The organism is Streptomyces sp. NPDC031340, assembly GCF_055569945.1.
Window position 1 is genome coordinate 143,066 of record NZ_JBVIIE010000013.1, and the last position, 51,965, is coordinate 195,030.

At 71.4% G+C, this 51,965-nt stretch carries 43 protein-coding genes and 1 pseudogene; 13 read left to right on the forward strand and 31 right to left on the reverse strand.

All coding sequences use genetic code 11. The features are described 5' to 3' along the window. Positions 1-152: 152 nt before the first annotated feature. From ACZ5GT_RS12705 to ACZ5GT_RS12760, 12 genes are all read right to left on the reverse strand, one after another. A complete protein-coding gene (locus ACZ5GT_RS12705) occupies positions 153-3,008 on the reverse strand; it encodes a DEAD/DEAH box helicase (protein WP_469020182.1) in 2,856 nt (951 codons plus the stop codon). Positions 3,009-3,048: 40 nt separating this feature from the next. Next, positions 3,049-3,939 carry a diacylglycerol kinase gene (locus tag ACZ5GT_RS12710; protein ID WP_469020188.1) on the reverse strand — a complete coding sequence of 297 codons (891 nt, stop codon included), beginning with the start codon at positions 3,937-3,939 and terminating at the stop codon, positions 3,049-3,051. A gap of 30 nt (positions 3,940-3,969) precedes the next feature. After that, positions 3,970-4,920, reverse strand: a complete 951-nt coding sequence (tatC, locus tag ACZ5GT_RS12715; protein WP_469020192.1) for a twin-arginine translocase subunit TatC — start codon at positions 4,918-4,920, stop codon at positions 3,970-3,972. Positions 4,921-4,970: 50 nt separating this feature from the next. Further along, positions 4,971-5,258: a Sec-independent protein translocase subunit TatA gene (tatA, locus tag ACZ5GT_RS12720; protein WP_469020195.1), complete on the reverse strand. Its 288-nt coding sequence runs from the start codon at positions 5,256-5,258 to the stop codon at positions 4,971-4,973. A gap of 262 nt (positions 5,259-5,520) precedes the next feature. Then, positions 5,521-5,715 (reverse strand): hypothetical protein, encoded by a 195-nt coding sequence (locus ACZ5GT_RS12725; protein ID WP_469020198.1) that lies wholly within the window; start codon positions 5,713-5,715, stop codon positions 5,521-5,523. Between the two features lie 27 nt (positions 5,716-5,742). Then, positions 5,743-6,036, reverse strand: a complete 294-nt coding sequence (locus tag ACZ5GT_RS12730) for a hypothetical protein (protein WP_469020200.1) — start codon at positions 6,034-6,036, stop codon at positions 5,743-5,745. Next, positions 6,033-7,124 (reverse strand): helix-turn-helix transcriptional regulator, encoded by a 1,092-nt coding sequence (locus ACZ5GT_RS12735; RefSeq protein WP_469020203.1) that lies wholly within the window; start codon positions 7,122-7,124, stop codon positions 6,033-6,035. Before ACZ5GT_RS12735 ends, ACZ5GT_RS12730 begins: the two co-directional genes overlap by 4 nt. A gap of 19 nt (positions 7,125-7,143) precedes the next feature. Then, positions 7,144-8,097, reverse strand: coding sequence for a helix-turn-helix transcriptional regulator (locus ACZ5GT_RS12740; RefSeq protein ID WP_469020205.1), 954 nt, complete (start codon positions 8,095-8,097; stop codon positions 7,144-7,146). Between the two features lie 130 nt (positions 8,098-8,227). Further along, positions 8,228-8,599, reverse strand: coding sequence for an FKBP-type peptidyl-prolyl cis-trans isomerase (locus ACZ5GT_RS12745; protein ID WP_469020208.1), 372 nt, complete (start codon positions 8,597-8,599; stop codon positions 8,228-8,230). Between the two features lie 59 nt (positions 8,600-8,658). After that, the gene (locus ACZ5GT_RS12750; protein WP_469020211.1) at positions 8,659-9,663 is read right to left on the reverse strand and encodes an FKBP-type peptidyl-prolyl cis-trans isomerase; all 1,005 of its coding nucleotides are present in this window, start codon (positions 9,661-9,663) and stop codon (positions 8,659-8,661) included. Positions 9,664-9,789: 126 nt separating this feature from the next. Further along, the gene (pafA, locus tag ACZ5GT_RS12755; protein WP_469020214.1) at positions 9,790-11,151 is read right to left on the reverse strand and encodes a Pup--protein ligase; all 1,362 of its coding nucleotides are present in this window, start codon (positions 11,149-11,151) and stop codon (positions 9,790-9,792) included. A gap of 9 nt (positions 11,152-11,160) precedes the next feature. Continuing rightward, the gene (locus tag ACZ5GT_RS12760) at positions 11,161-12,420 is read right to left on the reverse strand and encodes an MFS transporter (protein WP_469020217.1); all 1,260 of its coding nucleotides are present in this window, start codon (positions 12,418-12,420) and stop codon (positions 11,161-11,163) included. Between the two features lie 161 nt (positions 12,421-12,581). Between ACZ5GT_RS12760 and ACZ5GT_RS12765 the strand changes: the two genes are divergently transcribed. Further along, positions 12,582-13,640 (forward strand): LacI family DNA-binding transcriptional regulator, encoded by a 1,059-nt coding sequence (locus ACZ5GT_RS12765; RefSeq protein ID WP_469020220.1) that lies wholly within the window; start codon positions 12,582-12,584, stop codon positions 13,638-13,640. Positions 13,641-13,700: 60 nt separating this feature from the next. Here the strand turns inward: ACZ5GT_RS12765 and prcA are convergent, their stop codons facing one another. From prcA to arc, 6 genes are all read right to left on the reverse strand, one after another. Further along, entirely contained in the window at positions 13,701-14,471 is a 771-nt protein-coding gene (prcA, locus tag ACZ5GT_RS12770; protein WP_469020222.1) for a proteasome subunit alpha, read from the reverse strand. A gap of 62 nt (positions 14,472-14,533) precedes the next feature. Continuing rightward, positions 14,534-15,379 carry a proteasome subunit beta gene (prcB, locus tag ACZ5GT_RS12775; RefSeq protein WP_398270582.1) on the reverse strand — a complete coding sequence of 282 codons (846 nt, stop codon included), beginning with the start codon at positions 15,377-15,379 and terminating at the stop codon, positions 14,534-14,536. Then, positions 15,331-15,957: an endonuclease VII domain-containing protein gene (locus ACZ5GT_RS12780; RefSeq protein WP_469020226.1), complete on the reverse strand. Its 627-nt coding sequence runs from the start codon at positions 15,955-15,957 to the stop codon at positions 15,331-15,333. Before ACZ5GT_RS12780 ends, prcB begins: the two co-directional genes overlap by 49 nt. 27 nt (positions 15,958-15,984) lie before the next feature. Then, a complete protein-coding gene (locus tag ACZ5GT_RS12785; protein ID WP_121888496.1) occupies positions 15,985-16,203 on the reverse strand; it encodes a ubiquitin-like protein Pup in 219 nt (72 codons plus the stop codon). A 164-nt stretch (positions 16,204-16,367) separates the two neighbouring features. Beyond that, the gene (gene dop, locus ACZ5GT_RS12790) at positions 16,368-17,879 is read right to left on the reverse strand and encodes a depupylase/deamidase Dop (RefSeq protein WP_469020228.1); all 1,512 of its coding nucleotides are present in this window, start codon (positions 17,877-17,879) and stop codon (positions 16,368-16,370) included. A 241-nt stretch (positions 17,880-18,120) separates the two neighbouring features. Next, positions 18,121-19,887 carry a proteasome ATPase gene (gene arc, locus ACZ5GT_RS12795; RefSeq protein WP_469020231.1) on the reverse strand — a complete coding sequence of 589 codons (1,767 nt, stop codon included), beginning with the start codon at positions 19,885-19,887 and terminating at the stop codon, positions 18,121-18,123. Positions 19,888-20,130: 243 nt separating this feature from the next. Here arc and ACZ5GT_RS12800 point away from each other — a divergent pair, with 243 nt between their 5' ends. Further along, positions 20,131-20,451 carry a ferredoxin gene (locus ACZ5GT_RS12800; protein ID WP_469020234.1) on the forward strand — a complete coding sequence of 107 codons (321 nt, stop codon included), beginning with the start codon at positions 20,131-20,133 and terminating at the stop codon, positions 20,449-20,451. 58 nt (positions 20,452-20,509) lie between these two features. Here the strand turns inward: ACZ5GT_RS12800 and ACZ5GT_RS12805 are convergent, their stop codons facing one another. The 3 genes from ACZ5GT_RS12805 to ACZ5GT_RS12815 form a co-directional block, all read right to left on the reverse strand. After that, positions 20,510-21,085, reverse strand: coding sequence for a hypothetical protein (locus ACZ5GT_RS12805; protein ID WP_469020239.1), 576 nt, complete (start codon positions 21,083-21,085; stop codon positions 20,510-20,512). A 227-nt stretch (positions 21,086-21,312) separates the two neighbouring features. Beyond that, positions 21,313-22,215 carry a tRNA (adenine-N1)-methyltransferase gene (locus ACZ5GT_RS12810; RefSeq protein ID WP_061921269.1) on the reverse strand — a complete coding sequence of 301 codons (903 nt, stop codon included), beginning with the start codon at positions 22,213-22,215 and terminating at the stop codon, positions 21,313-21,315. Between the two features lie 51 nt (positions 22,216-22,266). Beyond that, positions 22,267-24,033 carry a site-2 protease family protein gene (locus ACZ5GT_RS12815; protein ID WP_469020244.1) on the reverse strand — a complete coding sequence of 589 codons (1,767 nt, stop codon included), beginning with the start codon at positions 24,031-24,033 and terminating at the stop codon, positions 22,267-22,269. A 175-nt stretch (positions 24,034-24,208) separates the two neighbouring features. Here ACZ5GT_RS12815 and ACZ5GT_RS12820 point away from each other — a divergent pair. Continuing rightward, a pseudogene (locus ACZ5GT_RS12820) lies at positions 24,209-25,235 on the forward strand (RecB family exonuclease). 14 nt (positions 25,236-25,249) lie between these two features. Further along, positions 25,250-25,921 (forward strand): response regulator, encoded by a 672-nt coding sequence (locus ACZ5GT_RS12825; RefSeq protein WP_030606450.1) that lies wholly within the window; start codon positions 25,250-25,252, stop codon positions 25,919-25,921. A 90-nt stretch (positions 25,922-26,011) separates the two neighbouring features. Here ACZ5GT_RS12825 and ACZ5GT_RS12830 read toward each other — a convergent pair whose 3' ends face one another. The 3 genes from ACZ5GT_RS12830 to metH all read right to left on the reverse strand — a co-directional run bounded on the left by ACZ5GT_RS12830 (position 26,012) and on the right by metH (position 32,448). Further along, positions 26,012-27,616 (reverse strand): ABC transporter substrate-binding protein, encoded by a 1,605-nt coding sequence (locus ACZ5GT_RS12830; RefSeq protein WP_469020248.1) that lies wholly within the window; start codon positions 27,614-27,616, stop codon positions 26,012-26,014. Positions 27,617-28,038: 422 nt separating this feature from the next. Next, positions 28,039-28,743: an HAD family hydrolase gene (locus ACZ5GT_RS12835; RefSeq protein ID WP_469020251.1), complete on the reverse strand. Its 705-nt coding sequence runs from the start codon at positions 28,741-28,743 to the stop codon at positions 28,039-28,041. Between the two features lie 195 nt (positions 28,744-28,938). Beyond that, positions 28,939-32,448, reverse strand: a complete 3,510-nt coding sequence (gene metH, locus ACZ5GT_RS12840) for a methionine synthase (protein ID WP_469020253.1) — start codon at positions 32,446-32,448, stop codon at positions 28,939-28,941. A gap of 460 nt (positions 32,449-32,908) precedes the next feature. Between metH and ACZ5GT_RS12845 the strand changes: the two genes are divergently transcribed. From ACZ5GT_RS12845 to ACZ5GT_RS12870, 6 genes are all read left to right on the forward strand, one after another. Further along, the gene (locus tag ACZ5GT_RS12845) at positions 32,909-33,673 is read left to right on the forward strand and encodes an IclR family transcriptional regulator (protein WP_469020256.1); all 765 of its coding nucleotides are present in this window, start codon (positions 32,909-32,911) and stop codon (positions 33,671-33,673) included. A gap of 367 nt (positions 33,674-34,040) precedes the next feature. Then, positions 34,041-34,835, forward strand: a complete 795-nt coding sequence (locus ACZ5GT_RS12850) for an MIP/aquaporin family protein (RefSeq protein ID WP_469020258.1) — start codon at positions 34,041-34,043, stop codon at positions 34,833-34,835. 67 nt (positions 34,836-34,902) lie between these two features. Then, positions 34,903-36,462 carry a glycerol kinase GlpK gene (glpK, locus tag ACZ5GT_RS12855; protein ID WP_469020260.1) on the forward strand — a complete coding sequence of 520 codons (1,560 nt, stop codon included), beginning with the start codon at positions 34,903-34,905 and terminating at the stop codon, positions 36,460-36,462. Positions 36,463-36,471: 9 nt separating this feature from the next. Continuing rightward, the gene (locus tag ACZ5GT_RS12860) at positions 36,472-38,088 is read left to right on the forward strand and encodes a glycerol-3-phosphate dehydrogenase/oxidase (protein WP_469020263.1); all 1,617 of its coding nucleotides are present in this window, start codon (positions 36,472-36,474) and stop codon (positions 38,086-38,088) included. Positions 38,089-38,333: 245 nt separating this feature from the next. Further along, entirely contained in the window at positions 38,334-39,005 is a 672-nt protein-coding gene (locus ACZ5GT_RS12865) for a FadR/GntR family transcriptional regulator (RefSeq protein WP_469020265.1), read from the forward strand. 142 nt (positions 39,006-39,147) lie between these two features. Then, on the forward strand, positions 39,148-40,185 hold the full coding sequence (locus tag ACZ5GT_RS12870; protein WP_469020269.1) for a PAC2 family protein: 1,038 nt from the start codon (positions 39,148-39,150) through the stop codon (positions 40,183-40,185). Between the two features lie 115 nt (positions 40,186-40,300). Here the strand turns inward: ACZ5GT_RS12870 and ACZ5GT_RS12875 are convergent, their stop codons facing one another. From ACZ5GT_RS12875 to ACZ5GT_RS12895, 5 genes are all read right to left on the reverse strand, one after another. Further along, the gene (locus ACZ5GT_RS12875) at positions 40,301-41,254 is read right to left on the reverse strand and encodes an SMP-30/gluconolactonase/LRE family protein (RefSeq protein ID WP_469020271.1); all 954 of its coding nucleotides are present in this window, start codon (positions 41,252-41,254) and stop codon (positions 40,301-40,303) included. Between the two features lie 207 nt (positions 41,255-41,461). Further along, entirely contained in the window at positions 41,462-42,691 is a 1,230-nt protein-coding gene (gene mshC / locus ACZ5GT_RS12880; protein WP_469020274.1) for a cysteine--1-D-myo-inosityl 2-amino-2-deoxy-alpha-D-glucopyranoside ligase, read from the reverse strand. Positions 42,692-42,785: 94 nt separating this feature from the next. After that, positions 42,786-43,604: an SCO1664 family protein gene (locus ACZ5GT_RS12885; RefSeq protein WP_469020276.1), complete on the reverse strand. Its 819-nt coding sequence runs from the start codon at positions 43,602-43,604 to the stop codon at positions 42,786-42,788. Further along, positions 43,568-44,158: a DUF3090 domain-containing protein gene (locus ACZ5GT_RS12890; protein ID WP_469020278.1), complete on the reverse strand. Its 591-nt coding sequence runs from the start codon at positions 44,156-44,158 to the stop codon at positions 43,568-43,570. Before ACZ5GT_RS12890 ends, ACZ5GT_RS12885 begins: the two co-directional genes overlap by 37 nt. 110 nt (positions 44,159-44,268) lie before the next feature. After that, positions 44,269-44,955, reverse strand: a complete 687-nt coding sequence (locus tag ACZ5GT_RS12895) for a histidine phosphatase family protein (RefSeq protein ID WP_469020281.1) — start codon at positions 44,953-44,955, stop codon at positions 44,269-44,271. 62 nt (positions 44,956-45,017) lie between these two features. On the opposite strand from ACZ5GT_RS12895, the gene corA reads away from it, so the two are divergent. After that, a complete protein-coding gene (corA, locus tag ACZ5GT_RS12900; protein ID WP_469020284.1) occupies positions 45,018-46,013 on the forward strand; it encodes a magnesium/cobalt transporter CorA in 996 nt (331 codons plus the stop codon). Positions 46,014-46,103: 90 nt separating this feature from the next. Here corA and ACZ5GT_RS12905 read toward each other — a convergent pair whose 3' ends face one another. Together ACZ5GT_RS12905 and ACZ5GT_RS12910 are read right to left on the reverse strand one after the other, a co-directional pair. After that, positions 46,104-46,892 carry a ferritin-like domain-containing protein gene (locus tag ACZ5GT_RS12905; RefSeq protein ID WP_469020288.1) on the reverse strand — a complete coding sequence of 263 codons (789 nt, stop codon included), beginning with the start codon at positions 46,890-46,892 and terminating at the stop codon, positions 46,104-46,106. 305 nt (positions 46,893-47,197) lie between these two features. Continuing rightward, positions 47,198-48,253 (reverse strand): LLM class F420-dependent oxidoreductase, encoded by a 1,056-nt coding sequence (locus tag ACZ5GT_RS12910; RefSeq protein WP_469020290.1) that lies wholly within the window; start codon positions 48,251-48,253, stop codon positions 47,198-47,200. Between the two features lie 196 nt (positions 48,254-48,449). On the opposite strand from ACZ5GT_RS12910, the gene ACZ5GT_RS12915 reads away from it, so the two are divergent. Both ACZ5GT_RS12915 and ACZ5GT_RS12920 read left to right on the forward strand, forming a co-directional pair. Further along, entirely contained in the window at positions 48,450-49,433 is a 984-nt protein-coding gene (locus ACZ5GT_RS12915; protein WP_469020293.1) for an aldo/keto reductase, read from the forward strand. Continuing rightward, complete coding sequence (locus ACZ5GT_RS12920) at positions 49,430-51,838, forward strand: helix-hairpin-helix domain-containing protein (RefSeq protein WP_469020296.1); 2,409 nt, start codon at positions 49,430-49,432, stop codon at positions 51,836-51,838. Before ACZ5GT_RS12915 ends, ACZ5GT_RS12920 begins: the two co-directional genes overlap by 4 nt. Positions 51,839-51,965 lie beyond the last annotated feature (127 nt).

The following is a 51,965-nucleotide window of genomic DNA, read 5'->3' on the forward strand; positions in this document are numbered from 1 at the left end:
GGGGGGGAAGGGAAAGGGAACACGCGATACACGCGCGGGGGGGGGGGGTCGGCGAGCCCCCCCCCCCCCCCCCCCCCCCCCCCCCCCCCTCCCCGACATCCGCCCGGCCGGCTCCCACGGCCGCCCCCGCCCCCGCTCCCGCCCGTCGGCGGCTACCCCACCGACGAGTAAGCCACCACACCCCGCAGCAACTGGTCGACGGCCTTGCGCGCGGCCTTCGCCACGGTCGAGCCCTCCCTCGCGGGCGCCGCCGCGGAGATCTGCCCCAGCACGTCGATGACCTGCTTGCACCACCGCACGAAGTCGCCCGCCGGCATCTCCGCCTCGCGCAGCACCTCGTCCAGGCCCTTGCCGGAGGCCCACGTGTAGGCGGCCCAGGCGAATCCGAGATCCGGCTCACGCTGTCCCACGCCCTCGGTCTGCGTGATCCGGAACTCCTCCTCCAGGGCGTCCAGCCGGCCCCAGATCCGGACCATCTCCCCGAGCGCGGCCTTCGCCTTGCCCGAGGGCATCTTGGGCGCCATGGCGTCGTCGCTGGTCCGGGACTCGTACACCAGCGCCGAGACGCACGCGGCCAGTTCGGCTGGTGCGAGCCCCTCCCAGACGCCCTCGCGCAGGCACTCGCTCGCCAGCAGGTCCAGCTCGCCGTAGAGCCGGGCGAGCCGCTTGCCGTGCTCGGTGACCTCGTCGGCGCGCAGGTAGTCCAGCTCGGTCAGCAGCGCCACGATCCGGTCGAAGGTCCGCGCGATCGTGTTCGTGCGGCCCTGTATGCGGCGTTCCAGCTGCGAGGTGTCCCGCAGCAGCCGGTGGTACCGCTCGGCCCAGCGCGCGTGGTCCTCACGGTCGTTGCAGCCGTGGCAGGGATGCGCCCGGATCGCCGTGCGCAGCCGGGCGATCTCACGGTCGTCGGCGGCCTGGGACCGCTTCTTGCGCGCCCGCTCCGGCGGGATGTGCCCGGCCTTGGTGCGCAGCGCGGAGGCGAGGTCGCGGCGGGACTGCGGCGAACGCGGGTTGAAGGACTTCGGGATGCGCATCCGCTCCAGCGCCTCGACCGGCACCGGGAAGTCGATCGACGCCAGCCGCTTGACCTGCCGTTCGGCGGTCAGCACCAGCGGGCGCGGGCCGTCGTGGTGGTCGAAGCCGCGGTGGCCGTTGGACCGGCCGGCGGGCAGCCCCGGGTCCAGCACCAGCGCGAGCCCCGCGTACTTGCCCGTCGGCACGTGGATGACGTCGCCCGGCTTGAGCTTCTCCAGCGCGACGGCGGCCTCCGCGCGGCGCTCCGCCGCGCCCTGCCGGACGAGTTCGGTCTCGCGGTCCTTCAGCTCGCGCCGCAGCCGCGCGTACTCCTCGAAGTCGCCGAGGTGGCAGGTCATGGAGGCCTTGTAACCTTCCAGGCCCTCCTCGTTGCGCTGCACCTGCCGGGAGATCCCGACGACCGACTTGTCGGCCTGGAACTGCGCGAACGACGTCTCCAGCAGTTCGCGCGAGCGGTGCCGGCCGAACTGCTCGACCAGGTTGACCGCCATGTTGTACGACGGCTTGAAGCTGGAGCGCAGCGGATAGGTGCGCGTGCCGGCGAGCCCGGCGAGGTGCTCCGGGCTCATCCCGCGCTGCCACAGCACCACGGCATGGCCCTCGACGTCGATGCCGCGGCGGCCCGCCCGGCCGGTCAGCTGGGTGTACTCGCCCGGGGTGATGTCCGCGTGCTGCTCGCCGTTCCACTTGACGAGCTTCTCCAGCACCACCGAGCGGGCGGGCATGTTGATGCCGAGCGCCAGGGTCTCCGTCGCGAACACGGCCTTCACCAGCCCGCGGACGAACAGTTCCTCGACGACCTCCTTGAACGTCGGCAGCATGCCCGCGTGGTGGGCCGCGATGCCGCGCTCCAGGCCCTCCAGCCACTCGTAGTAGCCGAGGACGTGCAGGTCCTCCGGCGGGATCGACGCGGTGCGCTCCTCGACCAGGGCGCGGACCTGTTCGCGTGCCTCCTCGTCGTTCAGCCTGAGGCCCGCGTACAGGCACTGCTGCACGGCGGCCTCGCAGGCGGCGCGGCTGAAGATGAAGGTGATCGCGGGCAGCAGGCCCTCGGCGTCGAGCCGCTCGATGACTTCCGGCCGGCCCGGCGTCCACACCCGCGAGCGCTGCCGGCGCTCCCGCTCCCGGTCGGCCTCCCGCATCGCCCGGCCGCGCCGACGGTCCTGGTACGACGGCCGGGTCGCCTCCATGCGGGCCAGCCGGGTCAGGTCGGGGTTGACGGCCTTCTTGTGGCCCTCGCCCTCCTCGAACAGGTCGTACATCCGGCGTCCGGCGAGCACGTGCTGGAACAGCGGCACGGGCCGGTGCTCGGAGACGATCACCTCGGTGTCGCCGCGGACGGTGTCGAGCCAGTCGCCGAACTCCTCGGCGTTCGACACGGTCGCCGACAGCGACACCAGCGTCACCGACTCGGGGAGGTGGATGATCACCTCTTCCCACACCGCGCCGCGGAAGCGGTCGGAGAGGTAGTGCACCTCGTCCATGACCACGTAGCCCAGGCCGAGGAGGGTCTGGGACCCGGCGTACAGCATGTTCCTGAGCACCTCGGTGGTCATCACGACCACCGGGGCGTCGGAGTTGACGCTGTTGTCGCCGGTGAGCAGGCCGACCTTGTCCGCGCCGTAGCGGCGGCACAGGTCGGCGTACTTCTGGTTCGACAGTGCCTTGATGGGTGTCGTGTAGAAGCACTTCTTGCCCTGCCCCAGGGCGAGGTGGACGGCGAACTCGCCCACGATCGTCTTGCCGGAGCCGGTGGGCGCGGCCACCAGCACGCCCTTGCCCGCCTCGAGTGCCTGGCAGGCCTCGATCTGGAAGGGGTCGAGGCCGAAGTCGTACATCTCGCGGAAGGAGGCGAGCGCGGTGGCCTGTTCGGCAGCGCGCCTGCGTGCAGCCGCGTACCGCTCGGCCGGGGAGAGGTCCTCTGTCATCGTGCTTTCGAGCGTACCGGGCCACACTGACAACAGGACGATCATTATCCGGATCGAGGGCCGGCAAACCTGTGATCCGCGCAGCTCACGGCGCTGCGACCCGCACCGCGCCGGGCACGCAGCGGGCGGTCAGCGGCAGCGGTCCGAGGGGTTCCCCGTCCGCGTACCCGGTGATCCCCTCCGCGGCCAGTTCGATCTTCGCCGCGCGGTGCACGGTGACCTTGGGGTGGTCGACGTGGGTGCCCCGGTACACCGTCGGGAACACCTTCAGCAGGGTCGCCCGGCCGCAGTCCCCGACCACGGTGACGTCGAACAGCCCGTCGGTGAGGTCGGCGCCGGGGCAGATCCTCATGCCGCCGCCGTACGACGATCCGTTGCCGACCGCCACCAGCGTCGCCTCGACCTCCCGGACCGCGCCGTCGTCCAGGGTGATCCGGTACCGGAAGGGGCGGAAGGCGGCCAGCTCGGCGAGCATGGCGAGGTCGTACTTGAGGCGGCCGGCCGGCCATCGCATGCGGTTTCCGCGGTCGTTGACGCGGGAGTCGAAGCCGGAGGCGAGGACGGTGCCGAACCAGTGGCCGTCCACCTGCCCGAGGTCGATGTCGCGCAGCCCGGAGCTCTTGAGGGCGTCGGCGACGAGGCGGCCCGCGGCGGCCGGGTCCCGCACCGGCAGGCCGAGGGCGCGGGCCAGGTCGTTGCCGGTGCCGACGGCGACGAGGCCGAGCGGGGTGCGGGTGCCGGCGACGGCCTGGAGGGCCAGGTTCGCCATGCCGTCGCCGCCGACGGCGACGAGCGCGCCGGTGCCGCCGGCGACGGCGGCACGCGCGCGGGTGAGGGCGTCCGCGGCGCTCTCCCCGACGACGGTACGCACCGAGAAGCCGGCCGCCCGCAACGCGGAAGCGGCCGGCTGCGCCGCGCGGGCGCCCCGGCCGCGGCCCGCGGTGGGGTTCACGAAGAGGGTGATCTCGCTGGTCACGGACTGACCCTACGAGGTGCCCGGGGTTCGTCAGGTCACGTCGTCATAACCGTTCACGCGCTCGGTGCTCGCCTGCTCGGGCAGGGTGCGGCCGGCGGAGACGGGCTCGATCTCGCCGATGTCCTCAGGCGTGAGGTCCAGCTCCGACGCCTCGTCGTCGGCGGGGCCCTCGGCCTCGCGCCGGCGCTTGCGTCCGTCGTTCATCAGCGAGAAGACGACCGCGCCGAAGTACAGCACCCAGATCGGCCCGGCCAGGGCCAGCATGGTCAGCGGGTCCGTGCTCGGCGTCGCGATCGCGGCGAACACGGTGATGCCCATGATCATGCCGCGCCACCAGCCGAGCATGCGCTTGCCGGTCAGCGCCCCGGTGAGGTTGAGCATGATCAGCAGCAGCGGCAGCTCGAAGGAGAGGCCGAACACGAGCACCATGCGCGTGACGAGGTCGAGCAGGTCGTCGAGCGGCAGCAGGTTGTTGACGCCGTTGGGCGTGAAGCCGATCAGGACCTTCGCCGTGGTCGGCAGCACCTTGTAGGCGAAGTACGCGCCGCCGAGGAAGAGCGGCACGCCCGTGCCGACGAACGCGTAGGCGTACTTGCGCTCGTGCCGGTGCAGACCGGGGGCGACGAACGCCCACAGCTGGTACAGCCACACCGGGGAGGCCAGCACCACGCCGGCCATCAGGGACACCTTCAGCGCCAGCGTGAACGGCGTCAGCAGACCGTTGATGGTGATCTGCGCGCACTGCTGGGACTTCTCGGAGGAGTTGGCCAGCTGCTCGAAGGTCTTGCCGCAGCCGACCGAGTCCAGCACCGGCTTGGTGATGACGTTGACTATGTCGTTGTAGAAGAAGGCGGCCACGGCGGTGACGACGACGATGGCCAGCATGGCCTTCGCGAGCCGGTTGCGGAGCTCACGCAGGTGATCCGCGAGGGGCATCCGCCCCTCGGGGTCCTTCTCCTTCTTGCGGGCAGACTTGAGCAACCCACGTCCTCATCTCGTGCGGCGGGCCGGGGGTGTCCGGCCCTGCATCATCAGGCCTTGGTGGAGTCCGTCGGCTCGGTGACCGGGCGGGCGCTGGTCACGTCGCCGGGGGCGGCCTGGATGGTGCGCTGCGCGGGGGGCTGCTCACCGGGGTTCGGCGGGCCGGCCGGAGCGGCCGTGCTGTTGCCCTCCTCCTTCATCGCCTTCGCCTCGCTCTTGAGGATGCGGGCGGACTTGCCGAGCGAGCGCGCCATGTCGGGAAGCTTCTTCGCGCCGAACAGCAGGATGATGACGACGAGGATGAGAATGATCTCGGGGGCGCCGAGCCTTCCGAACATAAGTCTTTACCTTCTCACCGAGGCGGCTGGGGGTGGGGTGCTGTCCGACCGGTCGGACACGTGTCCGACCAGCCGTGCTGTCAGCGATCGTAACGCTCGGGGGTGAACGTGAGGCAATGCCCGTGCGTACTCCCGTCCGCGGTCCGGGCCTCGTTCTCCGGGCCGCGATCAGCAGCGTACCCGCCGGGGCCGCCACGACGACAGGCCGAAGTCGCCCAAAACACCTGGATGCGCCGGACTTACGGAGTTCTCACCTCGGAGCTCACAGCGAGTCCACAGCCCGCGCCGCACTCAGCGACGCCCGCTCCAGATCCTCGGCGGCCCGGTTGATGCGGTGTGCGGCGTCCGCCACCTGCCGCCCCAGCCGCTGTGCCTCCACGAACACCCGCACGGCTAGCACACCCAGCACGGCGAGACCCAGGAAACCCACCGCTACCGCGAACATCGGCCAGAACATGACGTCGATCCCCAGCGTCTACAGGGTCTACAGGGCGGAGTGGAGGCGCAGGGTCTTCACGCCGCCGCCGGTCAGCAGCTCGACGATGCGCTCCCCGGCCGGCTTGCGGACCGCGGCGCCGCAGTCCGGGCAGGTGAAGGAGTAGAAGGTGGTGCGGCTGCTGGCGCCGATGGCCAGGCGCAGGGCGGCCGCGGTGAGTTCGAAGCGGCCCCGGCAGTCCGGGCAGCAGGCTCTGAACACCACCGGGGACACGCTGCGCATCCCGGCGAACGCGGACGCCACCGACACGGCGCGCACCTCGGACGTCGTCGTCTCGCTCACAGCCCCTGCTCCTGCCTGTCGTACCGACCGTCGTGAACCACGCGACCCGCCAGGTCCCCGGCGCCGCCCGGCCAGGAAGCCGCCCGGCCGGCCGGAACCCGCTCCTCGGCCCCGTCGTACGCCGCCAGCGCCTCGCGGGCCGCCCGCCGGGCACTGTCGGCGAGGTCGCGGGGCGACACGATCCGGCCGTCCCGCCCGAGCCGCAGCGCCAGACGCCGCAGCGACGCGGGATCAGGGGTCCGCAGGGTGATACGCAGCCCGCCGTCCGGAAGCTCATCCGCGCTGTCGTGCGGGTAGTACTCGGCGACCCACCGGCCGGCCGGACCGACCTCGACGACGACCTCCGGATCCTCGGCGGCCGGCTGCACCAGCCCCTCCGACAGGTCCCGCAGCTCCACCTCCGGCGGCGCGGACGGCTCGTCCAGGATCGTGATCTCGGCGACCCGGTCGAGCCGGAAGGTGCGGCGCGCCTCGGAACGCCGGCACCAGGCCTCCACGTACGTGTGCCCCACGCTGACCAGGCGGATGGGGTCGATCTCGCGCTCGGTGACCTCGTCGCGGGCGGGCGAGTAGTAGCGGATCCACAGGCGGCGGCGCTCCGAGATCGCCCGGTCGACGTCCGCGAAGACGCCGCCCTCCGACTCGAAGGTCACCGACAGCCGGGAGCTGGCGCCGGCCGCCTCACCGGCCGCGGTCTCCACCTTCGCCGTCGCCCGCAGCAGCGCCTGCCGGTCGCTCTCCCGCAGGCCCGGCAGAGTGGCCACGGCCCGCGCGGCCACCAGCAGGGCGGTGGCCTCGTCGGCGGCCAGCCGCAGCGGCTCGGCCGCCTCCGCCGCGAGGGCGGCCGGATTGTGCCACCAGATGCGCTCACCGTCGGTGTCGATGTCGAGCAGATCGCCGCCGCGGAAGCTGGTGCCGCACATGGGCAGCACGTCCAGGTCCGAGACCAGCTCGTCCTCGGTGATCCCGAAGGCGCGCGCGACGTCCTCGATGCGGGCCCCCGGACGCTCCTTGAGATACGTCACCAGGGAGAGCATCCGCCTGGTCTGGTCGATGGCGTTGACGGGCCTGACCGGTTTGCCTGCCACTGTCCTCGTCCGCTCCCCCTCAGCCCTTGGCCACGGCACGCAGCCGGTCCACCACGTCCGCCCGCAGCTCGGCGGGCTCCACAACCACCACGTCCGGACCGAACTCCACCAGCCAGGCATCCAGCCCGTGCCCGTACGGAATCTCCAACTCGTCCCACCCGTCACCGAGTTCCCGCACCGACGTGGCTTTCGCCCGAAGGGGGTACCCCGCGCCCGAGCGCAGCCGGATCAGCGCGCTGCGGTCCGCGGACTCCCCAGCCCAGCTCGCGACGGTCTCCCGGACGGTGACGACATCCGGCACCGGCGCGGTGAACCGGCCGCTGCGGCTGCGCACCTTCCCGGTGATCCGGGACAGCCGGAAGACCCGCTCGGCGCCCCGGTCGCGGTCCCAGCCCGCCAGGTACCAGTGGCCGCGCCAGCACTCCAGCGCCCACGGCTCCACCTGCCGCTGCTCGGGGCGGGCGGCGGTGGCCTTGCGGTAGTCGAAGAGGACCGGGCGACGGTCACGGCAGGCCAGCATCAGCGGCTCGAACGCGGCCTCGTGCACCGGGATGCGCGGCTCCAGGGCACCGTGCGCCTCGTACGGGTCCACCTCCTCGGGCAGTCCCGCCGCGCGCAGCTTCTGCAGCGCGCCGCTGGCCGCGCCGGCGAGCCGGGCCTGCTGCCACACCTTGGCGGCGAGCCCCAGGGCCGCGGCCTCCTCGGCGTCGAGGGTGATGGGGGGCAGACGGTTGCTGTCGCGGCGCGCGAGGTAGCCGGTCTCGCCGTCGAGGTTCTCCACCGTCTCGATGACCAGTCCGAGTTCGCGCAGGTCGTCCTTGTCCCGCTCGAACATCCGGCTGAAGGCGTCGTCCGAACCGGCTTCCAGGTAGGCCTCGATGGACTCACGCAGCTCGCGCTTGCTGAGCGGCCGCCGCGTCCCGAGCAGACACAGCGCCAGGTTCATCAGCCGCTCGGCCTTGGCAATGGCCATCGACGCGCTTCGCCTCCCTATGGTGCTTGACGACGACGACCGTACCGCCCCGAAGTGGCGTGGCAAAAGCCGAGGGTCCCCGCCCGCACGGGCAGGGACCCTCGGCCGGTGGTGTCCGGTCCGGCGCCGGTCAGACGGCGAGCAGGTCCACCACGAAGATCAGCGTCTCACCGGGCTTGATCGCCGGGGTCGGGCTCTGGTTGCCGTAGGCGAGGTGGGCCGGGATGGTCAGCTGGCGGCGGCCGCCGACCTTCATGCCCTGCACGCCCAGGTCCCAGCCCTTGATGACACGGCCGCCACCCAGCGGGAAGCGGAACGGGGCATTACGGTTCCAGCTCGCGTCGAACTCCTCACCGGTGCTGAACGCCACGCCCACGTAGTGGACGGTGACGGTCTGGCCCGCCTGCGCGACCGCGCCGTCGCCCTCCCAGATGTCCTTGATCTCGAGGTCCGCCGGGGGCTCGCCGCCCGGGAAGTCGATCTCGGGCTTCTCGATGCTCACGTCTTAGCTCCTGCTGGTCTGCGGAAAGGCAACACGCACAGTCTTACATCCCCGGAGGGTCACATCTTCGCCAGGATGTCGACGGAGAAGACCAGCGTGGAGCCCTTCTTGATGACTCCGCCGGCCGGCGGCTTGTCCCCGTACCCCAGGGAGGGAGGTACCACCACGAGAACCCGGCTGCCCACCTTCTTGCCCGTCACACCCTGCGCGAGACCCTTGACGACCTGCTGCATCTGCTGGACCGAGAACTGGCTGAGCCGCCCCTGCGTGTACGTCGACTCGAACTCCTTGCCGCTCTCCCAGACCATCCCCCGGAACTGGCACAGGATGGCCTCGCTCTCCTTGACCGCCTCGCCGTCACCCTCCAGGACGTAGGCGGACACCAGCTTCTTCGGCGCCGCGGTCTTGGGAATGTCGATGGCGGGAGCCTTGCCGTCGGTGTTGGTGCCGACCTTCGGCAGAGCCGCGTCGTTCTGCGCGACGGGCTTCCCCTTGGCCGAGCTCTTGGCGTTGAACGTGTTGAGCAGGTCGACGACGAAAACCAGCGTGTCGGTGCCCTTGATGCCCGCCTGCGCGTTGCCCTGCGTGCCGTAGCCCCAGGTCGGAGGCACGGTCATGAGGACCCGGCTGCCCACCTTCCGGCCGGCCAGGCCGTAGCGCCAGCCGTCGATGATGCTGCCCTGGGCCAGCTGCAACAGCAGCGGAGTGCCCCGGTCGTAGGAGTTGTCGAAGACCTTCGCCGTGCTCCAGATCTGACCGAGGTAGTCGGCCTGGATGAAGTCGTTCTCCGCCACCGTCTGGCCGCCGCCGGTGATGACCGTGCGGACCGCCAGGTTCTTCGACGGGTCACCACTGCCCTTGGCCACGGTCGGCTTGGTGCCGAACTTCGTGCCCGCCGTGATCGCCGGCAGCGGCCCCTCGACGATCTTCGGCGGCGGCGCGGCGGAGGTGGCCGAGGCAGAAGGCGAAGCGCTTGCCTTGCTCGAGTCGGACGAGTCGTCGCCGCACCCGGCGAGCGTGACCAGTCCTGCGGGTACGGCGATCAGTAGGGAGCGTCGGCGCACGATGAAGGCCTCGTATCGGTCGATCTTGTTGATGGCGTGCGCGCAACTCTACGGCGTGACAAGGGCGCCGCACGGAAAACGTACGGCGCCCGTGTGGCGTCGCGACCTTCGTCCGCGACGCGCTGCTCACATTCCGGCGATCAGTTTCTCCACCCGGTCGTCCACCGAACGGAACGGGTCCTTGCACAGCACCGTGCGCTGCGCCTGGTCGTTGAGCTTGAGGTGAACCCAGTCGACGGTGAAGTCCCGGCGCTGTTCCTGCGCCCTGCGGATGAAGTCGCCGCGCAACCGGGCCCTGGTGGTCTGCGGCGGAACGGACTTGCCCTCGAAGATCTTCAGGTCATTGCAGATCCGCGCCGCCTGACCCTTCTTCTCCAGCAGGTAGTACAGGCCACGACGGCGGTGGATGTCGTGGTAGGCGAGGTCTATCTGCGCGACCCGCGGATGCGACATGGTCATGTTGTGCTTGGCCCGGTACCGCTCGATGAGCTTGTACTTGATGACCCAGTCGATCTCGGTGCCGATACGGTCCAGGTCCTCCGACTCGATGGCGTCCAGCGTGCGGCCCCACAACTCCAGCACCTGCTCCACGGTGCCGGTACGGATGCCGCGCCGCTCGCAGAAGTCCACGGCCTTCTCGTAGTACTCGCGCTGCACCTCCAGCGCGGACGCCTCACGGCCGCTGGCCAGGCGCACCTTGCGCCGGCCCGTGATGTCATGGCTGACCTCGCGGATCGCCCGGATGGGGTTCTCCAGGGTCAGGTCACGCATCACCGTGCCCGCCTCGATCATGCGCAGCACCAGGTCGGTGGCCCCGACCTTCAGCAGCATGGTCGTCTCGGACATGTTCGAGTCGCCCACGATGACGTGCAGACGGCGGTAGCGCTCGGCGTCCGCGTGCGGCTCGTCCCGCGTGTTGATGATCGGCCTCGAACGCGTCGTGGCCGACGAGACGCCCTCCCAGATGTGCTCCGCCCGCTGGCTCACGCAGTACACCGCACCGCGCGGGGTCTGCAGCACCTTGCCGGCACCGCACAGGAGCTGGCGGGTCACCAGGAACGGAATGAGGATGTCCGCGAGCCGGGAGAACTCCCCGTGCCGGGCGACGAGATAGTTCTCGTGGCAGCCGTAGGAGTTGCCCGCCGAATCGGTGTTGTTCTTGAAGAGGTAGACGTCGCCCGCGATTCCTTCCTCGTGCAGGCGTCGTTCGGCGTCCACCAGGAGTCCCTCGAGAATGCGTTCGCCGGCCTTGTCGTGGGTGACCAGTTCGGTCACGTTGTCACATTCGGGTGTCGCGTATTCCGGATGTGAGCCCACGTCGAGATAAAGGCGGGCGCCGTTTCGCAGAAAGACATTGCTGCTGCGGCCCCATGACACGACACGGCGGAAGAGGTACCGCGCCACCTCGTCAGGCGACAGGCGGCGCTGTCCCCTGAACGTGCACGTGACGCCGTACTCGTTCTCCAGCCCGAAAATGCGGCGGTCCATGACTGAACATTACGCCCGATCCCCTGAGCTGAAACGGGGTTCGACAGCACGGTTTGGATCATTTTCAGCTGAAGCCGCGACAACAGCCCGCCCCACCGGCCCCGTCAGCAGCCGCCTCGTGACCAGCAGAACGAACAGCGACACTCCCCCGGCGGCACCCGGAACGGCGAAACCCCACAGGGCCCCGCCCGCCTCGACGACCGGGCCCGCGACCCCCGTCCCGACCGACGCCCCCACGGTGATCGTCGTCACCAGCCAGGAGAACGCCTCGGTGAGCGTCCCGCCCGGCGCGTGCCGGTCCACCAGAACGAACGCGCAGGCGATCGCGGGCGCCAGGAACACCCCCGCCAGGACGGTGAGCAGCACCATGGCGACCGCGCCCGGCATCAGCATCAACGGCAGATAGCACACCGCCAGCAGAGCCACGATCCCCTGCAGCCGGCGCGCCGGCTCCCCCGTCCACCGCCACGCGCCGTACATCGTGCCGCCCAGCAGCGCGCCGAGCCCCAGGGCCGCCATCAGCCAGCCGTACACCGCGTCACCGCCGTGACCGTCCGCGTACGGCACGCAGGCCACCGTGATGGAGCCCAGCGCGATGCCGACGAACAGGAACGCGCCCAGCAGCGCCAGCAGACCGGGCGAGCGCAGAGCGCCCAGCCAGTGGGCCTCACGCGGCGCCGAACGCCAGGCACGCGACGGCGGCGAACAGGCCACGGACAGGGCACCCAGCACGCCCACCGCGTTCAGCACCAGCAGGGCGGCCCGCTCCGACCACAGCGACACGCACAGGGTCACCAGCAGCGGGCCGACGGTGAACATGACCTCCTGCGCGACGGCGTCCATCGCGTACGCCGTGTGCACCTGCTCCTCACGCCGCAGCACGGACGGCCACAGGGCCCGCAGACCGCCCTCCAGCGGCGGGGTGAACAGACCCGCCGCCGCGACCGCCGCGCAGGCGAACGGCAGCGGGTCGGTGCCGGAGAAGGCGAACGCGGCCATCGCCAGGGCCGACACCACGGCCGCGGGCAACTGGACCCGCGGCTGGCCGTACAGGTCCACCAGCCGGCCCAGCACCGGCTGTCCGACGGCGTTGGCGACCCCGTACACCGCCGCCAGGACGCCCGCCAGGCTGTACGTACCGCCCTCGGCGCGCACGAACAGCACCAGGGCGATCGCGGCGGTCGCGTTGGGCAGTCGGCCCACCAGCGTGCCCGTCAGCAGGCGGGCCGCGTGCTTCGCCCTGAGGATCTCCAGGTATCCCGCGGCCATGCCCAGCCTCCAAGTGTTACGTATAACGTCGAGGCCCATACGTACCATGTCCGCTGTTCACCCGTCCAGACGACGACCACGAGCCGGCCGGCGCGAGCAGGCCGGAACACCCCGGACGGACAACCGGACCAACAACCGGACCAATGAGGAGCGGACCCACGGTGGCACCCAGCAGCACCCGCCCGACCAGCCGTGACGTCGCACAGCGGGCTGGAGTCTCCCAGGCCGCCGTCTCCCTCGTCCTGGGCGACAAATGGCGCGGCCGCGTCTCCGAACCCACCGCCGAGCGGGTACGCCAGGCCGCACGCGACCTCGGCTACCGCCCCAACCTCGCCGCCCGCAACCTGCGCCTCGGCCGCACCCGCACGGTCCTCCTCGTCGTCCCCGTCCTGACCACCGAGTTCTTCGCCGGCGTCTACACCGGCGCCGCCCGCGTCGCCGCCGACCACGGCTTCGGCGTCGTCCTCTACCCCTCCCCCGAAGGCACCGGCCCCGCCCGCCCCACCCCCGGGGGAAAGCCCCCGCGGGCCACCCCCATCCCCGACCCCTTCGCCTCCGCCCAGGCCGCCGTGGACGGCGTCATCGCCTCCTCCATGGCCGCCGACGCCCTCACCGCCATCCGCGGCGACCAACTGCCCCTCGTGATGCTCGACAGCGACCCCGCCGGCAGCCTCGGCGCGGCCACCGTCAACCTCGACATCGCCGACGGCGTACGCCAGGTCGCCGAACACCTCCTCGGCCTCGGCCACCGCCGCTTCCTGCACCTGGCCGCCGACGTACCCTCTTGGACCTTCCAGGTCCGCGCCCGCGAACTCGCCACCCGCGTCGGCGCCGTCCCCGGCACCACCCTGCACACCACCCGCGCGCCGATCTCCATCGACGCCGCCCTGACCGCCACCGCAACCGCCCTCTCCCGGCCCGGCCCCCGCCCCACGGCGATCGTCTGCGACGACGACAAAATGGCGGCCGGCGCCTACAAGGCTCTGCGACGGCTCGGCCTGCGCGTCCCCGACGACGTCTCCGTCACCGGCCTCGACGACCTCGCCCTGGCCACCGCCCTCGACCCCGAACTGACAACCGTCCGCCTGGACGCCGAACTGTTCGGCGAACACGGCATGCGAGCGCTCCTGGCCGTACTGGAGGGCCGCACACCGGAAGCAGGAGACATCCCCGTCCAACTCGTCGTCCGCGGCTCCACGGCACCGCCGAGCGCCTCCTGAACGCCCTGTGCCCCGGCCGCAGAACCGGCCGGGGCACACGAGGAACAGGGCGGGGCGGGCCTACTCCTCCTCGGAACCCTCGACCTCGGAACCCTCCGAGCCCTCCGAGCTCCCCGCCTCGGTGGCCGCGCCGCCGTTCTCCAGCAGCCGGGAGAGCTGACGCCCCACGATGCGCTTGAACTTGCGCGCCTGCGGACGCGTCCGGTCCAGCACCGCGACCTCCAGCCGCTCCGCGGGAATCTCCCGCTGCGTGCCGTTCGTGTCACGGGACAGCGCCTGCACGGCGAGCTTCAGCGCCTCGGCGAGGCTCATGCCGTCCTGGTGCCGCTGGTCGAGGTAACTGCTGATCTGCTCGGCATTGCCACCGACCGCGACCGAACCGTGCTCGTCCACGATCGAACCGTCGTGCGGCAGCCGGTAGATCTGGTCACCGTCCGGCGTCTCGCCGACCTCGGCCACCACCAACTCCACCTCGTACGGCTTCTCGCCCGCCGAGGAGAAGATCGTGCCCAGCGTCTGGGCATAGACGTTGGCGAGACCGCGCGCGGTCACGTCGTCACGGTCGTAGGTGTAACCGCGCAGGTCGGCGTAGCGCACACCACCGATGCGCAGGTTCTCGTACTCGTTGTACTTGCCGGCGGCCGCGAAGCCGATCCGGTCGTAGATCTCGCTGAACTTGTGCAGCGCGCGGGACGGGTTCTCGCCGACGAAGACGATGCCGTCGGCGTACTGCAGCACGACCAGGCTGCGGCCACGGGCGATGCCCTTGCGGGCGTACTCCGCCCGGTCGGCCATCGCCTGCTGGGGTGAGACATAGAACGGCGTCGACACCGGTTATCCGTCCCTTTCTGTCGAAGTCACAGGATCACCTTGATAAGAAGCCCGGCCACCGGCTACAGCAGCGCGGCCCGCGGGCCGTCGGGCTGCTCCAGCCGCCGCTCCAGGATCGAGCGGGCGACGGCGGAGGACTCGTCCTCGGTGAGGCGGCGGAAACCGTCCTCGGTGATCACCATGACGATCGGGTAGATCCGGCGGGCGACATCGGGACCACCGGTCGCCGAGTCGTCGTCAGCCGCGTCGTACAGGGCCTGGACCACCAGCGTGGTGGCCTGCTCCTCGGTCAGGTCCTCGCGGAAGAGCTTCTTCATCGCTCCGCGCGCGAAGATCGAACCGGAACCCGTGGCCGCGTAGCCGTGCTCCTCGGAGCGGCCGCCCGTGACGTCGTAGGAGAAGATGCGGCCCTTCTCCCGGTCCACGTCGTAACCGGCGAAGAGCGGCACCACGGCCAGACCCTGCATCGCCATGCCGAGATTGGAGCGGATCATGGTCGACAGGCGGTTGGCCTTGCCCTCCAGGGAGAGCTGGGCCCCCTCGACCTTCTCGAAGTGCTCCAGCTCCAGCTGGAAAAGCTTCACCATCTCCACGGCCAGACCGGCGGTGCCGGCGATGCCGACCGCCGAGTACTCGTCGGCCGGGAAGACCTTCTCGATGTCGCGCTGGGCGATCACATTGCCCATGGTGGCCCGGCGGTCACCGGCGAGCACCACACCCCCCGGGAAGGTCACGGCCACGATGGTCGTGCCGTGCGGCGCCTCGATCACACCCTGGATCGGCGGCAGCTGCCGCCTGCCGGGCAGCAGCTCCGGCTGGTGCTCGGAGAGGAAGTCCATGAACGACGAGGATCCCGGCGTCAGGAAGGCAGCCGGTAGACGCCCGGTGCCACGAGTGTTGGCTTCCACGCGATTCCTTCCACGTAAGCAGCAGCCCGCCTTATGGCATCGGGCCGATCCTTGAACTGCCCCAGTGCGGCATTGCAGCTGAAGCACAGTACGCCACGGACCCTACCCGTCTCGTGGCAGTGATCCACATGCTCGGGCACAGCCGCCAGACATATACAGCAGACGCCCCCTTGCGAGGCGATCAACTCGTCGCGCTCGGCTTCGGTGATGCCGTACTGACGCTTGAGATGGTCCTGCCGCCCGAGCCGGGACCGGCACGCTTTGCAGCGAGTGGCCAGCCCGTCGGAAGCAGTCGCGTTGCGATGCCATTCGGTGTGAGGCTTGGCCTCACCACACGTCCGGCAGAGCTTGTGCCCGGCCGGGACGTCCACCTTCTCCCGCACGGTCCTGCCCATGGCCTCCCGGCGGCGCCGGTAGTGCGCGGCGCTGTATTCCGCCACGCACTCCCGGCAGTGCACTTGGAGTCCATCCCGCCGATTCCTGTCTCGCGCAAACGCCGCAGGAGGCAGCTCCCGCTCACATTTCCTGCATCGCTTCGCGCTCGGCTCCTCGGTCACCCTCTCCCCCGCCACTTTCATTTCAAAGGAAGGGTGGCCAATTCACCTTCACTCTCCGCCTTTTTGCACGAAGGAACGAACGAAATCCTCGGCGTTCTCTTCGAGCACATCATCGATTTCGTCCAGGACGGAGTCCACGTCGTCGCTCAGTTTCTCGTGGCGCTCCTTGAGGTCGTCCGTCGCCTGCGCGTCCTGCGCCTGCTCCTCGACCTCCTCGGTGGAACGCGTCGCCTTCTGCTGTCCGCCGCCGGTGTCCTTGGTCGCCATAACCCTCACCCCGCTCGGTTCGACGTTCTTGATCAGACCCTACAAGCAGGGTCCGACATCGGCCCCGCAGTTCTCTCAACGTCCGGGGACCACCTTCATGATTCCCTCGCGCCGGGTTTTCCACCCTGCCTCCCTGCCGGGCAGGGCCCGCCCCGGGTACCCGCTCAGCCGCCGGACAGCACCCTGACCAGGTCTTCCGCCGTGCGGCAGCGGTCCAGGAGCGCCTTGACGTGATTTCGCGTTCCGCGAAGCGGTTCGAGGGTTGGGACGCGCTGGAGCGAGTCCCGGCCCGGGAGGTCGAAGATCACCGAGTCCCAGGAGGCCGCCGCGACGTCTTCGGCGTACTGCTCCAGGCAGCGTCCGCGGAAGTAGGCGCGGGTGTCCTCCGGCGGCTTGGTGCGGGCCCTGTCGACCTCGTCCTCGGTCAGGAGGCGCTTCATCCGGCCGCGGGCGGCGAGGCGGTTGTAGAGGCCCTTCTCGGCCCGTACGTCGGCGTACTGGAGGTCGACCAGGTGGAGCCGGGCGGCGTCCCAGTCGAGGTCGTCGCGGCGCCGGTAGCCCTCCATGAGTTCCCGCTTGGCGACCCAGTCCAGTTCGCCGGCGAGGCTCATCGGGTCGTGCTCCAGGCGGTTGAGGGTGTCCTCCCAGCGGGCCAGGACGTCCTTGGTCTGCTCGTCCGCGTCGGCGCCGTAGCGCTCCTCGACGTACTTGCGGGCCAGTTCGTAGTACTCCATCTGCAGCTGGACCGCGGTGAGCGTGCGGCCGCTGCGGAGGGTGACGAGTCGCTTGAGCGTGGGGTCGTGGGAGACCTGGTGGAGGGTGCGGACGGGCTGGTCGACGGCCAGGTCGACGGCGATGAAGCCGTCCTCGATCATGGACAGGACCAGGGCGGTGGTGCCCACTTTGAGGTAGGTCGAGATCTCCGAGAGGTTCGCGTCGCCGATGATGACGTGCAGGCGGCGGTATTTCTCGGCGTCCGCGTGCGGTTCGTCGCGGGTGTTGATGATCGGGCGCTTGAGCGTCGTCTCGAGGCCGACCTCGACCTCGAAGTAGTCGGCGCGCTGGCTGAGCTGGAAGCCGTGCTCGTGTCCGTCCTGGCCGATGCCGACGCGGCCGGCGCCGGTCACCACCTGGCGGGAGACGAAGAACGGGGTGAGGTGGCGCACGATGTCCGAGAAGGCGGTCTCCCGCTTCATCAGGTAGTTCTCGTGCGTGCCGTAGGAGGCGCCCTTGTTGTCGGTGTTGTTCTTGTAGAGGTGGATGGGCTGGGCGCCGGGGAGCTGGGCCGCGCGTTCGGCGGCCTCTGCCATGATCCGTTCGCCGGCCTTGTCCCAGAGGACCGCGTCGCGCGGGTTGGTGACCTCGGGTGCGCTGTATTCGGGGTGTGCGTGGTCGACGTACAGTCGCGCGCCGTTGGTGAGGATCACGTTGGCGAGGCCGATGTCCTCGTCGGTGAGCTGGCTGGCGTCGGCGACCTCGCGGGCGAGGTCGAAGCCTCGCGCGTCCCGCAGCGGATTCTCCTCCTCGAAGTCCCATCGGGCCCGGCGGGCCCGGTGCATCGCCGCCGCGTAGGCGTTGACGATCTGGGACGAGGTGAGCATGGCATTGGCGTTGGGGTGGCCGGGGACGGAGATTCCGTACTCGGTCTCGATGCCCATTACTCGCCGTACGGTCATGCGGCCCTCCTTGCCCGGCGGCGCCCTCGGTCGGGGGCGGCGCTCAGATACCGCTGGCGCTCCGGTGCGTGTGCGGTGCCCGTCCCCGCACTGCGCGACTCGGCGGTACCGGTACCGAAGAGCCTAGAACGGCTTTGCGCTGGTGGGGAGATCATTTGCGTCATTGGCCTTGCTCCGGCGGTGGCCCGGAAAGCGGTCGGCTGCGGGTACCCGCTGAGGGCACCCGCAGCCGCCCTGACTTTTAGAGGTACTGACCGGTATTCGCCACCGTGTCGATGGAGCGTCCGGTGTCCGCGCCCTGCTTTCCGGTGATGAGAGTGCGGATGTAGACGATCCGTTCGCCCTTCTTGCCGGAGATGCGGGCCCAGTCGTCCGGGTTGGTGGTGTTGGGCAGGTCCTCGTTCTCCTTGAACTCGTCCACGCATGCCTGGAGGAGGTGGGAGACCCTGAGGCCCTTCTGGTTGTGGTCGAGGAAGTCCTTGATCGCCATTTTCTTGGCGCGGCCGACGATGTTCTCGATCATGGCGCCGGAGTTGAAGTCCTTGAAGTAGAGGACTTCCTTGTCGCCGTTGGCGTAGGTGACTTCCAGGAAGCGGTTCTCCTCGGACTCGGCATACATGTGTTCGACGGCGGTCTGGATCATGCTCTCGACCGTGGCCGCCTTGTCGCTGCCGTGTTCGCCGAGGTCGTCCGCGTGGAGCGGAAGGCGCTCGGTGAGGTACTTCCCGAAGATGTCCTTCGCCGCCTCGGCGTCCGGACGCTCGATCTTGATCTTCACGTCGAGCCGGCCGGGGCGCAGGATGGCCGGGTCGATCATGTCCTCGCGGTTGGAGGCGCCGATGACGACCACGTTCTGCAGGCCCTCGACGCCGTCGATCTCGGCGAGCAGCTGCGGGACGATGGTGTTCTCGACGTCCGAGCTGACGCCGGAGCCGCGGGTGCGGAAGAGGGATTCCATCTCGTCGAAGAAGACGATGACGGGGGTGCCCTCGCTGGCCTTCTCCCTCGCACGCTGGAAGACGAGGCGGATCTGCCGCTCGGTCTCGCCGACGTACTTGTTCAGCAGCTCGGGGCCCTTGATGTTGAGGAAGAAGCTCTTGCCGGCGGCCTGGCCGGTGACCTCGGCGACCTTCTTGGCCAGCGAGTTGGCGACGGCCTTGGCGATGAGCGTCTTGCCGCATCCGGGGGGCCCGTACAGCAGGACGCCCTTGGGCGGCCGCAGTTCGTGCTCCTTGAACAGGTCGGGGTAGAGGTACGGGAGCTCGACCGCGTCGCGGATGGCCTCGATCTGGTTGCCCAGGCCGCCGATCTGCTCGTAGCCGATGTCGGGGACTTCCTCGAGGACGAGTTCTTCTACCTCGCTCTTGGGGACGACCTCGTAGACGTATCCGGAACGGGGTTCGAGCAGCAGGGCGTCGCCGGCGCGGATGGTGACGTCGAGCAGCGGCTCGGCGAGCCGTACCACCCGTTCCTCGTCGGTGTGCCCGAGCACCAGGGCGCGCTCGCCGTCCTCGAGGATCTCCTTGAGGGTGACGATGTCGCCGACGCGCTCGAACTCCATGGCGTCGACCACGTTGAGCGCTTCGTTGAGCATCACTTCCTGGCCGCGCCGGAGCTCGTCGAGCTCGACGCCGGGGCTGACGTTCACCCGGAGCTTGCGGCCGCCGGTGAAGATGTCGGCGGTGCCGTCCTCGTTGGCCTGCAGGAAGACACCGAAGCCGGCCGGTGGCTGCGCGAGCCGGTCGACTTCTTCCTTGAGGGCCACGATCTGGTCGCGGGCCTCACGGAGTGTGTTGGCGAGCCGCTCGTTCTGCGCGGACACGCCGGCCAGGTTGGTCTGCAGCTCGACGATCCGCTCTTCGAGAATCCTCGTGTGTCGCGGAGAGTCGGCGAGCTTGCGTCGCAGGACGGCGATCTCCTGCTCAAGGTAGGCAATCTGCCCGTCGGGGTCCTCGGACCCTCGTCCCGGGCGGATGCCGCGGTTCATGTCGTCGTCGTGGGCTGCCACGGTCCTCACCTCCTCCAAGGGGAGCTGGACGCTTCCAGACCCTACCTGGGTGGGTGTCGATTGAAACCCCTAGATCACAAAGACGGTCGGGGTGTGTCCGATCTTCACCCTTGCGCTCTCCCTCACGCCAGGGGAATACCCACCGAACATGATTGGAAAGCGGGCGAAGGTAGGGTCGAAGTGTTCAACACCCTTCAGAGCTGGCCTGATTCCCGTCGGCTCGTCAGCTAAACGGCAGGAGACATGAGCGTGCAGCAGGAGGCCGTGCAGCAGGTGGCCGGTGCCGACGGTGCGGCGCTGGAGGTCTGGATCGACCAGGACCTGTGTACCGGTGACGGCATCTGTGCCCAGTACGCGCCGGAGGTGTTCGAGCTGGACATCGACGGTCTGGCCTACGTCAAGGGCGGCGACGACGAGCTGCTTCAGGACAAGGGGGCCACGACCCTGGTACCCCTGCCGCTCCTGGCGGACGTGGTGGACTCCGCGAAGGAGTGTCCGGGCGAGTGCATCCATGTACGGCGCGTTTTGGACAAGGTGGAGGTGTACGGGCCGGACGCCGAGTGAGGAAGGGGTCACCTGCTGTGACGGTTGTCTGATTTCTCACAGGCGCCGGTGGCGCAGGTCACACGCTCCGGGTGCCGGCGGGTGCCGAGCGCACGAAGGCGCCGTCCTGCCAGGCCCACTGCGCCTTGTCGGTCTTGTCGGGGCAGCAGCGGGGCACGTCGTCGGACGAGTAGCCGAGGAGCGTGGCCATGACGGCCCCGTCGCGCACGGCGAGGTCGCCGACGGTGTCGCCGTCCTTGGGGTCGACGAGGGTGGCGACCACGCGCGCCTTGTCGCTGTGGGCGGCGCGGGTGAGGACGTACACGCCGTCGGGCGGTGTGCCCATGGGGGCGTCGCAGTGCACCACGGCCACGGTCTCCGGCCTGCCGTCGCCGTCGAGGTCCCCGGAGGCCTTCTTCTGCACCACGGCCTTCACCGGGCCGCAGGTGATCGGGAAGTCGACGCCGGTGGTGCCGGGCGGGGTGGCCGCGTGGACGGCCCTGGTGTCGTGGCCGGCCGGCTGGGCCGCCGTCGCCGAACCGGGCTGCAGGAGCGAGGACACGGCCATCACACCGGCCACGGCTGTGGCGGTGGCGAGCCAGTGGATCGGCCGGGTTTGGGTGTGGGCCAGTTCCGGAACGGCGGGGTGCTGCACTAGGAGTGTCTCCTGTGAGGGCTGTGCCGGTGGGGGGGGGTGGCCTGCATCGTGCCACACGTCACAGTGTGGAGGAACGGCGGGGGGGCACTGCCGGGACGGTTCCCGCCCGGGTTCGTTCGCTTTGTGCTGTTCTGTCAACACGTGAGCGCCGCCGCTGAGTTCCGGGAGGATGCCCGGGAACTGCGCGGCGGCGCTCGTACGTTGAGGGTGACGGCCGGGTGGCCTCAGCGACCGGTGCCTCCGTCGGCGTTGGGGCCGGCGTAGTCCTCGCCGTAGGCGCCCTTGGCGGGGCGGCGGCGGCGCATGGGCGGCTCGACGCCGTCGGCGAGGCGGCGGGCGGTGAGGAGGAAGCCGGTGTGGCCGATCATCCGGTGGTCGGGGCGGACGGCCAGGCCCTCGATGTGCCAGTTGCGGATCATCGTCTCCCAGGCGGTCGGCTCGTTGAAGCAGCCGATCTCGCGGATGGACTCGACGGTCCGGGCGAGCTGGGTGGTGGTCGCGACGTAGCAGCACAGGATGCCGCCGGGCACGAGCGCCTTGGAGACGGCCTCCAGGCATTCCCAGGGGGCGAGCATGTCGAGGATGACGCGGTCGACGTCGGTGTCGCTCAGGTTGTCCTGGAGGTCACCGACCGTGAGCTGCCAGGCGGGGTGCGGGCCGCCGAAGTAGCGTTCCACGTTCTGCCGGGCGATGTCCGCGAAGTCCTCGCGGCGCTCGTAGCTGTGCAGCATGCCCTGGTCGCCGATGGCGCGCAGCAGGAAGCTGCTGAGCGAGCCGGAGCCGACGCCGGCCTCGACCACCCGCGCGCCGGGGAAGATGTCGGCGAAGGCGAGGATCTGCCCCGCGTCCTTCGGGTAGACGACGGCTGCCCCTCGGGGCATGGACAGGACGTAGTCGGGGAGCAGGGGGCGCAGCGCGAGGTAGGCGACGTTCCCGGTGGTGCGGACAACGCTGCCCTCGGGAGCGCCGATCAGTTCGTCGTGCGGGAAGGAACCCTTGTGGGTGTGGAAGTTCTTCCCGGCCTCGAGCGTGAACGTGTAGTGGCGGCCCTTGGGGTCGGTCAGCTGAACCTGGTCCCCGACCTTGAAGGGCCCGCGCCTGCGGGCGGCACCGGTCGGTTCGGACATGTGAACAGCCTACCGGCCTTTGCGCGCCCCGCCGACCACGGCCGGGAGCGGCTACGAGGGCCTGGCCATGGCCTTGACGAAGGCGCGTTCCACGTCGGCGGCGGACAGGACGCCGTAGATCTCGCCGGTCTCCTCCACCACCAGGTACTCGGTGGCCGGGGCGGCGCGCAGGGCGTCCAGGAGGTCTTCTCCGGCAAGTTCGGCGGAGACGCGCATGCCGTCGGTCAGCTCCTGGGCGAGGCCGCTGACGGCGACCCAGGGGCGGCGGTGTTCCGGTACGCCGACGATGGCGGCCTCGCGGACGAGGGAGAGGGGGGTGCCGTCGGGGTCGACGACGACCAGGGCGCGGGCGCCGGCGGCGTTGGCGCGGCGCAGGGCCTCGGACAGGGGGGTGTCGGTCTCGACGGGGACCGCGCGCCGGGTGAGGTTGCGGGCGCGCAGTTCCGGCAGGTGCTCGCGCAGTCGGGCCATCCGCAGGCTGTTGCCGGCGCCGGTCCAGATGATCGCGGCGAGGATGGCGGCGAGCAGGGCGTCGGTGACGGTGTCCATGCCGACGCTGTCCTCGGCGTTGCTGCCGAGGGCTCCGGACTGGGTGAGCAGCGGGAGGCCGATCAGGACGGAGACGGCGAGGGCGCGGCCGACCCAGGCCGCGGCGACGGTGCCGCTCATGGGTCTGCCGGTGATCTTCCAGACGACGGCGCGGAGCATGCGGCCGCCGTCGAGGGGGAGGCCGGGCAGGAGGTTGAAGACGGCCACGATCAGGTTGGAGATCATCAGGCCGGCGAGCAGGACGCCGGGGACGGTGCCGGGCTCGACGGGCTGCATGGCCAGGTAGAAGACGCCGGCCAGGACGAGGGAGAGCAGCGGGCCGACGAAGGCGAGCACGAACTCCCGTCCGGGGGTCTCGGCCTCCTTCTCGATCTCGGAGACGCCGCCGAAGAACTGGAGCTGGATGCGGCGGACCGGCAGTTTGAAGCGCAGTGCGGCGACCGTGTGGGCCAGTTCGTGGACCAGGACGGAGGCGTAGAAGGCGACCGCGAAGAAGAGGGAGACCAGGTAGCGGGCGGCGCCGAGTTCGGGCAGCACGCGTTCGAGCTGTCCGCCGAACACCCAGGTGATCAGGGCGGCGACGAGGAACCAGCTGGGCGCGACGTAGACCGGTACGCCGAAGGGGCGTCCCATCAGCAGCCCGCCCCGCGGCTCGGGGCGCTGCGGCGGCGGATTCTTGGCTCCTCCACCCGGGGAGTGCGCCGGCGTGCGGTTCCCGGACCTGGTGGGGTGGGGGGCGGCCGGGTGATCGGCGGCGGCCGGGTGGTCGGCGGGGGCCGGGTGGTCGCCTTGGGCCGGGTGGTCGGGGGTGGGCGGGGTGTCCGGCCGGTGTGCGGAGGGGCGGTCCTGCGCGGGGGCGTCCTCGGCCGGGGCGTCCTCGGCGGGGGCGTCCTCGGCGGGGGCGTCCTCGGCGGGGGCCGGGCGGTGGTCGGCCGGGGACGCCGGGTGGGCGGGCGTGCCGGTGGAGGGGGCGGGTCCGTCGGTGCCGGGGTCCGGCTCCGAGGTGTCGGCCGGCCGGGGCGGGGATGCCGGCTCCCCGTCCTCGGTCTGCGCGGTGACACCGTTGCCGTCGGACGGCGGCGCCGCTTCCGCGGGTTCGCCGGACGGCGTCGGGGTGGGGGCGGGGGCGGGGCGCGTGCCCGGCGTCCGGGTGTCGTCGGCCGCCGTGGTGCCGCCCTCGGTGTCGGCCGGGGTCGCGGTTCCCGCGAGGTGGTCGGCCGACTCGTCGGTGCCGGTGCGCGGCTGCCCGCTCCCGCCGCTCTCGTCCACGGTGTCCCCTCGTTCGAAGCGTCTTCCGCGCCTGCCGGGCGGAAGGGTCTCGGGTCGATGGTATGCGGCCGTCGCGGTGCGTTCCGCCCCGGCACCCCCTGTGTTCCACCCTCCGTCACACCTGTCACGGCCGCAGGTGGGTCACTGTCAGTGGCGGGCCGTAAGGTCTGGGGGCATGGAGACGAGCACGGAGGACGCGGCGCAGGCCCAGGGTGACGGCGCCGCACCAGCCGGGGCGCCGGTTCCGGCGGAGCCGGCGGCGGTGGTGACGGCCGAAGCGGTGGCCGCGGCCGGAGCGGTGGACGGGGTGGGCGTGGTCGACGCGGTGGGCGCGCGGGCGCCGGCGGCCGGCGCGCCCACCGGCCTGTCCCCGTCCCGTGCCGGCGACTTCATGCAGTGCCCTCTGCTGTACCGGTTCCGGGTCATCGACCGGCTGCCCGAGAAGCCGAGCGAGGCGGCCACCAGGGGGACCCTGGTGCACGCGGTCCTGGAGCGCCTCTTCGACGCGCCGGCCGCCGAGCGGACCGCGCCGCGCGCCAAGTCCCTCGTCCCCGGCCAGTGGGACCGGCTGCGGGAGTCCCGGCCGGAGGTCGCGGAGCTGTTCCGGGACGATGCCGACGGCGAGCGGCTCGCCCGGTGGCTGGCGGAGGCCGAGCAGCTCGTGGAGCGCTGGTTCACGTTGGAGGACCCGACCCGGCTGGAGCCCGCCGAGCGTGAGCTGTTCGTCGAGGCGGAGCTGGCCTCCGGGCTGAGGCTGCGCGGGATCATCGACCGGGTGGACGTGGCGGCGACGGGCGAGGTGCGGATCGTCGACTACAAGACGGGCAAGGCTCCCCGGCCCGAGTACGCGGAGAGCGCTCTGTTCCAGATGAAGTTCTACGCCCTGGTGGTGTGGCGGCTGAAGAAGGTGGTCCCGCGCCGGCTCCAGCTGGTGTACCTGGGCAGTGGGGACGTGCTGACGTACGACCCGGTCCTCGCCGACCTGGAGCGTGTGGAGCGCAAGCTGCTGGCGCTGTGGGAGGCGATCCGGCTGGCGACGGAGACGGGCGACTGGCGGCCGCGGCCGACGAAGCTCTGCGGCTGGTGCGACCACCGGGCGCACTGCCCGGAGTTCGGCGGCACTCCCCCGCCGTATCCGCTGCCGGTGCGGGTGACCGGGTCCGGTCGCTGAGCGGGCGCAGGGCAGAATGGGGCCGGACTAGCGAAGGAGACTTACGTGGCCATCCGCGTCCTATTGGTCGACGACCAGCCGCTGCTGCGTACCGGGTTCCGGATGATCCTGGAGGCCGAGCAGGACCTCGCGGTCGTCGGCGAGGCCGGAGACGGCCTGCAGGCCCTCGACCAGGTACGGGCGCTGCAGCCCGACGTGGTCCTGATGGACATCCGTATGCCGCGTATGGACGGCGTGGAGGCGACCCGGCAGATCACCGGGCCGGGGCGGGACGGCCCGGCGAAGGTGCTGGTGCTGACGACCTTCGATCTGGACGAGTACGTGGTGGAGGCGTTGCGGGCGGGCGCCAGCGGGTTCCTGCTGAAGGACGCGCCGGCCAATGAGCTGGTGCAGGCGATCCGGGTGGTGGCGGCGGGTGAGGCGATGCTCGCGCCGAGCATCACGCGGCGGCTGCTCGACAAGTACGCCACGCATCTGCCCTCCGGCGACGAGCCGGTGCCGGACACGCTGCACACGCTCACCGACCGTGAGGTGGAGGTGCTGAAGCTGGTGGCCCGTGGTCTGTCCAACGCGGAGATCGCCGCGGACCTGTTCGTCAGCGAGACGACGGTCAAGACGCACGTCGGCCATGTGCTGACCAAGCTGGGGCTGCGGGACCGGGTGCAGGCCGCGGTGTACGCGTACGAGAGCGGGCTGGTGCGGCCCGGCGCGCAGTAGGCCCGGCCCGGCTGACGAGAACACCGAGGGCGCTCCTTCCATGGAAGGGGCGCCCTCGGTGTTCTCGCCGTCGGCCGTTCGGGGTGGGTGTCAGCCGCCCACGCCGCGGCCGAGCTCCCACAGCTGGAGGGTGGAGGAGGAGTTGAGCGCGTACGCGGTGCCGGTGACCTTGTCGCCGGAGGCGACGTACTGCTTGCCCTGCCACAGCGGCAGCAGCGGGACGTCCTCGGCGATGGCGTCCTGGATCTCGGTGAGGCTGGTGGCCGCTCCGACCCGGTCCGCCTCGCGGCGGGACTCCGGGATCAGGCTGTTGATGACGGTGCTGTTGCGGTACGGCGACTTGAGGAAGTTGTCCTTGTCGAGGAAGGGCGCGAGGTAGTTGTCGGCGTCCGGGAAGTCCGGGAACCAGCCCATGCCGAAGACGTCGTACTCGCCCTTGCGTTCGGCCGGGACGAAGGACTCCCAGGGGGTGCCCTTGATGGTGACGTCGAACAGCCCGCTGTCGTTGAGCTGCTGCCGCAGGACCTCGAACTCCTTCTTGGTGGCGGAGCCGTAGTGGTCGGTCGTGTAATGCAGGGTCAGCTTGACCGGGGTGGTGATGCCGGCTGCGGTCAGCCGGGCCTTGGCCTTGGTGACGCTCGGGTCCCCGTACTTGTTGAAGAACGAGTTGGAGTGGCCGGTGATGCTCGCCGGGACCATCGAGTAGAGCGGCTCGGCCTGGGTGCCGTAGACCTTGGAGACGAGCTCGCCGCGGTTGATGAGCTGGGCGATCGCCTGGCGGACGGCCTTGGACTTCACCGTCGGGGCGCTGGTGTTGAAGGCGAGGTAGCGGATCTCCAGGCCGGCCATCTCGACCAGGTCGACGTTGCTGCCGGACTTGCTGGACAGCGCCTGGATCTGCTCCGGCGACATGGTGCGGGTCATGACGTCGATGTCACCCTTGTCCAGGGCGTCGCCCATCTTCGCGGCGTCCGCGAAGGAGACCATGTCGACCTTGGAGTTGTTGACCTTCAGGACGCCCTTGTAGTTGGGGTTCTTGCTGAAGGTGGCCTTGACGATCTCGTCGTTCTTGACCTCGGCGTGCAGGGTGTAGGGGCCGGAGCCGTCCACGTCGAAGCCGTCGCGCAGCTTGTCCTTCTGGTAGTCGTCGGGGTTGACGATGCCCGCGACCGGAGTCGACAGCTTGAAGGGGAAGGTGGCATCGGCGGTCTTGAGGTGGAAGATGACCTCGTTGTCACCCTGCGTCTCGACGGTGTCGATGGTGGACAGCAGGGCGAAGACGCCGGAGTCGGCCTTGATGGCGCGGGCGCGGTCGATGGAGTACTTCACGTCGGCCGCGGTGATCTTGTCGCCGTTGGAGAACTTCAGGCCGTCGCGCAGCTTGCAGGCGTAGCGCTCGTTGCCCGAGTCGGTGAAGGAGCAACTCTGGGCGGCCTCGGGCACCGGGTCGCCCTCGCCCTTCGGCTGGATCATCAGGGTCTGCACGGTCTGGCGCAGGATGTTCCAGGTGCCGACGTCGTAGGCGTACGCGGGGTCGAGCGGCGCCGGGGCGTCCTTGGTGGCGGTGAACCGGTCCGTGGTGCCGACGACGATCGCATCCCCGCCGTCGCTACCGCCGTCGGACCCGCCACAGGCGGCGAGAACCGGGGCGAGCAGGCCGACCACGGCCGGCAGCACCAAAGTCTTGCGGTTCATGCTCGAGTTTCTCCAGAGCTGTGAGGACCGTGCATCCGGCGTGCAGGGGTGTCGACGCGGATTCACGGGGGTAGGGATCGATGTTCTCGCGACGAGATTAATGCGCGCCCGCACGGGGGTTGGCGGTCGCCGGAGGCGATCCGCCATCACGCAGCGAATCCGGGCGTGGACACACCGAAAACCCGACAGTGGAAGGATTCGTGCAGCGTTCCACCAATCGGGACACAAGGGCACGCCGGACACCCCCGAATGGGGGTGAACAGCACACCCCGGCCGCCCTGTCGACCGCCTGGGGAGTGGGGAACGTCACATGGTCAAACATTGTACGAGGGAGCGGAATTCGGTCATCCGCCGGTCTCTCCGAATTCCGGCCGGAAACCGTGTGTCCCGGCGCTCAGGGTGAACGCTTTCCCGCGGCCGCGTCAGCCGGTGGTCATCAGGCCGCGCAGGAAGGTCAGGTCGACCGCTTCCAGGGAGGGGACGACGGTGCGCCGCTCGGCGGGCGCGATGGGTGCGACCGACGGCACGGCCACCACGTGGCAGCCCGCGGCCTCGGCGGCGGCGACACCGGTCGCGGTGTCCTCCACGACCGCGCATCTGGTCGGGTCGACGCCGAGTCCGGCTGCCGCGACCAGGTACGGGTCGGGGTGGGGCTTGGTGCGCCGTACCTCGTCGCCGGCGACGGACAGCCCGAAGTGGTGGGATCCGAGCGAGTCGAGCACGCGGTCGATGATGCGGCGGTGGGAGGCGGAGACCAGGGCGGTGGGGACTTGGTACTCGGAGAGTTCGGCGAGCAGCCGGGCGGCGCCCGGCATCAGCGGCAGGGCGTCCGCGATGCGCTCCTCGAACCCCTGGTTGAGCAGGACGGTGAGTTCGGCGAGGTCGATGCCGGCGCCGGTGGCTTCGATGAGGAAGCCGGCGCTGCGGGTCATGGGGCCGCCGACGACGACGTGCCGCCAGGAGTCGTCCAGGGCGTGGCCGAGGCGGGCGAAGACCTCCACCTCGACGTCCCACCAGAACCCTTCGGTGTCCACCAGGGTTCCGTCCATGTCCAGGAGCACGGCCTGAAGGGCTGAGCCCGAGCCTTGGGCCGTACCGGTTCCGAGCGCGGGGACCGTACTGGTCATCCGGGCGCACCTCCTTGAGGGACGATCAGGCCGGCTGCCCCTTTTTCGCAAAGGTGAGCAACCGGCCTGCGGTGGACCGACCAGTGTACGACTGTCGGGGGCGAAGCGCCTCGTTTGAACCCGGTGTGCCGGGGGACACCGGCAGTACGGCCGGGGGTGTCCCCGGCGTGCGCCGGTGCGGCCCGGGCGGGGCCGTCAGCGGGCGTTGAAGTACTTCGCCTCCGGGTGGTGGATCACGATCGCGTCCGTGGACTGCTCGGGGTGCAGCTGGAACTCCTCGGACAGGTGGACGCCGATGCGCTCCGGCTGGAGCAGGTCGGCGATCTTGGCGCGGTCCTCCAGGTTCGGGCAGGCGCCGTAGCCGAGGGAGAAGCGGGCGCCCCGGTACTTGAGGGCGAACATGTCCTCGATGTCGCTCGGGTCCTCGCCCGCGAAGCCGAGTTCGCCGCGGACGCGGGCGTGCCAGTACTCGGCGAGCGCCTCGGCCAACTGCACGGACAGACCGTGCAGTTCGAGGTAGTCGCGGTAGGCGTTGGCCTCGAACATGCGGGCCGTCTCCGCGCCGATGCGGGAGCCGACGGTGACGACCTGGAAGCCGACGACGTCCGTCTCGCCCGACTCCTCCGGGCGGAAGAAGTCGGCCAGGCACAGCCGGCGGCCGCGGCGCTGGCGGGGGAAGGTGAAGCGGGTGCGCTCGTTGCCCTGTTCGTCCAGGACGATGAGGTCGTCGTCCTTGGAGACGCAGGGGAAGTAGCCGTACACGACGGCCGCCTCCAGCAGGTTCTCCGTCTGGAGCCGGTCCAGCAGGCCGCGCAGCCGCGGACGGCCCTCGGTCTCCACGAGTTCGTCGTACGTCGGTCCCTCGCCGGAGCGGGCCTGCTTCAGGCCCCACTGGCCCTTGAACAGCGCGCCCTCGTCCAGCCAGCTCGCGTACTCCTTGAGCTGGATGCCCTTGATGACGCGGGTGCCCCAGAAGGGCGGGGTGGGGACGGGGTTGTCGGTGGCGACGTCGGAGCGGACGTGGCCCTCCTCCGGCCGCTCCTCCACCTCGACGGTGGCAGCGCGTACCCGGCGCTGCTTCAGCTCGGGCAGTTTCACGCCGGGTACGCCCCGCTTGACGCCGATGAGGGCGTCCATCAGGCGCAGTCCCTCGAACGCGTCGCGGGCGTAGCGGACTTCGCCCTCGTACAGCTCGTGCAGGTCCTGCTCGACGTATGCCCGGGTGAGGGCGGCGCCGCCGAGGATGACCGGGTAAGCGGCGGCCAGGCCGCGCTGGTTGAGCTCCTCCAGGTTCTCCTTCATGATCACGGTGGATTTGACCAGGAGCCCGGACATGCCGATGACGTCGGCCCGGTGCTCCTCGGCCGCTTCCAGGATCGCGGAGACCGGCTGCTTGATGCCGAGGTTGACGACGTTGTAGCCGTTGTTGGACAGGATGATGTCGACCAGGTTCTTGCCGATGTCGTGCACGTCGCCGCGTACGGTGGCCAGCACGATGGTGCCCTTGCCGGCCTCGTCGGTCTTCTCCATGTGCGGTTCGAGGTGGGCGACGGCCGCCTTCATGACCTCGGCGGACTGCAGGACGAACGGCAGCTGCATCTGGCCGGAGCCGAACAGCTCGCCGACGGTCTTCATGCCGTCCAGCAGCGTCTCGTTGACGATGTCCAGGGCGGGCCGGTCCTGGAGCGCGGCGTCGAGGTCGGCTTCCAGGCCGTTGCGCTCGCCGTCGATGATGCGGCGCTTGAGGCGCTCCTCCAGCGGCAGCGCGGCGAGTTCCTCGGCCTTTCCGGCCTTCAGGGACTTGGCGGTGGCTCCCTCGAACAGGGCCATCAGCTTCTGCAGCGGGTCGTAGCCCTCGGCGCGGCGGTCGTGGATGAGGTCGAGGGCGGTGGTGACCTCCTCCTCGCTGAAGCGGGCGATCGGCAGGATCTTGGAGGCGTGCACGATCGCCGAGTCCAGGCCGGCCTTGACGCACTCGTCCAGGAAGACGGAGTTGAGCAGGATGCGGGCGGCCGGGTTGAGGCCGAAGGAGATGTTGGACAGGCCGAGGGTGGTCTGCACGTCCGGGTGGCGGCGCTTGAGTTCGCGGATCGCCTCGATGGTGGCGATGCCGTCCTTGCGGGACTCCTCCTGGCCGGTACAGATGGTGAAGGTCAGGCAGTCGATGAGGATGTCCGACTCGTGGACGCCCCAGTTGCCGGTCAGGTCGGCGATGAGCCGTTCGGCGATCTCGACCTTCTTCTCCGCGGTGCGGGCCTGGCCCTCCTCGTCGATGGTCAGCGCGATCAGCGCGGCGCCGTGTTCCCTGGCGAGCTGGGTGACCTTGGCGAAGCGGGACTCGGGGCCGTCGCCGTCCTCGTAGTTGACGGAGTTGATGACGGCGCGGCCGCCGAGCTTCTCCAGGCCGGCCCGGACGACGTCGACCTCGGTGGAGTCCAGCACGATCGGCAGGGTGGAGGCGGTGGCCAGGCGGCCGGCGAGTTCCCGCATGTCGGCGACGCCGTCGCGGCCGACGTAGTCCACGCACAGGTCGAGCATGTGCGCGCCCTCGCGGATCTGCTCGCGGGCGATCTCCACGCAGTCGTCCCAGCGGCCCTCCAGCATGGCCTCGCGGAACTTCTTCGAGCCGTTGGCGTTGGTGCGCTCGCCGATCGCCAGGTAGGAGGTGTCCTGGCGGAAGGGGACCGTCTGGTAGAGGGAGGCGGCGCCCGGCTCGGGCTGCGGGGCGCGCTCGGCGGGGGCGAGGTCGCGGACCCGTTCGACGACCTGGCGCAGGTGCTCGGGGGTGGTGCCGCAGCAGCCGCCGACGAGGGAGAGGCCGTAGTCCCGGACGAAGGTCTGCTGCGCGTCGGCGAGGCCCTCCGCGTCGAGCGGGAAGTGGGCGCCGTCCTTGGTCAGGACGGGCAGGCCGGCGTTCGGCATGCACAGCAGCGGGATGCGGGAGTGCCGGGCGAGGTAGCGCAGGTGCTCGCTCATCTCGGCGGGGCCGGTGGAGCAGTTCAGGCCGATCATGTCGATGCCGAGGGGTTCCAGCGCGGTGAGCGCGGCGCCGATCTCGGAGCCCAGCAGCATGGTGCCGGTCGTCTCGAAGGCCATCGAGCAGAGCAGCGGCACCTCGGCGCCGGTGGCCTCCATGGCGCGGCGGGCGCCCAGGATCGAGGCCTTGGTCTGCAGCAGGTCCTGGGTGGTCTCGACGATGAGGGCGTCGGCGCCGCCGGCGAGCAGTCCCTCGGCGTTGGCCTGGAAGCCGTCGCGGAGGGTGGTGTAGGGGACGTGCCCCAGGGTGGGCAGCTTGGTGCCGGGGCCGATCGAGCCCAGGACCCAGCGGCGGCGGCCGTCACCGGCGGTGAACTCGTCGGCCACCTCGCGGGCGATGCGGGCGCCGGCCTCGGACAGCTCGAAGACGCGTTCCTCGATCTCGTACTCGGCCATGGCGGCGTGGTTCGCGCCGAAGGTGTTGGTCTCGACGCAGTCGACGCCCACGGCGAAGTACGCCTGGTGGACCGAACGGACGATGTCGGGCCGGGTGACGTTGAGGACCTCGTTGCATCCCTCGAGGTTCTGGAAGTCCTCCAGGGTCGGCTCCTGGGCCTGGAGCATGGTGCCCATCGCTCCGTCGGCGACGACCACACGGGTGGCCAGCGCCTCACGGAGTTCGGACACACGGGTCCGGCTGTCGGCGGAAGGGGTCGGCGACGAGGCCATGAAGGGGCTCCCTTGAGGTGCGACGGCTGTCGGCTTTGCGTCCGCCCGCGGAACTCTCCGCGGTGGGCGCACCACGTCAGAGTAACCGGGTCGGCCGCCCGGCGGTCGGGGCGTCCACGGGCCGGACGACCGCCCCGGCGGCCGGAGGGCGTGCGAGCGGACGGCTGCCCCGGCGGCCGGAGGAGTGACGAGGGGACGACCGCCCCGGCGGCCGGAGGAGTGACGAGGGGACGACCGCCCCGGCGGCCGGAGGGCGTGCGAGCGGACGGCTGCCTCGGTGGTGAGGGCGTCCACGGAGCGGACGAGGATGACGGGCGGGGCACCGGCGGGATACGAGTGACGCAACAGGTGTTGACCGACCATTAGCGGGAGGTTGGCATCGACCGGTAGTGTTCGACATTGCCGAACAGTGGCGCGACGTCGCACGGCGACGGTCGAAGGGGACGGAGGCAGCACGGCGATGGCACGGAACATCCAGTCGCTCGAACGGGCGGCCGCGATGCTGCGGCTCCTCGCGGGCGGAGAGCGACGCCTCGGCCTGTCGGACATCGCCTCCTCGCTGGGCCTCGCCAAAGGCACCGCCCACGGCATTCTGCGCACCCTGCAGCAGGAGGGCTTCGTCGAGCAGGACGACGCGTCGGGGCGCTACCAGCTGGGGGCGGAGCTGCTGCGCCTGGGCACCACCTATCTCGACGTGCACGAGCTGCGGGCGCGGGCCCTGGTGTGGACGGACGACCTGGCCCGTTCCAGCGGCGAGAGCGTCTACCTGGGGGTGCTGCACCAGCACGGGGTGCTGATCGTGCACCACGTCTTCCGGCCCGACGACAGTCGGCAGGTGCTGGAGATCGGGGCGATGCAGCCGCTGCACTCCACGGCCCTGGGCAAGGTGCTGTCGGCGTACGACCCGGTCGCGCACAGCGAGGCGCTGGAGGCCGACCGCAAGGCCTTCACCGAGCGGACCGTGTGCGACCTGGAGGGTTTTGAGCACATCCTCGATCTCACGCGCGCGCGTGGCTGGGCGGCGGACGTCGAGGAGACCTGGGAGGGCGTGGCGGCCATCGCCGCGCCCATCCACGACCGGCGGCGCATGCCGGTGGGCGCGGTCGGCATCACGGGCGCGGTGGAGCGGCTGTGCCGGGACGGCGAGCTGCGGCCGGAGCTGATCGCGGCGGTGCGGGACTGCGCGCGTGCGGTGTCGCGGGATCTGGGCGCCGGGCGGTTCTGACCGGCGCGAGGCGCGAACGGCGGCCGGAACGCCGGGGGGCGTTCCGGCCATCGACATATGCCGACAAAAGCGGCAAAATTCGTGACCGTCCCGTGCGCCCGTGCGCCCCGCCGTGGGCACTGACCAGGAAGATCGACTGCTCGTGGCGATGAGTAACAATCATATTTTCGGTAAACGAACTATTGACGCACACGCGACCCCACGGCGAGACTCCCGTCCAGCGGTCGGCATTGTCGAACACCTACCGGCAATTCACGCTAGAGTGTGACAACGCCAAGGGCCGGCATCGCTCTCACCCCTGAGGGCGCCGAACCCCCGGAGGGACCCGGGGTTCCGGCTTCCCTGGACGAAGGACAAGGAGTCGCGGGTGTCCAGCTCCGACATCTTCATCGGCGAGACCATCGGTACCGCCGTACTCATCCTGCTCGGCGGCGGCGTCTGCGCCGCCGTCACACTGAAGGCATCCAAAGCCCGCAACGCCGGCTGGCTCGCCATCGCCTTAGGCTGGGGCTTCGCCGTGCTCACGGCGGTCTACACCTCGGCGCCGCTGTCCGGCGCCCACCTGAACCCGGCCGTCACGCTCGCCCTCGCCATCAAGGACGGCGACTGGAGCGACGTGCCGGTCTACTGGGCCGGACAGTTCCTGGGCGCCATGATCGGCGCGGCGCTGGTCTGGGTCGCCTACTACGGGCAGTTCCACGCCCACCTCACCGACCGGGAGATCGTCGGCGGTCCGGGGGCGCAGGCGACCGCGGCCAAGGCCGTGGAGGCGCAGGAGAAGGGCGCCGGGCCGGTGCTCGGGGTCTTCTCCACCGGCCCGGAGATCCGCAACGCGGTGCAGAACCTCGCGACGGAGATCATCGGCACGATCGTGCTGGTCCTCGCCGTCCTGACGCAGGGCCTGAACGACAGCGGCAAGGGCCTCGGCCCCCTGGGCGCGCTGATCACCGCACTCGTGGTGGTCTCGATCGGCCTGTCCCTCGGCGGCCCGACCGGCTACGCCATCAACCCCGCCCGCGACCTCGGCCCGCGCATCGTGCACGCCCTGCTGCCGTTGCCGAACAAGGGCGGCTCCGACTGGAGCTACGCCTGGGTCCCGGTGGCCGGCCCGCTGATCGGCGGCGCGATAGCCGCGGGCATCTACAACGCCGCGTTCGCCTAGACACACCGGACCTCCAGCGCGTGCCGTACGCACAGCCCCTCGACCACGGACCTTCCAGGAGCACACAGTGACCGACGCCCACACCGCCGGCATCTCGTCCCACGGGCACGGCCCCTTCATCGCCGCCATCGACCAGGGCACGACCTCGTCCCGCTGCATCGTCTTCGACCGTGACGGCCGCATCGTCTCCGTCGACCAGAAGGAGCACGAGCAGATCTTCCCGAAGCCGGGCTGGGTGGAGCACGACGCCACCGAGATCTGGACCAACGTCCAGGAGGTCGTCGCCGGAGCCATCGAGAAGGCCGGCATCACCCGCGACGACATCAAGGCCATCGGCATCACCAACCAGCGCGAGACCACGCTGCTGTGGGACAAGAACACCGGTGAGCCCGTCCACAACGCCCTCGTCTGGCAGGACACCCGCACCGACGCCCTGTGCAAGGAACTCGGCCGCAACGTCGGCCAGGACCGCTTCCGCCGCGAGACCGGTCTGCCGCTGGCCTCCTACTTCGCCGGACCGAAGGCCCGCTGGCTGCTCGATCACGTCGACGGCCTGCGGGAGCGCGCCGAGGCGGGCGACATCCTCTTCGGCACCATGGACAGCTGGGTCATCTGGAACCTGACCGGCGGTGTCGACGGCGGCCGGCACGTCACCGACGTCACCAACGCCTCCCGCACCCTGCTGATGAACCTGCACACCCTGGAGTGGGACGAGAGAATCTGCGAGTCCATCGGCGTCCCGATGGCGATGCTCCCGGAGATCCGCTCCTCGGCCGAGGTGTACGGCGAGATCACCGGCGGCAAGCTGGGCGAGCTGCTCGGCGGCATCCCGGTCGCCTCCGCGCTCGGCGACCAGCAGGCGGCCCTGTTCGGCCAGACCTGCTTCGCCGAGGGCGAGGCGAAGTCGACGTACGGCACCGGCACCTTCATGCTGATGAACACCGGCGACAAGATCATCAACTCCTACTCCGGCCTGCTGACCACGGTCGGCTACCGGATCGGCGACCAGACCCCGGTCTACGCCCTGGAGGGCTCGATCGCCGTCACCGGTTCGCTGGTGCAGTGGATGCGCGACCAGATGGGCCTGATCTCCACCGCGGCCGAGATCGAGACGCTCGCGCTGTCGGTCGAGGACAACGGCGGCGCCTACTTCGTGCCGGCCTTCTCCGGCCTGTTCGCCCCGTACTGGCGCCCCGACGCCCGCGGGGTGATCGCCGGCCTGACCCGGTACGTCACCAAGGCGCATCTGGCGCGCGCCGTCCTGGAGGCCACCGCCTGGCAGACCCGCGAGATCAGCGACGCGATGACGAAGGACTCCGGCGTCGAGCTGGCCGCCCTCAAGGTCGACGGCGGCATGACCTCCAACAACCTGCTGATGCAGACCCTCGCGGACGTCCTGGACGCGCCCGTGGTGCGCCCGATGGTCGCCGAGACCACCTGCCTCGGCGCCGCCTACGCCGCCGGCCTCGCCGTCGGCTTCTGGACCAGCACCGACGACCTGCGCGCCAACTGGCGCCGGGCCGCCGAGTGGACCCCCCGCATGGACGCGGAGACCCGCGACCGTGAGTACAAGAGCTGGCTCAAGGCCGTCGAACGGACCATGGGCTGGCTCGAGGACGAGGAGTAAGAACCCGACATGACCACTCAGTCCACCCTGCAGTCCGTGCCTGCCCTGGGGACGCGCCCGGCGTCCGGCTGCAACCCGAGCCGAGCCGAGACCCGGGAGCAGCTCGCCAGGGCGTCGTACGACCTTCTCGTGATCGGCGGCGGCATCCTGGGCATCTCCACCGCCTGGCACGCCGCGCAGTCCGGGCTCAGGGTGGCCCTGGTCGACGCCGGCGACTTCGCCGGCGCCACGTCGTCCGCCTCCTCCAAGCTGCTCCACGGCGGTCTGCGCTACCTGCAGACCGGCGCGGTGAAGCTGGTGGCGGAGAACCACTTCGAGCGCCGTGCGGTCTCCCGCCAGGTGGCCCCCCACCTGGCGAACCCGCTCACCTTCTACCTCCCGGTGTACAAGGGCGGGCCGCACGGCGCCGCGAAGCTCGGGGCGGGCGTGTTCGCGTACTCGATGCTGTCGGCGTTCGGGGACGGCGTCGGCCACCTGCTCAGCCCCGCGCGGGCCGCGCGGGACGTGCCCGAGCTGCGCACCGAGAACCTCAGGGCCGTGGCCGTGTACGGCGACGACCAGATGAACGACGCGCGCATGGCGCTGATGACGGTCCGCGCGGCCGTCGAGTCGGGCGCGGTGGTGCTCAACCACGCCGAGGTCGCCGGCCTGCGGTTCACCAGGGGGCGGGTGACGGGCGCGGAGCTGCGCGACCGCCTGTCCGGGGACGAGTTCGGGGTGGATGCCCGTCTCGTGCTCAACGCCACCGGCCCGTGGGTGGACCACCTGCGCCGGATGGAGGACCCGGACGCCGCCCCGTCGATCCGGCTGTCGAAGGGCGCGCACCTGGTCCTCAAGCGCACCTCCCCGTGGAAGGCGGCGCTGGCCACCCCGATCGACAAGTACCGCATCACCTTCGCGCTGCCGTGGGAGGACATGCTGCTGCTCGGCACCACCGACGAGGCGTTCGAGGGCGATCCGGCGGACGTCGCGGTGACCGACAAGGACATAGCCCAGATCCTGGACGAGGCCGCGTTCTCCGTCCGGGACCAGCAGCTCGACCGTGACCTGATCACGTACGCCTTCGCGGGGCTGCGCGTGCTGCCGGGCGGGCCCGGCGACACGGCGAAGGCCAAGCGGGAGACGGTCGTCACCGAGGGCCGGGGCGGCATGCTGTCCGTGGCGGGCGGCAAGTGGACGACGTTCCGGCACATCGGCCGCACGGTGATGAAGAAGCTCCAGGAACTGCCCGGTCACCCGCTGGGCGACGGCTTCGAGCCGGTCGCGTCCCTGCCGAGGAGGCTGCCGCTGCCCGGGGTGGCGAACCCGCGGGCGGTCGCGCACCGGCTGCTGGTGGACGGCCCCGCGCCGGGTCCGCGCATGGCCGCCGACACCGCCCGGCACCTGGCCACCCACTACGGTTCGCTGGCCTTCGACATCGCCCGCCTCGCCAACGAGAGGCCGGAGCTGGGCGAGCGCGTCCACCCGGACGCCCCGGAGATCTGGGCCCAGGTCGTCTACGCCCGGGACCACGAGTGGGCCGAGACGGCGGACGACGTGCTGCGGCGCCGCACCACGCTGACGATCCGCGGCCTGGCCACGGAGGACGTGCGGGCGAAGGTGCGGGCGCTGCTCGAGGAGAAGTAGGCGGCGCCCCGTCGCCGCCCCGGCGCTCGTACTTCCCTTCGTCCGGGCCTCCTTCCCTTCGTCCGGGCCTTCGTACGTCCCTTCGTCCGGGCTTCGTACGTCCCTTCGTCCGGGCTTCGTCCGGGCCTCCGTGCGTCCCTTCGACGGCTTGATCGTTCGGCGCCCCGCCGGACCCCCTGGGACCGCATACTTGACCCTGAGACATCCGATGTCTCAGGGTCAGCGGAACCACAGGGAGGCCGTGCATGGCAGTCACCGACGAGGCGATCGAGAAGATCAAGGACATGATCGTCTCCGGCGCGCTGCGCCCCGGGGACCGGCTGCCCAAGGAGAGCGAACTCGCGTCCGAACTCGGGCTGTCCCGCAACTCGCTCCGGGAGGCGGTGCGGGCGCTGTCGCTCATCCGGATCCTGGACGTGCGGCAGGGCGACGGCACGTACGTCACCAGCCTCGACCCGCAGCTGCTGCTGGAGGCGATGAGCTTCGTCGTCGACTTCCACCGGGACGACACGGTCCTGGAGTTCCTGGCCGTGCGCCGCATCCTGGAACCCGCCGCCACGGGGATGGCCGCCTCCCTCATCAGCGAGCAGCAACTGGACGCGCTCTCCGCCCAGTTGGACCAGCTCGGTGACAACCCGTCGGTGGAGGACCTGGTCGCGAGCGACCTCGAGTTCCACCGGAGCATCGTGCAGAGCGCCGGCAACTCGGTGCTCAGCTCCCTGCTCGACGGCCTGTCCGGGCCGACCACCCGGGCCCGGATCTGGCGCGGGCTGACCCAGCGGGACGCGGTCAGCCGCACCCTGCACGAGCACCGGGCGATCCTGGCGGCCCTGCGCGACCGCGACGCGGAGACGGCCCGCTCCTGGGCGACCGTGCACATCGCGAGCGTGGAGCAGTGGCTGCGGTCGACCCTGTGAGGGGCAGGTGGCGGCGGGTGTTCCTGGGTGACGATCGGGGCAGTGATCCGTTCACTCCCCCGTGCAAGGGGGCTGCGGACGCCCCCGCCGGACGCCGTAAGGTTGGGTGGTCAGGCGAGGGCACGTCGGAAGGAGGCACTGGGTGATCGAGCTCGAGGGGGTTCCCGAGCTGATCGACCCGGTCATGGTGGCCGCGTTCGAGGGCTGGAACGATGCCGGCGACGCCGCTTCCACCGCGGTCGCGCATCTGGACAGGGAGTGGAAGGGCGAGGTGTTCGCGGCGCTGGACGCCGAGGACTACTACGACTTCCAGGTGAACCGCCCCACGGTGTGGATGGACGCCGGAGTGCGCAAGATCACGTGGCCGACGACGAGACTGTCCGTCGTCCGCGTCGGCGGTGACAAGCCGCGCGATCTGGTGCTCGTCCGGGGCATCGAGCCGTCGATGCGCTGGCGCTCGTTCTGCAACGAACTGCTCGGCTTCGCGCACGAGCTGGGCGTGGAGCTCGTGGTCATCCTGGGCGCCCTGCTCGGCGACACCCCGCACACGCGTCCGGTCCCGATCAGCGGGACCACGTCCGACCCGGACCTCGCCCGCCGCATGGACCTGGAGGAGACCAAGTACGAGGGCCCGACGGGCATCGTCGGTGTGCTGCAGGAGGCGTGCACGCACGCGGGCGTGCCGGCGGTGAGCCTGTGGGCCGCGGTGCCGCACTACGTCTCGCAGCCGCCGAATCCGAAGGCGACGCTGGCCCTGCTCAACCGTCTCGAGGATCTGATCGACGTGCGCATCCCGCTGGGCGAGCTGCCCGAGGACTCGCGCGCCTGGCAGGTCGGCGTGGACCAGCTGGCCGCCGAGGACAGCGAGGTCGCCGAGTACGTCCAGACGCTGGAGGAGGCCCGGGACACCGCGGAGCTGCCGGAGGCGTCGGGCGAGGCGATCGCCCGCGAGTTCGAACGCTACCTGCGGCGCAGGGACGGAGCCGGCCCCGCCGGGGCGGACGGCGGCGACGGCACCTCCTACCGGCGGGAGCGGCCCGGCGGCCGTACGAAGCCGCCGAAGGCGCCGAGGGCGGAGGCCGGGACGGACGCCGACACGGACACGGACGCGGGCATGGACGCGGACACGGGGGCTGACGCCGACTCGGACCGGGACGACGGGGACTCCTCGGAGGACTGAGCGGGCGAACCGGACAGCAGAAACGAGCGGCAGGTCCGGACGGCAGACCGCGTGGAGAGGGCGGTGCGCGCGACGCGCACCGCCCTCGTCGTGCCCGGCCGTGTGTCCCGCCGTCCTACACCTGCCGGACCGCCACCGCGTCGTATTCGGTGTCCGGCGCAGGCTCCACGTCGAAGCGGGCGTTGGGCAGGTACAGGCGGTCGCCCCACGCCGCGACCGTGGTGGGGATGCGGAAGCGCGGGTCCGTGATGCGGGCGATGGCCGTGCCCCGGGTGCCGGCCGCGTCCAGCCGGAAGACGTCGATCGCGTTCTGCTGCTGCTGGACGGCGTAGAGGGTCCGGCCCAGGAGCAGCAGGCCGTCGCCGTTCGGGAGTTTCGCCGCACCGAGGTCGACGGCGCGGCCCACGCCGGTGCGGGGGTCGACGCGCATCAGGCCGCCGCCGTCCGCGACGGTGTTGACCACGAGCAGCGCGCTGCCGTCCGGGGTGCGTTCGATGCCGTTGGCGGTGAAGTCGGCGCCCTGGACCCAGTCGCCGGTGAGCGGCACGGTCTCGACGGCTCCCGGCGCGCCGTGCCGGTCGAGGAGCAGTTTGTACAGCACGGGCCGGTAGGAGTCGGTGAACCAGGCGGCGTCGGGTGTGAGGATCACGTCGTTCACGAACAGGCCGTCGACGTCGTACACCTTCTCGGTCTCGCCCGAGCGGGCGTCGACGGTGCGCAGTTCGCCGCTGACGCCGCCGCTCAGGAAGAGCCTGCCGCGGGGGTCGATCTTGAGGCCGACGGTGGGGTGGTCGGCGCCGAGGCCCTCGGCGATCACCGCGCCGCGGCCGGTGGCGAGGCTGGCGCGGTAGACGTCGCCGTTCGCCAGCGAGCCGAACCAGGCGTACGGGCGGGAGCCGATGGTGATGCCCTCGGGCTGGAAGCCCTGCGGCAGCGAGAAGCCGGCCGGCCAGGCGCTCCCGCTCTTCCCGGCCGCGTGCGCGGTGGGGCCGAGGAGGGTCGCTCCGGTGAGGGCGGCCGCGCCGGTGAGGAGTCTTCGACGTGCGAAGGAACGTTCGGTGGGTGCCACGGTGCGTCCTTCTGCCAGGGGCCGGCGAGGCCGGCCGGACGGTCAACAGACGCCCTCACCCCATCACATGGCCCCCTGCCGCGCAGCGATTTGCCGGGATTGCGGCCGGCGACGACCGGTGGCGGACGCCCGACGAGCCCGTCGGCACGGTCCCTGGGAACCGGCCGCCGGGCTCGTCGGCGTCTCGTCGGCGTGTGCCCGTCGTCGTTACAGCGCCACGCCCATCAGGGCGTCCACGGCACGCGACACGATGCCGGGGGCGCCGGTGTCCGTGCCGCCCTCCCGCTCCTGCCGGGCCACCCAGCGGTCGACCGCGGCGAGCGCGGACGGGGCGTCGAGGTCGTCGGCGAGGGCCTCGCGGATCTCCTCGACGAGGGCGTCGGCGGGCGGGCCGTCGGGCCGGGAAACGGCGGCGCGCCAGCGCCCGAGCCGGGCCACGGCGTCCTGGAGCACCTGGTCGGTCCACTCCCAGTCGGACCGGTAGTGGTGGGCGAGCAGCGCGAGCCGGACGGCGGCCGGGTCGACCCCGTCCCGGCGCAGCTGGGAGACGAAGACCAGGTTGCCCTTGGACTTGGACATCTTCTCGCCGTCGAGGGCGACCATGCCGGCGTGGACGTAGGCCTTGGCCATCGGGAACTCGCCGGTCAGCACCTGGGCGTGGGAGGCGCCCATCTCGTGGTGCGGGAAGGCGAGGTCGGAGCCGCCGCCCTGGACGTCGAAGCCCATGCCGAGGTGGTCGAGGGCGATGGCGACGCACTCGATGTGCCAGCCGGGCCGACCGGATCCGAGGGAGCCGCCGTCCCAGCTCGGCTCGCCGTCACGGGCGGCCATCCACAGCATCGGGTCGAGCGGGTTCTTCTTGCCGGGCCGGTCGGGGTCGCCGCCGCGCTCGGCGGACAGCAGCCTCATGGCGGCCGCGTCGAGCCGGGAGACCTCGCCGAAGTGGGGGTCGGACTCGACGGAGAAGTAGATGTCGCCCTCGAGGTCGTAGGCCGCGCCGAGCTCACGCAGCCGCTCCACCAGGGGCACGATGCCCGGTATGGCCTCGACGGCGCCTATGTAGTGGCGCGGCGGGAGCATCCGCAGGGCGGCCATGTCCTCCCGGAAGAGGGCCGTCTCCCGCTCGGCGAGGGCGACCCAGTCGAGTCCGTCGCGCTGCGCCCGCTCGAGGAGCGGATCGTCGACGTCGGTGACGTTCTGGACGTAGTGCACCTGCCGCTTGGTGTCGAGCCACACGCGCTGCACGAGGTCGAACGCGTTGTAGGTCGCCGCGTGACCCATGTGGGTCGCGTCGTACGGAGTGATGCCGCAGACGTAGATACGGGCGACGGGACCGGGGTCGAGGGTGACGAGGCCGCCGGTCGCGGTGTCGTGGATCCTCAGGTCGCGGCCCTGACCAGGCAGGGCGGGGACCTCGGAAGCGGGCCAGGCATGCATGACATGAGCCTAACCGGACGGATGTTCCGCATACGAACCGGACCGGACCTGATGGCCGACAAGGCGCTCTTGCGCCTTATCGGCCGGTGTGCTGTCAGACGGGCGGCCATGGAATGGCCGGCCACTCCCCGCTCGGCTCCGGGTGCCGTCCCGACTTCAGGAGGGCTTCCACGCGGGCGCGTGTGGCGTCCAGCTCGGCCGGGGTGATCAGCGCGGCCAGGCGCCGGGCCAGCGTCCCGGCGCCGTCCAGGGCCTCCCGCAGGTTCGCCAGGACGTCGAGGGCCTCCCGGGTCAGCGGCTCGCCCGCCCAGCCCCACAGCAGGGTGCGCAGCTTGTTCTCGGTGTTGAAGGTCACCCCGTGGTCGATGCCGTAGAGGCGGCCCCCGGCGGCGGGCAGCAGGTGGCCGCCCTTGCGGTCGGCGTTGTTGATGACCGCGTCGAGGACGGCCAGCCGCCGCAGGCGTTCGTCGTCGGCGTGCACGAGCAGGGCGGTCCTGCCTCCCTCGGCCTCCGCGAAGCCGATGGCCTTCCAGCCGTCCTCCGGCTCCTCGCCGTCCACCAGGGCCAGCAGCCCGTCTCCGGGCTCGCCCTCGATCCACAGCTGGCACATGCCCTCGCCGAAGGGGCCGTCGCGCAGCACAGTGGGCGGCACCAGGCCCCATCCGGTGACCTCGGACACCTCGTACGCGGCCACCTCGCGCTGGGCCAGGGTGCCGTCGGGGAAGTCCCACAGCGGGCGCTCCCCGCGGACCGGCTTGTACACGCAGAAGGCCTCCTGGCCCTCGTGCGTGACGGAGCAGTACAGCACGGCGTTGGAGGCGTCCCGGATCTGCCCGCGCACCGTGAGCTCACCGCGGCCGAGCAGCTCGGCCGCGGTCAGGCTCCGCGGCGGTATCCGTTCTGGCGCGGACATACGTGTCCTTCCGGATCGAGCGGGAGGCTGCACAGCGGGCACGGCGGCCGCCCGGCGTTGACGACGTCGAGGGCGCGCTTGGCGAAGGCTCTGGCCTGCGCGCCGGTCAGCCGGACCCGCAGCATCGGGGGCCCGTTCTCCTCGTCCTGCAGCAGCCGCTCCTCGGCCTCGGCGAGGTCCTCGTCGGACTCCGCGTCGAGTTCCACGAGGGCCTGCGCCTCGACGATCATGCGCTGTTCCTCGCCGTCCCAGGCAAGGGCCATGGTGCCGACCCGGAACTCCTCCTCGATCGGCGTGTCGAGGGGGGCGGTGTCGGCCACCTCGGCGGGCGCCACGGCCGGGACGGCGGCGCTGCCGCCGCTGCGGCGCACGACTTCGTCGAGCAGTTCGTCCATCCGCTCCGCGAGGGCGGCCACCTGGGTCTTCTCCAGGGCCACGCTGGTCGTCCGGGGGCCGGCGGTGGCCTGGAGGAAGAACGTACGGCGCCCGGGCAGTCCGACCGTACCGGCCACGAAACGGTCCGGCGGGTCGTAGAGGAACACCTGACGGGACACGTCCTGTCTCCTGGATCTGGATCGGCTTGGGGACCGGTCGCCGCGCGAGCCGCACGCCTGCGGGCGGGTGCGGCGCTGTCACGACCGCTTCACCCTACTGCGCCCGACGATCACGGTGCGCCCGCACCGCCCCCGACCGGGGCGTCGTCGGCCGGCGGCTCCTCGCGCGGCACCAGGGACGTGAAGTCGCCGGTGTCGCCGAGGCGGACGAGGAACGGCCTCAGACGGGTGTAACGGATCGCGGTGATGGAACACGGTTCAACGGAAATCCTCTGGAAGAGGTCGAGATGGAGTCCGAGTGCGTCCGCGACGAGCGACTTGATGATGTCGCCGTGCGAGCACATGAGGTAGACGGCGTCGGGGCCGTGGTCGCGTTCCACGCGCGCGTTCCATTCGCGCACCGCTTCGGCGGCGCGCGTCTGCATCGCGCGCATGGACTCGCCGCCGGGGAACGCGGCGGCGCTCGGGTGCGCCTGCACGACCTCCATCAGCGGTTCGTCCTTGAGTTCGGCGAGTTTGCGGCCGGACCAGTCGCCGTAGTGGCACTCGCCGATCCGCTCGTCGGTGTGGACGGTGAGCCCGGGACGGGCCTCGAGCAGCGGCCGGAGGGTCTCCCGGCAGCGCTGCAGCGGGCTGCTCACCACTTCGGACAGGGGCAGCTCGGCGAGACGGCCGGGCAGCGCGGCGGCCTGTGCGGCGCCGCGTTCGTCGAGGGCGACACCGGGCGTCCACCCGGCGAGCAGTCCCTCGGTGTTGGCGGTGGAACGTCCGTGCCGGACCAGGATCAGCGTGGGCATGCGGCCCAGGGTAGGCGCAGGCCCGCCCGGGGCGGGCCCGGAGAGAGGGGAGAAGACACTCTGTGATCGTCGACTGCGCCATCTACCGCGACGGGCAGCGCAAGGAGGGCCCCGAGGACTTCTCCGACGCCCTGGAGGACGCGCGTACCGCGGGCGGGTTCGTCTGGATCGGGCTGCACGAACCGTCGGAGAAGGAGTTCTCCCTGGTCACCGAGGAGTTCGCGCTGCACCCGCTGGCGGTCGAGGACGCCCTGAAGGCCCATCAGCGGCCCAAGCTGGAGATGTACGACGACTCCCTGTTCGCGGTGCTCAAGCCGGTCGTGTACGAGGCCGAGAGCGACCGGGTCTCCACCGGTGAGGTCATGGTCTTCCTGGGTGACCACTTCGTGGTGACCGTCCGTCACGGCGAGGGCTCCCCGCTGGGGGCGGTGCGGCGCCGGCTGGAGCACGAGCCGGAGATGCTGGGCAAGGGCCCCACGGCGGTGCTGTACGCGATCGCGGACGCCGTCGTCGACCACTACCTGGACGTGGCGACGGAGCTGCAGACCGACCTGGAGGAGCTGGAGGCGGAGGTCTTCTCCCCGGACGGCGGCGGATCGCGCCACACCGCCTCGCGCATCTACGAGTTCAAGCGGCAGATCCTGGAGTTCCGGCGGGCGACCGGCCCGCTGGCGCTGCCGCTGAACCGGCTGGCGGGCTCCGGGCCGTTCGGCACGACGGTGCCCTACGTCGACGAGCAGGCACGGCCCTTCTTCCGGGACGTGAGCGACCACCTCACGCGGGTGAACGAGTCGGTGGAGGGCCTGGACCGGCTGGTGTCGGACATCCTGTCGGCGCACCTGGCGCAGATGAGCGTGCGGCAGAACGACGACATGCGCAAGATCTCCGCGTGGGCGGCCATGGCCGCGGTCCCGACGATGATCGCGGGGATCTACGGCATGAACTTCGACCACATGCCGGAGCTGCACTGGGTGTGGTCGTATCCGGCCGTGATCCTGGTGATGGCCGGCCTGGAGGTCGTCCTCTACCGCCTCTTCAAGAACCGGGGCTGGCTGTAGGGGCCGGGGGCCCGGCCGGTCAGATTGCGCGGGCCCGGCGCCGTTCGGGCTGCGCGACCCCGGCCGGACAGGTCGCGCGGGCCGGGCCGGTCAGGCGAACTCGGGGGCGGTCGTCGCGGGTCCGCCGAGCGCGTCGCGCCGCTCGGGCGTCTCCAGGGTCACCATCCGGCGCCAGCCCACCAGCCGTTCGTACGCGTACACGGCGTGGATGCCGGCCGCGAGCAGCGCCGACTTCGCCTTCGGCCAGCCGAGGATGCGCCCCATGTGGTCCATCACCGCGAGGCTGACGTCCCGGTAGACGCGGATCTCGGCGAGCGCGCACTCCCGCAGCGTCCGCTGGATGGCGCGGCCGTGGCCGGCGTAGGCGAGGCGGAGCAGTTCCTCGTGGCAGTAGGCGAGGTGGTTGTCCTCGTCGTCCGAGATCATCCGCACCGCGCGGCCGATGTCGGGGTGGTCGGCGAAATGCTTGCGCAGCAGTTCCATCTGCTCGGAGGCGCGCTGCTCGGTGACCCGGCTGTGGGCGAGGTAGATCACGACGTCCCGCACGGTGAGCGGCTCGTCCTGGTTGAGCCTGGCGTGGGCGAGGCCGATGCCGTGCTTCTCCAGGAGCATCGTGTAGTCGGTCTCGGGCGGGACGGGGACGGGTGCCAGGCCGCGCTTCCTCATCAGCGCGGTGAAGATGCGGCCGTGCTTGTCCTCGTCCGCGCCGTGCCGGGTGATCTTGGGGGCGAGGTCGCGTTCGCTCCGCGGGACGAGCGTGGCGATGCGGGCGTTCTCCCAGCCGCCCTGGGACTCGCCGCTGGCGGCGATGGAGCAGAACAGGGCGAAGGAGTGGTCGTTGTCGAGGATCTCCTGGAACAGGCTCTTGGCGGACAGCATCTGAGCACCTCTCTGCAGAACTCCGCAGGACTCCGCAAAGACCGAGTCAAATGCGCCGCGAGGGGTGCCGCAACAGCTGTGGTGGCCGACTCCGCCGAAAGGCTGACGCGCGGCGTGTCCCGGCGCCGTAACCGCGCGGACCGTGGCGCGTTGTTCCCCGTGACGGCCGTGGCGGGGAAGACCCCCGAGCCCCCACCACGGCCGCGGCAGACCGGCCCGCGGGGCGCGCCCGTGTCACGCGCCCCGCACAGGCCCCTCACCGGGCCCGTGTCACGCGCCCCGCACAGCCCCTCACCGGGCCCGTGTCACGCCAGTCCGGCGCGCTCCAGGGCCTCGGTGCCGGCGCGGAGCGAGGCGAGCCGCTCGTCGAGGGTGAAGCCGGCCGGGGCGAGCGTCAGGGTGGTGACCCCGGCCTCCGCGTACTGCCGCATCCGGTCCGCGATGCGGTCCACGGAGCCGAGCAGCGTGGTCTTGTCGATCAGATCGTGCGGGATCGCGGCCGCGGCGCCCTGCTTGTCGCCGGCCAGGTACTTGTCCTGGATCTCGGTGGCCTCCTTCTCGTACCCCATGCGGCAGGCGAGCTGGTTGTAGAAGTTCTGCTTGCGGCTGCCCATGCCGCCGACGTACAGCGCCGTGTACGGGCGGAAGGTGTCGGCGAGCGCGGCGACGTCCTTGTCCTCGCCGACGGCGAGCGGGAGCGTGGGGCAGACGTCGAAGCCCTCCAGCGTCTTGCCCGCCTTCTCCCGTCCGGCCCGCAGGTACTGGATCGCGGTCTCCTCCAGGTGCTCCGCGGCGGGGAAGATCAGCAGCACGCCGTCGGCGATCTCGCCGGTCTGCTCCAGGTTCTTCGGGCCGATCGCGGCGATGTACAGCGGGATGTGCTCGCGCTGCGGGTGCACGGTCAGCTTGATCGGCTTGCCCGGGCCGCCGGGCAGCGGCAGCGTCCAGTGCTCGCCGTCGTACGTCAGCCGCTCGCGCGACATCGCCTTGCGCACGATCTCCACGTACTCACGCGTGCGGGCCAGCGGCTTGTCGAACTTCACGCCGTACCAGCCCTCGGAGACCTGCGGCCCGGAGACGCCGAGGCCGAGGCGGAAACGGCCGCCGGAGAGCGAGTCGAGGGTGGCCGCGGTCATCGCGGTCATGGCCGGCTGGCGGGCCGGGATCTGGAAGATGGCCGAGCCGACGTCGATCCGCTCGGTCTGGGCGGCGACCCAGGTGAGCACGGTGGCGGCGTCCGACCCGTAGGCCTCCGCGGCCCAGCACACCGCGTACCCGAGCCGGTCGGCCTCCTGGGCGACCGCCAGGTTGTCCGCGTCCATTCCGGCGCCCCAGTAGCCGAGGTTGATCCCGAGCTGCATGGCCGATCCCCTTACCGATCAGTAACGTCCCTGTGCGGCAGACCCTAGCGCGGGTGACGCCGCGGTGGGCAGTGCTGTCGCGCACACGCCGCGCCACCAGCCGTTACGGACCTGGTGGCGGCGCGGGTGACGGCCGGGAAAACTGGTTGTCCACAGGCCCCCACGCGACAGGTTCCGGCCAGTAATCTCGGCGTTCATGGAGCAGAGGCATCTCGGCCGTACCGGCCTTCGCGTGTCCCGCATCGGACTCGGCACCCTCACCTGGGGCAGGGACACCGACGAGCACGACGCCGCGGACCTCTTGAAGACGTTCTGGGAAGCGGGCGGGAACCTCGTCGACACCGCGGACGTGTACGGCGACGGAGAGGCCGAGTACCTCCTCGGACGCCTCATGGAAGGCTTCGTGCCGCGGCGGGACCTGGTCATCTCGACCAAGGCGGGCAGCGTCCCGGACCCCGACCGCCGCTTCGACGGCTCGCGCGGGCACCTGCTGGCCGCGCTGGACGCCTCACTCGCGCGGCTGGGGACGGAGTACGTCGACGTGTGGCACGTCCACGCCTTCGACCCCTGCACCCCGCTGGAGGAGACCCTGCAGGCCCTCGACCTGGCGGTCAGCAGCGGCCGCGCCCGCTACGTCGGCGTCTCCAACTTCTGCGGCTGGCAGCTGGCCAAGGCCGCGACCTGGCAGCTCGCGGCGCCGGGCGCGCGGACGCGGCTGGCGAGCACCCAGCTGGAGTACTCGCTGCTGCAGCGCGGCGTCGAGCGGGAGGTGCTGCCGGCCGCGCTGGACCTGGGCATCGGCCTGCTGCCGTCCTCGCCGCTGGGCCGCGGGGTTCTCACCGGCAAGTACCGCACCACCACGCCCCCGGACTCGCGGGGCGCCTCGGAGCATCTGGCGCCGTTCGTCGCGCCGTACCTCGACGACACGGCGAGCCGGATCGTCGACGCCGTGCAGACCGCGGCCGACGGGCTCGCGGTGACGCCCCTGCAGATCGCCCTCGCGTGGATCCGCGACCGGCCGGGGGTGACCGCGCCCGTCATCGGCGCGCGCAACGCGCAGCAGCTCACGGCGGCGTTGTCAGTGGAGGCCCTTAGTCTTCCTGACGAGATCTGCCGGGCGCTGGACGACGTGTCGGCGCCCGTGCACCGCTATCCCGATCACGACTGGAGCACGCTGTGAGCACGGACCCCGAGACCACGGACGACACCGAGCCGGGGACCCCGGACGCCGCGGCCGAGGGCGACACCGGGGAGGCCGGTGCGGCCCAGGAGGCCGGGCAGGCCAGGCAGGCCGGCGCCGCGGAGACCGAGGACCGGGTCGCGGCGGATGCGGGAAGCGCCGAGGACCGGGGCCTCGCGGATGCGGAGAGCGCGGAGGACCGGGACGCGACGGAGGCCAGGGGCGCCGAGAACCGAGGCGTGACGGAGGACCGGAAGGCTGCGAAGGCCGGGGACGCCGAGGGCGGGGACGCGACGGAGGCCGGGGGCGCCGCGGAGGGCGGGGGCCCCGTGGGCGGTCCGGGTGACGGGGGCGAAGGGGAGGCCGCCGGCCGGATGTCCGAGGCGGAGGCCGAGTTGGCGGCGCAGCGGATCGAACGGGAGCGGATCGAACGGCGCAAGGCCGCCAAGGCCGAGCCGATCGAGGCCGGCACCAAGCTCAGCGGGAAGGCCGCCGACCTGCTCGCGGCCGTCCGGGCCGTGGAGAGCGGCCGGCAGCCCGTGGCGCCCGTCTTCGCCGAGCCGGCGCCTGCCAGGCGCCGCCCCGCCCCCGAGCCGGTACGGCGCCCGCAGCCGGCGGAGGCGGCCCCCGCGCCCTCGGCTCCCGCGCCCGGGACGGTCGCCGCGGTGCGGCGGGTGCTGACCGACGGCGGCGCGCCGGACACGCTCGCACCGCAGGTCGCCGCAGCCCTCGGCGAGGGCGCCGAGGAGCTTCTGCGGGCCGACCCCTGGCAGCTGCTGCGGGCCGGAGGGGTGCGCCCCGAGCAGGCCGACGGCTTCGCCCGGGCGCTGCTGGGCGCGGAGTGCGGCCCGGACGACGAGCGGCGGGGCCGCGCGGTCACCGGCTGGCTGCTGGAGCAGGCGGCCCTGGCCGGGCACACGGCCCTGGAGATGCCGGCGCTCGTCGCGGCCCTCGCCCAGCGGGGCGTACCCGACGCCGAGGCGGCCGTGCACAGCGCCGTCGCCGAGGGTGAGGCACTGGTCTTCCAGGACGCCCTCGACCCGGCCGCGCCGGAACCGGAGGAGGACGAGGAGCGTCCCGTGCGCGTCCTGGTCGGCCTGGAACGGTACGCACTCGCGGAGGAGAGCCTCGCCGACGGCCTGGCCCGCCTGATCGACTCGGTGCCGAAGGAGGGCGGTCCGGCCGAGCGCTGGGAGGCGGCCGCGGCGGCGGTCCGCGGCTCGGCCGCCGAGCTGGTCCGGGCGGCCGGCGCCCACGGTCTGGTGCTGCACACCGGTGGGGAGGCGTCGCAGGCCGATCCCGCCGCCCTGCTGCGCGCGGCGGACGGGCTCGGACTGCGGGCCTGGGCCGCCACGCACACCCCGCTCGGCCGCGACCGCTTCGCCGCGTCGTGGACCGGCGCGTCCCGGCCCGACGGCTCCCCCGCGGACGCCGCCGAGGCCGCCGCGCCGCGCGTCGCCACCGTCGCCGGGCTGCTGTCCGGGGCGGAGGGGCCCGGCCGGGACGGGGAAGGGGCGCTGGACCTGGACCTGCTCGTCGTGCTCGACGCGCCCCAGCTGGACGTCGAGACGGCGGCCCTGCTCGTGGAGTCGCTGCCCGACGGGGCACGGCTGGTGCTGGCCGGCGACCCCGCGGTGCTGTGGTCGGCCGGGCCCGGGCGGGTCTTCGCGGACCTGCTGGCGGTGCGGGCCTGCCCGCAGGTGGCCTCCCGGGTGCCGGACTCCGGCCCGCTGGGCGAACTGGTCTCCGGGATCGGCGTCGGCGAGCTGAACCAGGTCGACGCCCCCGGCAAGGAGGTCGTGATCGTCCCGGTCCGGGACGCCGGCGAGGCCGTGCACCGGACCGTGCAGCTCGTCGCCGACTCGGTGCCCCGCGCGATCGGCGTCCCGGCCGAGCTGACCCAGGTGATCACCCCGGGCCACGGCGGCGCGGCCGGCACGCGCGCGCTGAACGCCGCTCTGAAGGAGCGGCTCAACCCCGGCCCCGGCCGCTTCGGCGGCTTCGACCCCGGCGACCGGGTCGCCTACTCCCCCGCCCCGGGGCGGACGCTGCCGGGCCGGGTGGTGAAGGCCGACGCCGACGGGCTGCACCTGTCGTGCGGGGGCGCTTCCGTCGTCGTACCGAAGGAGCGGGTGGAGCAGTCCGTACGGCACGGGTGGGCGCTGACGGCGCACCAGGCCGTGGGCAACCGCTGGCCGGCCGTGGTCGTGGTGCTGCCGGGGGACGCGGCGCACTCGCTCAGCCGGCCGTGGGTGTACACGGCGTTCGGCCGCGCGGAACGGCACCTGTCCGTGGTGCACGGCGTGGAGCAGGCACTGCCCCACGCCGTGGCCGAGGTCCCGGCGAAGCCGCGCACGACCCGGCTGCCGGTGCTGCTGCGGGCGCAACTGCCGGCGACCGGCTGACGGAGCCGGCTGACGGCGGGGGGGGGGGGGGGGGGGGGACCCGGGGGGGGGGGCGGGAAAAGAGAGACGGGCCGGGGGGCGAGTCCCGCCGCGTAACGCGGCGGCCCCCCCGTGTCTCCGCTTGCGC

Excerpts from the sequence above, each read along its gene's own strand:
- ACZ5GT_RS12705 (WP_469020182.1), bottom strand. The coding sequence starts at position 3,008 with ATGATCGTCCTGTTGTCAGTGTGGCCCGGTACGCTCGAAAGCACGATG.
- tatA (WP_469020195.1), bottom strand. The coding sequence starts at position 5,258 with ATGTTCGGAAGGCTCGGCGCCCCCGAGATCATTCTCATCCTCGTCGTC.
- ACZ5GT_RS12725 (WP_469020198.1), bottom strand. The coding sequence starts at position 5,715 with ATGTTCTGGCCGATGTTCGCGGTAGCGGTGGGTTTCCTGGGTCTCGCC.
- ACZ5GT_RS12740 (WP_469020205.1), bottom strand. The coding sequence starts at position 8,097 with ATGGCCATTGCCAAGGCCGAGCGGCTGATGAACCTGGCGCTGTGTCTG.
- pafA (WP_469020214.1), bottom strand. The coding sequence starts at position 11,151 with ATGGACCGCCGCATTTTCGGGCTGGAGAACGAGTACGGCGTCACGTGC.
- ACZ5GT_RS12760 (WP_469020217.1), bottom strand. The coding sequence starts at position 12,420 with ATGGCCGCGGGATACCTGGAGATCCTCAGGGCGAAGCACGCGGCCCGC.
- ACZ5GT_RS12780 (WP_469020226.1), bottom strand. The coding sequence starts at position 15,957 with ATGAAAGTGGCGGGGGAGAGGGTGACCGAGGAGCCGAGCGCGAAGCGA.
- ACZ5GT_RS12785 (WP_121888496.1), bottom strand. The coding sequence starts at position 16,203 with ATGGCGACCAAGGACACCGGCGGCGGACAGCAGAAGGCGACGCGTTCC.
- dop (WP_469020228.1), bottom strand. The coding sequence starts at position 17,879 with ATGACCGTACGGCGAGTAATGGGCATCGAGACCGAGTACGGAATCTCC.
- ACZ5GT_RS12800 (WP_469020234.1), top strand. The coding sequence starts at position 20,131 with ATGAGCGTGCAGCAGGAGGCCGTGCAGCAGGTGGCCGGTGCCGACGGT.
- ACZ5GT_RS12810 (WP_061921269.1), bottom strand. The coding sequence starts at position 22,215 with ATGTCCGAACCGACCGGTGCCGCCCGCAGGCGCGGGCCCTTCAAGGTC.
- ACZ5GT_RS12830 (WP_469020248.1), bottom strand. The coding sequence starts at position 27,616 with ATGAACCGCAAGACTTTGGTGCTGCCGGCCGTGGTCGGCCTGCTCGCC.
- ACZ5GT_RS12835 (WP_469020251.1), bottom strand. The coding sequence starts at position 28,743 with ATGACCAGTACGGTCCCCGCGCTCGGAACCGGTACGGCCCAAGGCTCG.
- metH (WP_469020253.1), bottom strand. The coding sequence starts at position 32,448 with ATGGCCTCGTCGCCGACCCCTTCCGCCGACAGCCGGACCCGTGTGTCC.
- ACZ5GT_RS12845 (WP_469020256.1), top strand. The coding sequence starts at position 32,909 with ATGGCACGGAACATCCAGTCGCTCGAACGGGCGGCCGCGATGCTGCGG.
- ACZ5GT_RS12860 (WP_469020263.1), top strand. The coding sequence starts at position 36,472 with ATGACCACTCAGTCCACCCTGCAGTCCGTGCCTGCCCTGGGGACGCGC.
- ACZ5GT_RS12865 (WP_469020265.1), top strand. The coding sequence starts at position 38,334 with ATGGCAGTCACCGACGAGGCGATCGAGAAGATCAAGGACATGATCGTC.
- mshC (WP_469020274.1), bottom strand. The coding sequence starts at position 42,691 with ATGCATGCCTGGCCCGCTTCCGAGGTCCCCGCCCTGCCTGGTCAGGGC.
- ACZ5GT_RS12885 (WP_469020276.1), bottom strand. The coding sequence starts at position 43,604 with ATGTCCGCGCCAGAACGGATACCGCCGCGGAGCCTGACCGCGGCCGAG.
- ACZ5GT_RS12895 (WP_469020281.1), bottom strand. The coding sequence starts at position 44,955 with ATGCCCACGCTGATCCTGGTCCGGCACGGACGTTCCACCGCCAACACC.
- ACZ5GT_RS12905 (WP_469020288.1), bottom strand. The coding sequence starts at position 46,892 with ATGCTGTCCGCCAAGAGCCTGTTCCAGGAGATCCTCGACAACGACCAC.
- ACZ5GT_RS12910 (WP_469020290.1), bottom strand. The coding sequence starts at position 48,253 with ATGCAGCTCGGGATCAACCTCGGCTACTGGGGCGCCGGAATGGACGCG.
- ACZ5GT_RS12915 (WP_469020293.1), top strand. The coding sequence starts at position 48,450 with ATGGAGCAGAGGCATCTCGGCCGTACCGGCCTTCGCGTGTCCCGCATC.